The 57,124-nt window shown below is 54.2% G+C and carries 52 protein-coding genes, 2 tRNA genes, 1 other RNA gene and 1 pseudogene (1 of these 56 only partly in view); 31 read left to right on the top strand and 25 right to left on the bottom strand.

What is annotated here, in order from left to right:
• From ACJ8HA_RS15340 to ACJ8HA_RS15375, 8 genes and pseudogenes are all read left to right on the top strand, one after another.
• On the top strand, positions 1-403 hold the final stretch of the coding sequence (locus ACJ8HA_RS15340; protein WP_164099871.1) for a cyanate transporter. Its footprint begins 797 nt before the window's first position; the window shows 403 of its 1,200 coding nt (coding positions 798-1,200); the start codon falls outside the window, past its left edge; its stop codon occupies positions 401-403.
• 75 nt (positions 404-478) lie between these two features.
• A complete protein-coding gene (locus tag ACJ8HA_RS15345) occupies positions 479-1,822 on the top strand; it encodes an esterase-like activity of phytase family protein (RefSeq protein ID WP_025304806.1) in 1,344 nt (447 codons plus the stop codon).
• A gap of 98 nt (positions 1,823-1,920) precedes the next feature.
• Positions 1,921-2,015 (top strand) — tRNA-Sec (locus ACJ8HA_RS15350).
• Positions 2,016-2,320: 305 nt separating this feature from the next.
• Positions 2,321-3,877, top strand: coding sequence for a type I restriction-modification system subunit M (locus ACJ8HA_RS15355; protein ID WP_216474550.1), 1,557 nt, complete (start codon positions 2,321-2,323; stop codon positions 3,875-3,877).
• A complete protein-coding gene (locus tag ACJ8HA_RS15360) occupies positions 3,874-5,085 on the top strand; it encodes a restriction endonuclease subunit S (RefSeq protein WP_216474549.1) in 1,212 nt (403 codons plus the stop codon). The genes ACJ8HA_RS15355 and ACJ8HA_RS15360 overlap by 4 nt, the downstream gene beginning before the upstream one ends.
• A gap of 2 nt (positions 5,086-5,087) precedes the next feature.
• Entirely contained in the window at positions 5,088-6,296 is a 1,209-nt protein-coding gene (locus ACJ8HA_RS15365; protein ID WP_216474547.1) for an AAA family ATPase, read from the top strand.
• A 10-nt stretch (positions 6,297-6,306) separates the two neighbouring features.
• A complete protein-coding gene (locus ACJ8HA_RS15370; protein ID WP_442515392.1) occupies positions 6,307-9,405 on the top strand; it encodes an HsdR family type I site-specific deoxyribonuclease in 3,099 nt (1,032 codons plus the stop codon).
• A 106-nt stretch (positions 9,406-9,511) separates the two neighbouring features.
• Positions 9,512-9,730, top strand: a pseudogene (locus ACJ8HA_RS15375) (hydroxyacid dehydrogenase); the annotation flags it as partial.
• Between the two features lie 246 nt (positions 9,731-9,976).
• On the opposite strand, the gene ACJ8HA_RS15380 reads toward ACJ8HA_RS15375, so the two are convergent.
• Positions 9,977-10,303 (bottom strand): hypothetical protein, encoded by a 327-nt coding sequence (locus ACJ8HA_RS15380; protein WP_161726093.1) that lies wholly within the window; start codon positions 10,301-10,303, stop codon positions 9,977-9,979.
• 566 nt (positions 10,304-10,869) lie between these two features.
• On the opposite strand from ACJ8HA_RS15380, the gene ACJ8HA_RS15385 reads away from it, so the two are divergent.
• A complete protein-coding gene (locus ACJ8HA_RS15385; RefSeq protein ID WP_197819564.1) occupies positions 10,870-12,591 on the top strand; it encodes a colicin-like pore-forming protein in 1,722 nt (573 codons plus the stop codon).
• Positions 12,592-12,607: 16 nt separating this feature from the next.
• Here the strand turns inward: ACJ8HA_RS15385 and ACJ8HA_RS15390 are convergent, their stop codons facing one another.
• The 3 genes from ACJ8HA_RS15390 to ACJ8HA_RS15400 all read right to left on the bottom strand — a co-directional run bounded on the left by ACJ8HA_RS15390 (position 12,608) and on the right by ACJ8HA_RS15400 (position 15,929).
• Entirely contained in the window at positions 12,608-12,946 is a 339-nt protein-coding gene (locus ACJ8HA_RS15390; RefSeq protein WP_171453125.1) for a colicin E1 family microcin immunity protein, read from the bottom strand.
• A gap of 67 nt (positions 12,947-13,013) precedes the next feature.
• Positions 13,014-13,373: a TonB family protein gene (locus ACJ8HA_RS15395; protein ID WP_172755891.1), complete on the bottom strand. Its 360-nt coding sequence runs from the start codon at positions 13,371-13,373 to the stop codon at positions 13,014-13,016.
• A 1,767-nt stretch (positions 13,374-15,140) separates the two neighbouring features.
• Entirely contained in the window at positions 15,141-15,929 is a 789-nt protein-coding gene (locus tag ACJ8HA_RS15400; RefSeq protein ID WP_442515393.1) for a MipA/OmpV family protein, read from the bottom strand.
• A gap of 127 nt (positions 15,930-16,056) precedes the next feature.
• Between ACJ8HA_RS15400 and ACJ8HA_RS15405 the strand changes: the two genes are divergently transcribed.
• Positions 16,057-16,755 (top strand): response regulator, encoded by a 699-nt coding sequence (locus ACJ8HA_RS15405; protein ID WP_043140865.1) that lies wholly within the window; start codon positions 16,057-16,059, stop codon positions 16,753-16,755.
• Complete coding sequence (locus ACJ8HA_RS15410) at positions 16,752-17,927, top strand: sensor histidine kinase (RefSeq protein ID WP_025304813.1); 1,176 nt, start codon at positions 16,752-16,754, stop codon at positions 17,925-17,927. Before ACJ8HA_RS15405 ends, ACJ8HA_RS15410 begins: the two co-directional genes overlap by 4 nt.
• Before the next feature lie 35 nt (positions 17,928-17,962).
• On the opposite strand, the gene ACJ8HA_RS15415 is transcribed toward ACJ8HA_RS15410, so the two are convergent.
• On the bottom strand, positions 17,963-18,865 hold the full coding sequence (locus ACJ8HA_RS15415; protein WP_025304814.1) for a LysR family transcriptional regulator: 903 nt from the start codon (positions 18,863-18,865) through the stop codon (positions 17,963-17,965).
• A gap of 140 nt (positions 18,866-19,005) precedes the next feature.
• Between ACJ8HA_RS15415 and ACJ8HA_RS15420 the strand changes: the two genes are divergently transcribed.
• The 5 genes from ACJ8HA_RS15420 to ACJ8HA_RS15440 are packed head-to-tail and all read left to right on the top strand — an operon-like array spanning position 19,006 to position 24,287.
• Positions 19,006-20,541: an MFS transporter gene (locus tag ACJ8HA_RS15420; protein WP_049204728.1), complete on the top strand. Its 1,536-nt coding sequence runs from the start codon at positions 19,006-19,008 to the stop codon at positions 20,539-20,541.
• Between the two features lie 41 nt (positions 20,542-20,582).
• A complete protein-coding gene (locus tag ACJ8HA_RS15425) occupies positions 20,583-21,626 on the top strand; it encodes an HlyD family secretion protein (protein WP_043140870.1) in 1,044 nt (347 codons plus the stop codon).
• Positions 21,623-23,068 (top strand): efflux transporter outer membrane subunit, encoded by a 1,446-nt coding sequence (locus ACJ8HA_RS15430; RefSeq protein ID WP_049204730.1) that lies wholly within the window; start codon positions 21,623-21,625, stop codon positions 23,066-23,068. The genes ACJ8HA_RS15425 and ACJ8HA_RS15430 overlap by 4 nt, the downstream gene beginning before the upstream one ends.
• Positions 23,049-23,822, top strand: coding sequence for a siderophore-interacting protein (locus ACJ8HA_RS15435; RefSeq protein WP_025304817.1), 774 nt, complete (start codon positions 23,049-23,051; stop codon positions 23,820-23,822). Before ACJ8HA_RS15430 ends, ACJ8HA_RS15435 begins: the two co-directional genes overlap by 20 nt.
• A gap of 21 nt (positions 23,823-23,843) precedes the next feature.
• A complete protein-coding gene (locus ACJ8HA_RS15440; RefSeq protein WP_025304818.1) occupies positions 23,844-24,287 on the top strand; it encodes a universal stress protein in 444 nt (147 codons plus the stop codon).
• A gap of 14 nt (positions 24,288-24,301) precedes the next feature.
• Here ACJ8HA_RS15440 and ACJ8HA_RS15445 read toward each other — a convergent pair whose 3' ends face one another.
• The 16 genes from ACJ8HA_RS15445 to ACJ8HA_RS15520 form a co-directional block, all read right to left on the bottom strand.
• Positions 24,302-24,931, bottom strand: a complete 630-nt coding sequence (locus ACJ8HA_RS15445; RefSeq protein WP_060434853.1) for a hypothetical protein — start codon at positions 24,929-24,931, stop codon at positions 24,302-24,304.
• On the bottom strand, positions 24,924-26,591 hold the full coding sequence (locus ACJ8HA_RS15450; RefSeq protein ID WP_442515394.1) for a hypothetical protein: 1,668 nt from the start codon (positions 26,589-26,591) through the stop codon (positions 24,924-24,926). The genes ACJ8HA_RS15445 and ACJ8HA_RS15450 overlap by 8 nt, the downstream gene beginning before the upstream one ends.
• A 12-nt stretch (positions 26,592-26,603) precedes the next feature.
• On the bottom strand, positions 26,604-27,131 hold the full coding sequence (tadF, locus tag ACJ8HA_RS15455; RefSeq protein ID WP_072008262.1) for a tight adherence pilus pseudopilin TadF: 528 nt from the start codon (positions 27,129-27,131) through the stop codon (positions 26,604-26,606).
• On the bottom strand, positions 27,115-27,519 hold the full coding sequence (locus ACJ8HA_RS15460) for a hypothetical protein (RefSeq protein WP_043140890.1): 405 nt from the start codon (positions 27,517-27,519) through the stop codon (positions 27,115-27,117). Before ACJ8HA_RS15460 ends, tadF begins: the two co-directional genes overlap by 17 nt.
• Positions 27,520-27,578: 59 nt before the next feature.
• Positions 27,579-28,337, bottom strand: coding sequence for a tetratricopeptide repeat protein (locus ACJ8HA_RS15465; RefSeq protein WP_442515395.1), 759 nt, complete (start codon positions 28,335-28,337; stop codon positions 27,579-27,581).
• Positions 28,337-29,248 carry a type II secretion system F family protein gene (locus tag ACJ8HA_RS15470; protein WP_043140897.1) on the bottom strand — a complete coding sequence of 304 codons (912 nt, stop codon included), beginning with the start codon at positions 29,246-29,248 and terminating at the stop codon, positions 28,337-28,339. Before ACJ8HA_RS15470 ends, ACJ8HA_RS15465 begins: the two co-directional genes overlap by 1 nt.
• Entirely contained in the window at positions 29,245-30,150 is a 906-nt protein-coding gene (locus ACJ8HA_RS15475) for a type II secretion system F family protein (RefSeq protein WP_049205748.1), read from the bottom strand. Before ACJ8HA_RS15475 ends, ACJ8HA_RS15470 begins: the two co-directional genes overlap by 4 nt.
• A complete protein-coding gene (locus tag ACJ8HA_RS15480) occupies positions 30,143-31,396 on the bottom strand; it encodes a CpaF family protein (protein ID WP_043140903.1) in 1,254 nt (417 codons plus the stop codon). The genes ACJ8HA_RS15475 and ACJ8HA_RS15480 overlap by 8 nt, the downstream gene beginning before the upstream one ends.
• 4 nt (positions 31,397-31,400) lie before the next feature.
• Positions 31,401-32,543, bottom strand: a complete 1,143-nt coding sequence (locus tag ACJ8HA_RS15485) for a hypothetical protein (RefSeq protein ID WP_142105463.1) — start codon at positions 32,541-32,543, stop codon at positions 31,401-31,403.
• The gene (locus ACJ8HA_RS15490) at positions 32,543-33,007 is read right to left on the bottom strand and encodes a hypothetical protein (protein ID WP_043140909.1); all 465 of its coding nucleotides are present in this window, start codon (positions 33,005-33,007) and stop codon (positions 32,543-32,545) included. The genes ACJ8HA_RS15485 and ACJ8HA_RS15490 overlap by 1 nt, the downstream gene beginning before the upstream one ends.
• Positions 32,994-34,265: a type II and III secretion system protein family protein gene (locus ACJ8HA_RS15495; protein ID WP_142105465.1), complete on the bottom strand. Its 1,272-nt coding sequence runs from the start codon at positions 34,263-34,265 to the stop codon at positions 32,994-32,996. Before ACJ8HA_RS15495 ends, ACJ8HA_RS15490 begins: the two co-directional genes overlap by 14 nt.
• Positions 34,246-35,205, bottom strand: a complete 960-nt coding sequence (locus tag ACJ8HA_RS15500; protein WP_049205749.1) for a hypothetical protein — start codon at positions 35,203-35,205, stop codon at positions 34,246-34,248. The genes ACJ8HA_RS15495 and ACJ8HA_RS15500 overlap by 20 nt, the downstream gene beginning before the upstream one ends.
• Before the next feature lie 12 nt (positions 35,206-35,217).
• On the bottom strand, positions 35,218-35,769 hold the full coding sequence (locus tag ACJ8HA_RS15505) for an A24 family peptidase (protein ID WP_080352627.1): 552 nt from the start codon (positions 35,767-35,769) through the stop codon (positions 35,218-35,220).
• Complete coding sequence (locus tag ACJ8HA_RS15510) at positions 35,718-35,948, bottom strand: Flp family type IVb pilin (protein WP_049205753.1); 231 nt, start codon at positions 35,946-35,948, stop codon at positions 35,718-35,720. Before ACJ8HA_RS15510 ends, ACJ8HA_RS15505 begins: the two co-directional genes overlap by 52 nt.
• A gap of 145 nt (positions 35,949-36,093) precedes the next feature.
• Complete coding sequence (locus tag ACJ8HA_RS15515; RefSeq protein WP_152561328.1) at positions 36,094-36,558, bottom strand: hypothetical protein; 465 nt, start codon at positions 36,556-36,558, stop codon at positions 36,094-36,096.
• Positions 36,548-37,273 carry a winged helix-turn-helix domain-containing protein gene (locus tag ACJ8HA_RS15520; protein WP_049205755.1) on the bottom strand — a complete coding sequence of 242 codons (726 nt, stop codon included), beginning with the start codon at positions 37,271-37,273 and terminating at the stop codon, positions 36,548-36,550. Before ACJ8HA_RS15520 ends, ACJ8HA_RS15515 begins: the two co-directional genes overlap by 11 nt.
• Positions 37,274-37,683: 410 nt before the next feature.
• On the opposite strand from ACJ8HA_RS15520, the gene ACJ8HA_RS15525 reads away from it, so the two are divergent.
• Together ACJ8HA_RS15525 and ACJ8HA_RS15530 are read left to right on the top strand one after the other, a co-directional pair.
• Entirely contained in the window at positions 37,684-38,196 is a 513-nt protein-coding gene (locus ACJ8HA_RS15525) for an Mpo1 family 2-hydroxy fatty acid dioxygenase (RefSeq protein WP_049205736.1), read from the top strand.
• Position 38,197: 1 nt separating this feature from the next.
• A complete protein-coding gene (locus ACJ8HA_RS15530) occupies positions 38,198-38,941 on the top strand; it encodes a nucleotidyltransferase domain-containing protein (protein WP_099816924.1) in 744 nt (247 codons plus the stop codon).
• 31 nt (positions 38,942-38,972) lie between these two features.
• Here ACJ8HA_RS15530 and ACJ8HA_RS15535 read toward each other — a convergent pair whose 3' ends face one another.
• Positions 38,973-40,073, bottom strand: a complete 1,101-nt coding sequence (locus ACJ8HA_RS15535; protein ID WP_025304821.1) for an alkene reductase — start codon at positions 40,071-40,073, stop codon at positions 38,973-38,975.
• Between the two features lie 379 nt (positions 40,074-40,452).
• Between ACJ8HA_RS15535 and ACJ8HA_RS15540 the strand changes: the two genes are divergently transcribed.
• Positions 40,453-41,619, top strand: a complete 1,167-nt coding sequence (locus tag ACJ8HA_RS15540) for an MFS transporter (RefSeq protein ID WP_025304822.1) — start codon at positions 40,453-40,455, stop codon at positions 41,617-41,619.
• Positions 41,620-41,652: 33 nt separating this feature from the next.
• Here ACJ8HA_RS15540 and ACJ8HA_RS15545 read toward each other — a convergent pair whose 3' ends face one another.
• Both ACJ8HA_RS15545 and ACJ8HA_RS15550 read right to left on the bottom strand, forming a co-directional pair.
• Complete coding sequence (locus ACJ8HA_RS15545) at positions 41,653-42,402, bottom strand: NAD-dependent epimerase/dehydratase family protein (RefSeq protein WP_043142321.1); 750 nt, start codon at positions 42,400-42,402, stop codon at positions 41,653-41,655.
• Between the two features lie 93 nt (positions 42,403-42,495).
• Positions 42,496-43,359, bottom strand: a complete 864-nt coding sequence (locus ACJ8HA_RS15550) for a LysR family transcriptional regulator (RefSeq protein ID WP_049205737.1) — start codon at positions 43,357-43,359, stop codon at positions 42,496-42,498.
• A gap of 114 nt (positions 43,360-43,473) precedes the next feature.
• On the opposite strand from ACJ8HA_RS15550, the gene ACJ8HA_RS15555 reads away from it, so the two are divergent.
• The 4 genes from ACJ8HA_RS15555 (at position 43,474) to ACJ8HA_RS15570 (ending at position 49,295) form a co-directional block, all read left to right on the top strand.
• On the top strand, positions 43,474-44,232 hold the full coding sequence (locus tag ACJ8HA_RS15555; protein WP_043142316.1) for an SDR family NAD(P)-dependent oxidoreductase: 759 nt from the start codon (positions 43,474-43,476) through the stop codon (positions 44,230-44,232).
• A 260-nt stretch (positions 44,233-44,492) separates the two neighbouring features.
• Complete coding sequence (gene bglF, locus ACJ8HA_RS15560; RefSeq protein ID WP_043142315.1) at positions 44,493-46,355, top strand: PTS beta-glucoside transporter subunit IIABC; 1,863 nt, start codon at positions 44,493-44,495, stop codon at positions 46,353-46,355.
• Between the two features lie 14 nt (positions 46,356-46,369).
• A complete protein-coding gene (locus ACJ8HA_RS15565) occupies positions 46,370-47,773 on the top strand; it encodes a glycoside hydrolase family 1 protein (protein WP_025304827.1) in 1,404 nt (467 codons plus the stop codon).
• Between the two features lie 151 nt (positions 47,774-47,924).
• On the top strand, positions 47,925-49,295 hold the full coding sequence (locus tag ACJ8HA_RS15570) for a carbohydrate porin (RefSeq protein WP_373408032.1): 1,371 nt from the start codon (positions 47,925-47,927) through the stop codon (positions 49,293-49,295).
• Here the strand turns inward: ACJ8HA_RS15570 and ACJ8HA_RS15575 are convergent, their stop codons facing one another.
• Positions 49,296-49,895 carry an HD domain-containing protein gene (locus tag ACJ8HA_RS15575; protein ID WP_025304829.1) on the bottom strand — a complete coding sequence of 200 codons (600 nt, stop codon included), beginning with the start codon at positions 49,893-49,895 and terminating at the stop codon, positions 49,296-49,298. It abuts the gene before it with no gap.
• Positions 49,896-49,991: 96 nt separating this feature from the next.
• Here ACJ8HA_RS15575 and ACJ8HA_RS15580 point away from each other — a divergent pair, with 96 nt between their 5' ends.
• The 8 genes from ACJ8HA_RS15580 to ACJ8HA_RS15615 all read left to right on the top strand — a co-directional run bounded on the left by ACJ8HA_RS15580 (position 49,992) and on the right by ACJ8HA_RS15615 (position 57,006).
• Positions 49,992-50,456 carry a MarR family winged helix-turn-helix transcriptional regulator gene (locus tag ACJ8HA_RS15580; protein WP_049209001.1) on the top strand — a complete coding sequence of 155 codons (465 nt, stop codon included), beginning with the start codon at positions 49,992-49,994 and terminating at the stop codon, positions 50,454-50,456.
• Positions 50,457-50,616: 160 nt separating this feature from the next.
• Positions 50,617-51,042 (top strand): organic hydroperoxide resistance protein, encoded by a 426-nt coding sequence (locus ACJ8HA_RS15585; protein ID WP_273865765.1) that lies wholly within the window; start codon positions 50,617-50,619, stop codon positions 51,040-51,042.
• 225 nt (positions 51,043-51,267) lie between these two features.
• Positions 51,268-52,962: a kdo(2)-lipid A phosphoethanolamine 7''-transferase gene (gene eptB / locus ACJ8HA_RS15590; protein WP_025304831.1), complete on the top strand. Its 1,695-nt coding sequence runs from the start codon at positions 51,268-51,270 to the stop codon at positions 52,960-52,962.
• Positions 52,963-53,085: 123 nt separating this feature from the next.
• Entirely contained in the window at positions 53,086-53,676 is a 591-nt protein-coding gene (uhpA, locus tag ACJ8HA_RS15595; RefSeq protein ID WP_033645065.1) for a transcriptional regulator UhpA, read from the top strand.
• A complete protein-coding gene (gene uhpB / locus ACJ8HA_RS15600) occupies positions 53,673-55,217 on the top strand; it encodes a signal transduction histidine-protein kinase/phosphatase UhpB (RefSeq protein ID WP_148123030.1) in 1,545 nt (514 codons plus the stop codon). Before uhpA ends, uhpB begins: the two co-directional genes overlap by 4 nt.
• Positions 55,218-55,312: 95 nt before the next feature.
• Positions 55,313-56,644 carry an MFS transporter gene (locus ACJ8HA_RS15605; protein ID WP_025304834.1) on the top strand — a complete coding sequence of 444 codons (1,332 nt, stop codon included), beginning with the start codon at positions 55,313-55,315 and terminating at the stop codon, positions 56,642-56,644.
• 120 nt (positions 56,645-56,764) lie between these two features.
• A tRNA-Pro gene (locus ACJ8HA_RS15610) sits at positions 56,765-56,841 on the top strand.
• A 36-nt stretch (positions 56,842-56,877) separates the two neighbouring features.
• Positions 56,878-57,006, top strand: a non-coding RNA gene (locus ACJ8HA_RS15615) — RtT sRNA.
• Positions 57,007-57,124 lie beyond the last annotated feature (118 nt).

Here is a 57,124-nt window from a genome sequence, read left to right on the forward strand (position 1 = left end):
GCTGCTGCCGGCGCTGGCGCGCAATCATGACCGGCGGCCGCTGCTGTTGCTGGCGCTGATGATGCAGCTGATCGGCTTTATCGGCCTGATTTATCTGCCGCAGACGTTGCCGTGGCTGTGGGTGTTGCTTTCCGGGCTGGGGCTGGGCGGCGCGTTCCCGCTGTGCCTGGTGCTGGCGCTCGATCACCTGCACCAGCCGGCGGCGGCCGGGCGACTGGTGGCCTTCATGCAGGGCGTCGGCTTCCTGCTGGCGGGCGTCACGCCTTACCTTTCCGGCCTGCTGCGCGATTACAGCGGCGGCTTCGTGCTGGACTGGCAGATCCACGCGCTGCTGGTGGTGGTGCTGATCGCCATCACCTGGCGCTTCCATCCGCACAGCTACCGGCGGGCGTTCGCCGAATAATATTTCTGTCATTGCCGCTCCCTATAGTGACGTTGCTTTTACTTCTGGGCGATAACAACGAAAAGGGACAATGACATGCACAACACCAAAACCCGGTTGGCGCTGCTGGTCGGCTGCATGGCGCTGAGCGCCAACCTGTGGGCCGACGCGCAGCCGGTGCAAGCGACGCTGGCCGGGCATGCGCTGCTGCCGGTGAAATCCGCCGTTTCCACGCCGAAGGACGCGCCGAGCGATCTGCAGCAGAGCGGCAAATACACCAGCGGCAAACGCGTCACCGAGCTGGGCAGCGTGGCGGGCAAATCCGCCGATCGCCTGACCGGCCTCGGCCTGCCGATCGACGGCCAGCCGTTGCAGGGCCACTCCGGCATCAAACACATGCCCGACGGCACCTACTGGGTGCTAACCGACAACGGCTTCGGCAGCAAGGCCAACTCCCCGGACGCCATGCTGTACCTCAACCACTACAAGATCGATTTCAAAGACGGCACGGTCGCGCCGCTGAAGACGGTGTTCCTGCACGATCCGGATAAAAAGGTGCCGTTTCACATCATCAACGAAAGCACCGAGAAACGTTATCTGACCGGCAGTGATTTCGATCCTGAAAGCTTCCAGTTTGCCGATGATGCCTTGTGGATCGGTGAAGAGTTCGGGCCTTACCTGATCAAGGCCGACCTGAACGGCAAGGTGCTGGCAGTGTTCGACACCCAGGTAGACGGCAAGGTGGTGAAATCGCCGGACAACCCGACGCTGACCCTGCCGGGCGCGCCGGACGGCAAGCAGAACTTCCAGGTGGCGCGCTCCAAAGGCTTTGAAGGCATGGCCGCCTCGCCGGACGGCAGCAAGCTGTACCCGCTGCTGGAAGGGGCGCTGTGGGACGGCGAACAGTTCGAGAACGTCGGCGGCAAACGCTACCTGCGGGTGCTGGAGTTCGACGTCAAACAGCAGGCCTGGACCGGCCGCAGCTGGCAGTACGTACTGGAAGACAACCAGAACGCCATCGGCGACTTCAACATGATCGACGCCACCCACGGGCTGGTGATCGAGCGCGACAACGGCGAAGGCACGCCGGATAAAGCCTGCGCCGCCGGCGCGCCAACCGACAACTGCTTCAGCCAGGTGGCCAAGTTCAAACGAGTGTATAAAATCGCTTTCTCGGACGCCAACGTCGGCAAACCGGTCGAAAAACTGGGCTATATCGACCTGATGAACATTCAGGATCCGAACAAGCTGGCGCGCAAGCCGCTGAACGACGGCGTGCTGACCTTCCCGTTCTTCACCATCGAGAACGTGGACGTGGTGGACGCCAACCACATCATCGTCGGTAACGACAACAACTTCCCGTTCTCCTCCAGCCGCCAACCCAATATGGCGGATGACAACGAGTTCATCCTGCTGGACGTGAAGGATTTCCTGAAGTAGCGCTCCCCGGCCGCCGAATCGCCGGCGGCCGCCATTTCCCGCTTAGCGCAGCGAACAAACTGCGCTATAATCAGCGCCTTGCTTCTTCTCTTCTCCAAGGAAGATCCTCGTCCCCGGTGGGGCGGCCGGACTTCAAATCCGGTTGGGGCCGCCAGCGGTCCTGGGCAGGTTCGACTCCTGTGATCTTCCGCCAAAGCTTGCTGGGTACCATAGTCTTTTAAAAACGATCTCTGGCTGGTATAGCTAGATATCCGATACCATCTCACCCAAATGATAAGCAAATGTAAGATGCGAATCGCCGACATAACCTGAGAAACAGTTTAAGCCATGGTTCGCTGGCCTTGCTCTACAAAGAGATGGCCTAGAAATTAAATCTGGAGGCTATTGAGAAATTCTGCCTTACTATTTCGAATAGCAGGCTTGAACTCAATCAAGGCGAACCAAACTTGAGCAAGAGACTCAGGCATCAATTGAAAGATTTTCAACAGGAACAACAGCATGACAAGTATTCAACAACGTGCCGCGCTACAGCGCCGGATCTGGGCCATTGCCAACAAAGTACGTGGCGCTGTTGATGGTTGGGACTTCAAGCAGTATGTCTTGGGAGCCCTGTTTTATCGCTTTATCAGTGAGAATTTTACCAGCTATATTGAAGCAGGTGATGACAGCATCAACTACGCAGAGCTGCCGGATAGTGTTATTACTCAAGAGATCAAAGAGGATGCTATCAAGACCAAGGGCTACTTTATTCGCCCCAGCGATCTCTTCGTTAACGTGGTCAAAAATGCCAGCGACAATGAGAGTCTGAATACCGATCTTGCCCATATCTTTACCGACATTGAAGCTTCGGCCAGCGGTTATCCTTCAGAACGTGATATCAAGGGGCTGTTTGCTGATTTCGATACCACCAGTAACCGCTTGGGTAACACGGTAAAAGACAAAAATGCCCGCTTGGCCGAGGTGCTTAAAGGCGTAGCCGGGCTGGATTTTGGTGACTTTGCCGCGAGCCATATCGATTTGTTCGGCGATGCCTACGAGTTTCTAATCTCCAACTATGCCGCCAACGCCGGTAAATCCGGCGGTGAATTCTTCACCCCACAGCATGTTTCCAAACTGATCGCGCAGCTTGCTATGCACGGGCAAACCAGCGTCAACAAGATTTATGACCCGGCCTGTGGCTCCGGCTCACTGTTGTTGCAAGCTAAAAAGCACTTTGATGCGCACATTATTGAAGAGGGTTTTTTTGGGCAAGAGATCAACCACACCACCTACAACCTGGCGCGGATGAACATGTTCTTGCACAACATCAACTACGACAAGTTTAACATTCAGCTGGGCAACACCCTGACGGAGCCGCATTTTGGTGACGATAAACCTTTTGATGCCATCGTCTCTAACCCGCCTTATTCGGTTAAGTGGATAGGTTCAGACGACCCAACGTTGATCAACGACGACCGCTTTGCGCCCGCGGGCGTGCTGGCTCCTAAATCCAAGGCCGACTTTGCCTTTGTACTGCATGCCCTTAGCTACCTATCCAGTAAAGGCCGCGCCGCCATCGTCTGCTTCCCTGGTATCTTTTATCGCGGGGGCACCGAGCAAAAGATTCGCCAATACCTAGTGGACAACAACTATGTGGAGACGGTGATTTCCCTCGCTCCTAACCTGTTCTATGGCACCACCATTGCGGTGAATATTCTGGTGCTGGCGAAAAACAAGAAAGAGACGACCACCCAGTTTATTGACGCCAGTAAATTGTTTAAAAAAGAAACCAATAACAACGTGCTACTGGACATGCATATCGAACAGATCATGCAAATATTTGATTGCAAGGCAGAGGTTGATCATTTTGCCAAATCGGTGAGCTTTGAAGATATTAAGGCTAATGATTACAATCTGTCGGTGAGTAGCTATGTCGAAGTCAAGGACAACCGTGAAGTAGTAGATATCACTACGCTTAATACCGAACTGAAAATCACCGTCGCTAAAATCGATCAACTGCGGACGAAGATCGATGCGATTGTGGCGGAGATTGAAGGTGAGGAGCAGGGAGTATGAGTAGCGTGAGTTTTATGGAAAAACTGCTGGATGGCGTTGAGGTTGAGTGGAAAACTCTGGGAGAACTTGGTGAGCTAGTTCGTGGCAATGGATTACAAAAAAAAGACTTTACTGAAAACGGCGTGCCCGCAATTCACTATGGGCAAATTTATACCTATTATGGTTTATCTACGACAGAAACTAAATCTTTTGTTTCACCAGAATTAGCCAAGAAATTGAGAAAGGTTAATAAAGGTGATGTTGTAATCACTAACACAAGTGAGAATCTTGAGGACGTAGGTAAGGCTCTATTTTACTTGGGCGAGCAACAAGCGGTAACTGGTGGGCATGCTACAGTTTTTAAACCAAGTAGAATTATCTTGGGAAAGTATTTTACTTATTTCACGCAAACAATAGAATTTGCCAATGAAAAAAGAAAATACGCCAAAGGTTCAAAGGTTATTGATGTTTCTGCAACTGATATGGCTAAAATAAAAATACCTATCCCTTGCCCTAAAGAGCTAAAAAGATCTCTGGAAATTCAGGCTAAAATTGTTCGCGTTCTGGACACCTTTACCGAGCTTACCATCGAGCTTACCATCGAGCTTAATATCCGAAAAAAACAATACAACTATTACCGCGATCTGTTGTTAAACTTTAAAGAAGACGAGGCTGAGTGGAAGGCGTTAGGGGAAATCGCAGAGATAAATACCGGACAAAAGCTGCCTGAAGTACTTGAGCGTGTAACAGTTTTTGATTATATCAACGCAGGGACAGCGAGATCTGGATATGCCGCAAGTAGCAATTGTGAAGGCGATACAGTTACCACCCCATCACGAGGGCAAGGTGGGATTGGTTTTGTTGGATACCAAAAAAGACCATTTTGGCTAGGGCCATTATGCTACAAAATTAGAGCAGTAGATAAGGAAGTTTTAATCAATAAATATCTTTTCTATTTTCTTCAATCAAAAAAAGAACTTTTATTGGGTTTAAAAAAAGAGGGTGGCGTGCCAGCAGTTAACAAGTCAGATTTGTCTAAGTTGGAGATCCCACTTCCCACAATTAATAAGCAAAAGCAGATCGTTGCTGTTCTGGATGAGTTCGATTCACTGGCCAATTCCACAGTCGATGGCTTACCCCGTGAAATCGAGCTGCGCCAAAAACAATACGCGTATTATCGTGATTTGCTGTTCAGCTTTCCAAAATCGAACTCGGAGGTAGCGAACTGATTATGAGCAAAACGCTAACGGAAATAGCACAGCAGTTAATAGGCGCTAATAAAAAGGTGCAGTTGATCTATGCCTTTAATGGTACGGGAAAAACGCGCCTGTCGCGTGAGTTCAAGCAGTTGGTCGCTCCCAAGAATGGAAATGCCGATAACGATGAAGAAGCTGAGCTTTCGCGCAATAAAATTCTTTATTACAACGCCTTTACCGAAGACCTATTCTATTGGGATAATGATTTAGAAGATGATATTAAACCCAAGCTGAAAATCCAATCAAACTCTTTTACTGACTGGGTTCTTAACGAGCAAGGGCAAGATCAGAATGTCATCGCTAACTTCCAGCGTTACACCAATGATAAGCTCACGCCTCGATTTAATGAAGAATATAAAATCAAAGGTAAGGATGATAACGAGGTAACCGTTAAGGCATTTTCAGAGGTAACTTTTTCCGTTGAACGTGGTGATGATGAGCACTCAGGTAATCTTAAAATATCAAAAGGTGAAGAAAGTAATTTTATCTGGAGTATGTTTTATACGCTTGTTGACCTCGTCGTTGAGACATTAGGTGAGGTCAACCCTGACTATCCGGAACCCACACCGTTCGATGGTCTTGAGTATATTTTTATTGACGATCCTGTAAGTTCACTTGATGAAAATCATTTAATTGAGCTGGCCGTCGACTTGGCAGAACTCATTAGAAATAATAAATCAGATGTAAAGTTTATCATCTCAACCCATAATCCGCTCTTTTATAATGTCTTGCAAAATGAGCTTGGTAGCGATGAAAAAAAGACAGGCTACAAAGCCAAGTGTTTCAAAAAATATCGCCTTACCAGAAATGATGATGGTCTTGCAGAACTCGTAGAGCAACCAGATGACTCGTCTTTCTCATACCATCTGCATCTTAAGGCTGAATTAAAAAAAGCGATAGACAGCAATAAGTTAAGCAAGTATCACTTCAATTATCTGCGTAACATTTTGGAAAAAACCACCATTTTTCTGGGATACAAACGGTGGGGGGACTTGCTGCCGCAGTCGGATAGTGGGGATTCCAATCCTTATGAGGCAAGAGTAATGAACTTGCGTAGTCATTCAAAGTACGCAGGTGAAGAGGTAAGTGAGTTAACGGAGGATGAAAAACGAGTTTTAAAACGACTGGTTAGGCACCTTGATAAAATATATTATCCTGACCTAAAAGACGTTCAAGAAGGCTAAGGGAATAAAAATGGACAACTACAAAACTATTGCCGAATCCAACAATTTTATTGTTCTGGACAAATATAGCCGAGAATGGAAGGCTGCGGAAAACTACCAAAGCGAGAACGACCTAGAGCGGGAACTGCTTCAGGACTTAGTCAACCAGGGCTATGAGTTACTGCCCGGGCTAAATAACCCAGAGGCTTTGCTTGGTAATGTGCGGGTACAGTTGCAAACGCTCAATCACGTGCAATTTTCCGACGGTGAATGGCGACGTTTTGTGGAAATGTATCTCGATAAGCCCAGCGACTCCGTTGTGGATAAGACCCGTAAAATTCACGATGATTACATCCATGATTTTGTTTTTGATGATGGCCGCATCCAGAACATCTATCTGCTGGATAAGAAGAATATCGCCCGTAACAAGCTCCAGGTGATAAAACAGTTTGAACAAACCGGTAGCTATGCCAATCGCTACGATGTGACCATTCTGGTCAATGGGTTGCCCTTGGTGCACGTTGAGTTGAAAAAACGTGGCGTCGCTATTCGAGAAGCGTTTAACCAGGTACACCGCTATAGCAAGGAAAGCTTTAACAGCGAGCATTCTCTCTATAAGTATTTGCAGCTGTTCGTCATCTCTAATGGCACAGATAGCCGCTATTTTGCCAATACCACGGCACGCAATAAAAACAGTTTCGATTTCACCATGAACTGGGCGAAGGCGGATAATAGCCTGATTAAAGATCTGAAGGACTTTACTGCTACCTTCTTTCAGAAGCACACCCTGCTTAATGTGTTACTGCATTATTCGGTGTTTGATGTGAGTAACACTCTGCTGGTGATGCGTCCATACCAGATTGCCGCCACCGAACGCATTCTGTGGAAAGTGAAAAGCGCCTTTGAGGCCAAAAACTGGAGCAAACCTGAAAGCGGCGGCTTTATCTGGCATACCACGGGTTCCGGTAAAACCCTCACCAGTTTCAAGGTGGCGCGTTTGGCCACTGAGCTGGAGTTTATCGACAAGGTATTCTTCGTTGTGGACCGCAAGGATCTGGATTACCAGACCATGAAGGAATACCAGCGTTTTTCGCCTGATAGTGTCAATGGCTCCGACAGTACTGCAGGCCTCAAGCGCAATCTGGAAAAAGACGATAACAAGATCATCGTCACGACCATTCAGAAGCTTAATAATTTGATGAAAAGCGAGGGTGAACTGCCTATCTATACCAGGCAGGTTGTATTCATTTTTGATGAGTGCCATCGCAGTCAGTTTGGTGAGGCACAGAAGAACCTGAAGAAGAAATTTAAACGCTTCTATCAGTTTGGTTTTACCGGCACCCCCATCTTTCCACAAAACGCGCTTGGCGCAGACACCACCGCCAGCGTGTTTGGTCGGGAATTGCATTCCTATGTTATCACCGATGCCATTCGTGACGAAAAAGTGCTCAAGTTCAAAGTGGACTACAACGATGTCCGGCCTCAGTTCAAAGCCATCGAAACCGAACTGGACGAGAAACAGCTTAGTGCCGCAGAAAACAGGCAGGCTTTGTTGCACCCTGACCGTATTCGTGAAATTACTCAGTACATCTTGAACAACTTCCGGCAAAAGACGTATCGCCAGCAGGCGAACGCCAAGGGTTTTAATGCCATGTTTGCGGTGAGCAGCGTGGATGCTGCAAAGTTTTATTACGAGTCGTTCAAGGAGTTGCAAAAGCACAGCAATAAACCACTGAGAGTGGCCACTATCTTTTCGTTTGCTGCCAACGAAGAGCAGGATGCTGTAGGGGATATTCAGGATGAAAGTTTTGATGTCTCGGCCATGAATACTAGTGCCAAAGAGTTTTTAAGCGCGGCCATCGCGGACTACAACGTGCTGTTTAAAACTAACTTCAGCATAGACAGCAATGGTTTCCAGAATTATTACCGCGATCTGGCCAAACAGGTTAAAGCTAAGGAGATCGATCTGCTGATCGTGGTGGGTATGTTCCTGACGGGCTTTGATGCCCCGATGCTGAACACTCTGTTTGTGGATAAAAACTTGCGTTATCACGGCCTGATGCAGGCCTATTCGCGCACCAACCGAATTTACGACGCGACCAAGACCTTTGGTAATATCGTTACCTTCCGTGACCTGGAACAAGCGACGGTGGATGCCATCACCCTGTTTGGTGATAAAAACACCAAGAACGTGGTGTTGGAAAAGAGTTACCATGAATACATGGAGGGGTTTACCGATGTAGTGACCGGTCAGGCGCGACGCGGTTTTATGGATGTGGTCAGCGAGCTGGAGCAGCGTTTTCCTGATCCTGCGGCAATTGAAAAAGAAGCTGATAAAAAAGCCTTTGCCAAACTCTTTGGTGAATACTTGCGCGTTGAGCATGTGCTACAAAACTACGATGAGTTTGCTAGCCTGAAAGCCCTGCAAAGCGTAGATATGAACGACCCTGAGGCGATCGAAGTGTTTAAAGCCGAACACTATCTGGATGATGAAAAGCTAGCCGAGTTGCAGGCCATAAGCCTGCCAGCCGAGCGTAAGATCCAGGATTACCGCTCGACCTACAACGACATCCGCGATTGGCAGCGTCGTCAAAAATCGGCAGAGGATAAAGACAAATCCACCATCGATTGGGATGACGTGGTGTTTGAGGTGGATCTGCTTAAATCCCAAGAGATCAACCTCGATTACATACTTGAGCTGATCTTTGAGCACAACAAAAGAACCAGAAGCAAAGCCGATTTGGTTGACGAAGTTCGCCGGTTGATCCGCGCAAGTCTTGGTAACCGAGCGAAGGAGAGCCTGTTGGTCGATTTTATCAATCAAACCGACTTGGATAAGATTGGCGATAAAGCCAGCGTGATCGAAGCCTTCTTCGCCTTTGCCCGGATCGAGCAACAGCGAGAAGCTGACGAGCTGATCGGTTCTGAAAGTTTGAATGATGAGGCAGCCAGACGTTATATCACCACTTCACTTAAGCGTGAATTTGCAAGTGAAAATGGTACTGAGCTTAATTCTATTCTGCCCAAGATGAGTCCGCTGAATCCACAGTACCTGACCAAGAAGCAAAGTGTTTTCCAGAAAATTGCTGCATTTGTCGATAAGTTCAAAGGGGTGGGGGGAACAATTTGATACATGCAACATGTTGCCTGAAAAATAAATGCCATGCGCTCCTACATGGATCTTCGGCATACTAGGTGCATTACTGCGCGATAAGTCAGATTAAAACGGAGGCAGCATGACAGATAAACACTTAGCCCAATCCCCGGCAGGTGAATTTGTCATGTTTGCCAGAGATGACGGCGAAGTGCGCGTTGAATGTCGTTTTGAGCAAGAAACGCTGTGGCTGCCTCAGGCGACCATCGCGAATCTTTATCAAGTGACTCACCAGGCGATTACGCATCACATCAAAGCGATCTACGAAGACGCGGAACTTGAACAAAACGCAACCTGTAAGTAAGACTTACAGGTTCAGCAGGAGGGGCCCGTCAGGTAAGTCGCAATATCCTGCATTATAGATAGTCTGCCCTTAATCTGGCCCCCGCATTACAGAACGGCTTCAGAGTTCACGCCACCGCTGATATGCCTCCCGGCCCATTGCGTCAGAGCCAGCGATATCCGTTCTGGTTCGTTAAGTGGAATGCTCACAAACAGCCTGAACCGCGGGGGAGGCAATTAAGTACCGTGCTTACCCTTGTACAGGCTAGGGCTGATAAATATTGCCTTCATGCATTTGCAACAGATGGTTGTTCGCCTGCTCGCTAAGTTCCGACAGGGCGGGGAGGAGATGCGCAGAAGCTTTGAGCCAGACGCTGATTTGTACCCTGCTGTTTGTTGAGATTGATGCCCCGTTCTCCAGCGATTCAGCCAGATACGCTAACCCATGACATAACCCTTCTGCGGATTCCTGAGCTACGGCGCTGAGATCGCACAATTGGATATCGCTGAGTTTGTAGAATTGCAGGTCGGCAATGAGGTTGCGGAAGATAGAGATGGAGCTGTCGGTGAGTGTTTGATTCATTTCAGTCATGATGATGTTCCCTTGAAGGATGGTTATCACCACTGCCAAAGAGTTCCAAGCTTTGGTGGTGGCCCAGACAGGTTTGGAACTCCGGCCCTTCAAACACCGGCCAACCTTGCGGTTGTCCTGCCTGAGCCACCGAACTGAGTGTGCACGTAGGCACTGAAAAAACACAAGTCTTTTCAGCGTTGAAGGGGACGGGGTTCCAATCCCGGTCGCGGATTTTGCCGCAGCAAGAAGACTATATTCCGGGGATAACGTACAGGAAATAGTCTGGATGAATTTACAGGCGTTTGTTGCGGAGATTGGAATCGGGCTCGCAAAAAGCTTAGCAGTGTTAAACTCTGACCAACCCGTCTCTTAAACGTTACCAGCATCTCTATCGCTTAGGTGCGCACACCCGCACCAGCCATTACCCGTCATGTTTTGATCCAGTAGCTTGTTCATTCTAACTGCTTGTTGTGCCAGATACCTCACAAATGAGAATGAATGTCATTTGATTGTTCTTGGTGGATGCAACCTATACAGTCGATTTTACTGTGCATTTGTACAGCATCAATCAACGGAGATAGCCCATGTTTTTTAATGCAAATATCAAGTTTAAATATCATTCACCGGATGATGGTGACAGCATGACGGTGACTGGCGATCGTCCCAGTCGACCTGGTCCCACCGGCCCCACGGGCAATGGTGGCGATAGCGGCGGTGGCAGTGGTGGTACTGTCAGCTGGCAGGTCATGCAGCCTGGCGATGTGCTTGTCTCCCGGTATGGCAAGGTCATTATCAATGCCCAGGGTCAGCCAACGATGAACGGGGTCGTTATGAACTATGAAAATTCATCGTTAGTGGATGATGGTGCGGGCGGTGCAACCCGCGTACTGAATTCCATCATCGATGCTGCCAAACCGCCGGCCGGCCAGAATTTTGGCAATAATGCCAGCATTTCGGATGGGCGCTATGCCGGCAAAAACCCGGCGGCAGACTATACCCTTCCGCTGGCTATCTTTACGGCGGTCCGTCGCGGCCAAATCCCACCTGGCTTTTGGCTTGACAACAACAAGGTCATGACCGAGATCACGCAAAAATACGAGATCAACGGCGGCGGCAAAGGGAATGATCGAACTGGATACAGAAAATCTAATGTGGCAGTACCTGGCTTGACCAATGCCTATCAGCAGTGGCAAAAAGAACAGCAGGACATTGCGCAACAGGAAGCCAAGCGCAAGGCGGAAGAAGAAGCACAGCGTAAAGCGGCCGAAGAGGCGAAACGTAAGGCGGAAGAAGAAGCCAAGCGTAAAGCGGCAGAGGCCAAGCGGCGCGCTGAGGAAGAGGCGAAACGCAAGCAGGCTGAATGGGATGCTCAGAATAATGAAAAGGCTCTGCAGCAAAAAATCAAGGATACACAGTTAAAAATCGATGCGACTCAGAAAAATATTGATCAGGGCGTTCAGCAGCGTTCCCAACTCGAGAGCCAACTCCCTGTGGTGGTCAGTGAGCGTGACAGGCTGATTAAATTATCAAAACAAGGCAGCAAATCAGCCCAGGCGGAGGCCAGAAATGATCTGGAGGATGCGGCAAATCGGGTTAACCAATTGAACACCAACATTGAAAAAGCCAATGCAGCGGTGCTGCAGGCACAACAGCAACTGGCACAATATCAGAAGGAAAAAGCTGATGCCGAGGCGCGTTTGAATCAAGCTCAGGCAGAAAGGAAAGCCCGAGAAGAAGCCGAAGCTAGGAAGAAAGAAGAGGAGGCGATGAAAGACGCCATCAAGACGACGGCGGACTTTTACAAGGAACTGACGGAGAAATTTGGCGAGCAGTCCGCCAAGGTGGCCAAAGAGCTGGCCGATGCGGCCAAGGGGAAAACGCTCAAAAATACGCAGGAGGCGCTGAAGGCGTTTGAGAAGTACAAGGACGTGTTGAACAAGAAATTCAGCGTCGCCGATCGCGAAGCGGTGGCCAAAGCGCTGGAGTCGGTGCGCCGAGAGCATATCGCCCAGAACCTTGCCAAGTTCAGCAAGGCGTTCAACTATACGGGCAAGGCCATCGATGCCTACGATGTCTTCGTCGTCGAGTTGCCCAAAGCGATCCGCACGCAAAACTTCAGACCGCTTTTCGTGAAGGTAGAGACCCTCGGGGCGGGCATGGCCGCCACGGCGCTGACGGCGTTTGCCTTCAGCGTGATGCTGGGCACGCCGCTGGGTCTTTTCGGTTTTGCTATCATCATGACCGTGGTTAGCGTGCTGATCGATGAAAAGCTCATGGAGAAGGTCAACAAAGCCGTCGGCATTTAACGTTAAGAAAGGCCGTTTACACGGCCTTTTTATTTCTGAGAAACAGGGCAAGCAGATACAGGGCACCAAGCGGCACGGCCATGACATAACAGAATGCATAATACAGGATCAGCACCCCATTTTTGCCGATGGTATCGACGAACAACCCACGATGCCAGAATGCTTCACTCGTGAACTGCAGGGCGAACGTTTCAATGCCTTTTTTGGCGCAGGGATATAGCAAAAGACTCAGGATGGCGGCGACCAGAGAGAGTGGGACATTCACGTTAGCTTGGAAAGAATGGATGTAATAGAGCGCGATAAAAAAGTAAGTCACGCCCCACACCTGACTTTTCCAATAATAAGCTTTGGTCATTCGCACCTCCCTTGGCATCGGCCTTTTTCATCTTTCGAACTTGCCATCGTACCTGCTTTGCGGGCGATCAGCGAAACGGGACCCCATTGCCATAAACCGAGTTGGTCGGTTTGGTGGTGAAGTTAAAGGTGAATTCACGATCCTTCACCGGTTGATCGCGTTCAAAGCGCCAGTTTTTCATGGCAGTTTGCACTGATTCGTCAAAGACCCCGGCGGGCTTTGCCTGCACAATCCGTACGTTGCTGACCGTGCCGTCACGCTCGATATCGTATTTCACTTTGATGACACCATTGGTGTTTTTCAACAGAGCCTGTTCAGGGTAAACAGGGGCCGTTTTAATGACCGCTTTAGGGGACGGTTCTGCACTTAGCGCCAGCGCAGGCGTCATACACAGTAACAGGAGGGCGACAAACGTATGTTTTCTCATGTCATGATCCATTGGTTAAAAAAATAGCGAGTATAGTGTAACGCTGCGAATTCATTACTAAATATAGAGCAGATCTCAAAATGCTGATTTGGTAACCCAGTGAATAACTGATGTTTTACCCAAGACGTCTGAGTATGCGCAGGGCTTCGGCAAAATGCCAGGTTATCGGATTATCTGGCAGGCATATTTGGGTTCTGCCGCGAGCGTACCCCTCCCCAACACACCCCCCCTAACTCCCTCTGCAAAAAGAACTGCTTGATGGTTTGCCGCAGCCAGCGGTGCGCCGGATCGCGATCCAGGCGCGGGTGCCAGACCTGGACGATAAACACCGATTCCAGCTCGAGCGGCAGCTCGATATCCGCCAACGGCAGGTGGATGTTGCTCTCCCCGCAGCACGGTGCCGTCGACCCGCGTTTCCTTTACCGCTACATCTACCGTGTCGGAGTCGATACGGTACCAAAATCCGGATGATGCCCGGTGAACTCGCTTATCTTTCTTGTATTCCCCTAGATGGGCTGCGCCAGTGAGCGTCGGACTAGGGAGATCTTCGCATCGCCGCTGATTATCGCCCCCTTAAAGAGACAACGTCGATATTTCAAACTCTCCAAAACAAGCCGCCTTTTGCCTGCAGCGGGCACTTCGCTGCCGAACGACTGCAGTAGAAAATCGACGCCAAAAGGCGGCTATAAAACCCCTTAAACCCCACAAGCAAAATCATTTGGGGGCATAATAAGAGGCATGGTTCAAAATGAAATCCGATAAAATGGAGTAAATTCAACTGGAGTGGCTATCAAATGCGATTCCTGTGATTGCTAATCCTGCCAGTCTCACCGACCCGTGTTAACAGTAACCCATTGATTAAAGCTAATTGGGACCCGTCGAGCTTGCCATATTGGTGAAATGCAGCATACAGCCGGACTACGAGGTTGTCTGGCTGTATGGGGGCATGAGGGCTACTTATTGAACAGGTGCGTACCGATGGATAAACAGCCGCTGAGTAAGAAAATGGATGACAGAATAGAAATGTAAATGAGTGACTTCATTCAGGCCTCTGACGATTAGAAAAGCGAAACGCAGCCGGATAACGCAAGCGTTGATGATAGGGTTAAAAGGTAATAGGCAATCTTTATAAACATAAATTCATCCTGTTTTACTGGGTTACCACTTTCGGTTTGATTATGTTCCGTACGTTCTGTAAAAATAAATAACTGCATATTTAATCCGGCTATCCGGGTGTGAAAGACCGGAGTATTTTCACTTTGGCGCCATGTTGAGCGTTTCTTTGCAGTGGATTGACACTGGGTTGATGATTTTTTGGCATGCTTTCCTTTTTGGTGAATAAACCATTCAAGACAGTTAAACTGTAATGAGGAAGGCCATCGTGAAAACCATGTCGTTAATTTTTTTACTGGTATCAATATTCATCACCGTGATTCATTGTCATGAAAGGCCATGCTCCGGCATTCAAAGTGGTATTGCCATACTCGGCAACGGAGCAGGAGCAATAACCTGTGATTTCAAGTCATGCTCTTCTCATGATCTACCGCAATGCGTTAATACCCCCAGGTTTTATATATTCAAACCGTTACTAAAACGTTTGAAAGCCGCGTTAAAACCCCAGTTTTTGACTTCATCAGTCAAATTTCCTTGAATCGTCGGTTGAAGAGTAATGAAACTTTAATTACAGCAAGCTGTTGAGTGGAGGATCTTTAAAGTCCCATTACTCTTCTGAACATCACTTTGCGGCTTCAGGTTTTTTGCACTGGCTTAGAACGTGTAGCTTATTGCCACGACTCCCGTTGTCCCCTCCTTTTGTTTAACGATAGGGCTATTGGCGGCGTTATCCCCCAGCCAGGTATGGTTAATGCCAACCCATCCACCCCAGGTTTCGGTAAACTGATGCGCCCACGTCAGGCTCACGTCGGTACCGTAATAACCGCCCGAGCTGTTATAACGTGAGTAACCCGAATTAGCGCTTTGCGTGCTATTAACGCCGTACCAGGTGTTCATATAGCGAGAGTCTGCAAATAATGCGCTGATTTTTAGCGCGACGGTATCCTCCTCATCCAGAACAGGAATGAAATCGACGGAGGTCGCGTAAGATATCCCCTGGCCATCACTCAGCGGCAGGGTGGCTTTTCCCTCTAAGACCAACCATGGCGTTACCGCCCATCCCAAGGCTAAGCCAGTGTTAACGGTTGCTGAAATATCCCCCATGCCTTTAAGCGCGTCAGAGCCTTTACGCCAACCTGAATCTTCATCGGTTCGCCCTGAATCATAGCCTATCGTTGGAATGAAATATAAACCGTTCTCGCTTTGGAAACGAAAACCAGCACCATTCATTGAATCGACAAAAAAGTTATCCTGTTGGAAATGAAATTGCGGTGCGGCTCCCCAGGTTTGCTCATTCGAACCACTGTATTTAGGCGATGATGCCGCGCCAAGGCTCACGGTAAATGCCGTTCCGCTGTTATCGTTATCGCTTGCATAGCTTGTGGAAATACTGGATATTATCAGCAGAGCCAACGTATTTTTAATGATTTTCTTTTCTAACATTATGAGCCTCGGTATTATGTGTATCGGTATGATAAGACTGTTCACGCAAGGCGGAGTATGCCGATGATTTGTCAATTAACCGTCAATGAATAATCAATAAATAGCCAAGATCCTTCAGGGGAATGAGATGCAAAATAAACGGGTTCTAGTCATTGAAGACGATGTCGATGCGGCAAATGTACTGGAGGCTTACCTTAAGCGTGAAGGCTATAATGTCGCGGTGGTGGGGAATGGGCTGATTGGTTTGAATACGGCTTTAACCTGGAAACCCGATCTCATATTACTAGATGTGATGTTGCCTGATATGAATGGAACGGAAATATTGGCGGCGCTCAGGCGCAAGGTGAATACGCCGGTTATCATGATCACGGCCATGGGGGAACCTCATGATAAAATTGGCGCTCTTCGTTATGGTGCGGATGATTATATCGTTAAACCCTATAACCCCGGTGAAGTTATGGCACGTGTGCAGGCAGTGTTAAGACGAAGCGGCGGAAGTCAGCTGGCTGGCGAAGAAATATTGCGCTGGGAAAGGCTCGAACTGGATATCGCTAATATGGTAGCGAGAGTCATCACGAGCGAGGACGGCGCCCATGTTCTGGATTTAACATTAACCGAATTTTCCATTCTCAGTACGTTAATGAAAGCGTCGACACGGCCACTGAGTCGTCAGCTATTACTTGAAAAATGTTTACCTGAAAGCGATGCGCTCGAAAGAGTGGTGGATACGCATGTTTATAATCTAAGACGAAAGCTTGAAGCGGCAGGCGTTGATAACGTGATTTTTAATGTGCGCGGCGTCGGCTATAGGTTTTGCAAATCATGAAAAGGAAAAATAAATCTCTTTTGTTTTGGGTGTCTGTTCGCATCGTCATCGTCGCCATCGTGACGCTTTTTACCATTATTCTGGCGATGTGGGGCATTTTTGCTGCCCAGTATTTTTATGTCATTCATGAAATGCCGGCATCGGTTTACGAAAGATTCTTGGTGCTGCGCGAGAACCCCAGCCTGGACATAGAGGCGTTTCATGAGATCGTCGATACGTATTGGGGGCTGGATTACAGTACACCTTCGCTGACTTCTTTAAATTGGGGATGGCTGCTTATTTTCCTGATCGTTGTCGTTCCATTGATAACGTTAATGTGCGTGCGCATCGCACGCCCTCTTACCGCCCAATTCCGAAATCTCACCGACGTTGCGGAAACCGTGGCTCAGGGAAATTTTAAGCAACAAGCCGAGCTGGTCCAGGCGTGTCCTGATGAAATAATAAGGTTCTCAATAAATTTCAATGAGATGGTCAATAAACTCGCTTTATACGAGCGTGAAATAAAAGCGTCGCATGTGGCGTTGGCCCATGAGTTGCGTTCACCGTTGACCGGGGCTATGGGCCGCCTTCAGGGCATGATAGACAACGTGTTTCCTGCAAGTCAGGCACAGCTGAATATGGTGATGACGCAATTAAAAAACCTGAGTTATTTGACTGACGATCTGTATTTCCTCTCTCTGGCCAGTGCGGGCCAACTGAAATTAAGTAAAAACGTTTTTACTATCAATAGCGTGTTAAAGGAGAGAGTCGCCTGGCTCAAACCTCAGTTGGAGGCTGCGGGCATGTCCATCTCTATCGAGGAGGGCGGGCCGCTTCATTTTATTGGGGATGAATTCAGACTAGGTCAGGTATTCAGCATACTTATCGAAAATATGCTTCGTTATTGTAGCCAGGGCGATCGAATGTGCATTCGTCTCGAACAGACCGCACAGGAAATCGTGTTGGCTTTTCAAGATACGGGGCCTGGCGTTGCACAGGATTATTTGCCGCAAATGTTTGAGCGTTTTACTCGCGGTGAGACTTCCCGCGCGCGCGATTCCGGCGGCAGCGGGCTCGGGCTCTCCATTGCGAAAGCGATTTGCGCTGCCCATCATGGAACGATAAAGGCCAGTCTGCCGGCCGGCAAAGGGCTGTTAATCACGATAAACTTGCCCCTGCCGGCAGTGTCATAATGCGCTGAAGGGGGCATTATGGGCGGCGAACCCCCTCACTCCCGCTGCAAAAAGAACTGCTTGATGGTCTGCCGCAGCCAGCGGTGCGCCGGATCGCGATCCAGGCGCGGGTGCCAGGCCTGGACGATAAACACCGATTCCAGCTCGAGCGGCAGCTCGAGCTCCGCCAACGGCAGGTGGATGTTGCTCACCCCCTGCAGCACGTGGCGCGGCAGCGGCAGGATAAAGTCCGATTTCATGGTCAGCATCATCGCCGAATGAAAGCCCGGCAGGGTCAGGGCGACGTTGCGCTGCAGGCCGAGATCGCGCAGCGCGTCGTCGATCGGCCCCTGCGTGCGTCCGCGGCGAGAAACGCTGATATGCGGGTAATGGGTCAGGGTTTCGGGCGTTACCCGGCCGATGATCGGGTGCCCAGGGCGCACCAGCGCCTGAAAGGTGCTGGTGAACAGGCTCTGCGTCTTGATTTCCGGGTGCCAGTCGCGTGAGGAACCGATCACCAGATCCACTTTGCCGCTGCGCAGCGCGTCATCCTCGCCGTCGCTTTCGGCGATGAATTTCAGGCCGCTCAGCGGCGCCGATTCCCGCAGCGTCTCCAGCAATCCGCCCGCCAGCGCGCCGATAAAGATATCGTTGGCGCGAATGGTGAAGGTTCTGGTCAGCTTGCCGGGTTCGAACGCATCACTCGGTGCGATCAGCGCAGTGGCCTGCTCGATGATGTCGCCGAGCTGGCGTTTCAACTCCAGCGCACGCGGCGTCGGCACCAGATGCTTACCGGCTCTGACCATGATCGGGTCGTCGAACTGCCGGCGGATGCGCCCGAGAATGCGGCTCATTGCCGGCGCGCTCAGATTCATCTTCTCGGCGGCGCCGCTCACGCTCCCTTCTTCCAGCAGCAGATTCAGCGCATAGATCAGGTTGAAATCAATTTTTTGCGGCATGGCCTCTCCGGGGGGGATGCGCTCAATGGGTTGCGTTTTGTGCAACTAGTTAATTACATCATTTCATTTTAAACAATCGAAATAACTCCGGATACTGCCCACGACAACAAAGATTGAGGCTGAAACAGCAGGAGTGGGGAATGGTTGAGGTGTCTGTTACGCCGCACCACAAAAATCGATGGCTCGCCAGCGCCGGTGAAATCAACGGCCGTACCTGGCTGGGGTTGTTCGGCGTGTTTTTGGCGGTGATGGCCAGCGGCGTGGGGGAAAACGCCAGCAAGTTTGCGCTGGCGGATATACAGGGTGGCATGCTGCTGAGCTTCGATGCCGGCAGCTGGCTGACCACATGCTACGTCACCGGCTTTGTGATCGGTTCCGGGTTCACGCCCTGTTTTTGGCCGACCTTTTCGCTGCGCCGGGTGGCGTTGACGATGTGCGGCATTTACCTGGCCGGTGGGCTGTTGACGCCCTGGTTGGGAGATCAGTATGGCGTGCTGCTGGCGGTGCGCAGCCTGCAGGGCTTCGCCGGCGGCGCGTTGCCGCCGATGCTGATGACGGTGGTGCTGCGTTTTATGCCGCCGCTGATCAAGGTGCTGGGGCTGGGTGCCTACGGCTGGGTCTCGGCCTGGAGCGCTACGTTGGGCGCTACCGCCGCCGCCTTCGCCTTTCACTGGGGCTGGAGCGGGTATTTCTACTGGAACCTGCCGCTGATGGCGATCGCCGCCGTGTGCATCGGTTACGGCCTGCCGCAGGATCCGTTGCGGCTGGAGCGCCTGCGGCAGTTCAACTGGCGCGGCCTGCTGCTCGGCGGCATGGCGCTCGGCATGTTGACGGTGGGCATTTCACAGGGGGAGCGCCTCGACTGGCTGAACTCGCCGCTGATCTACGTTTTATTATTGGGCGGCGGCGGATTATTGGCGTTATTTCTGATTAACGAATGGTATCACCCACTGCCTTTTTTTAATTTGCAGCTATTAAGCAAAAGGAATTTGTCTTTCTCCTTAATTACGCTGGGTGGCGTGCTGTTAATTATGGTGTCGCTGGTTAATATCACGTCGGGATATTTAGCCGCGATTCAGGGTTATCGTCAGGAACAAACCTCCGACTTAATGCTGTGGGTCGCATTGCCGCAATTAATTACGCTGCCGATCGTCGCCATAATTTGCAATACGCCGCGGGTGGATTGCCGCTGGGTGCTGGCGATCAGCCTGCTGTTGATGGCCACCGCCTGCGTGCTGGCGGCTCAGCTGACGCCGGAATGGAACGGCGACACGTTCCGCGTCATCGCGCTGTTGCAGGCGGTCGCTCAACCGATGGCGATCATCCCGTTGCTGATGCAGGCGACCGGCGGGCTGTTGCCGACCGACGGGCCGTTTGCGGCGGCCTGGTTCAACGCGGTGAAAGGTTTCGCCGCCACCGCTGCCGGCGGCGCCATCGCGCTGCTCAGCCGGCAGCGCGGGGATTATCACGCCGGTACGATCGCCGACGGCTTCGGCTCGGCCTACAGCCGCGCATCGGGGTCGACGGAGCAGCTGGCGCAGCTTGCCGCCCGGCAGGGCCACGTGCTGGCCAGCGCCGATCTTTATCTGTTGGTTGCCGGCCTGGCGTTATTACTGACCGCGCTGATTTTAGTTATGCCGACCCGTATTTATCCGCCGCGTTCGGTCGCTGCCTGACATTTTATCATCAGAAATAAATATTAATTGGAGTCACTTTTATGGCTAACAAGAAAGTCGCCGTCGCCGTATTGGCGGTTGCCGTCATTACGCTGGGGTTATTAATCAATAAGTTCTTTATTAAAGAGACACAGCAGAATACCAACGACGCCTATATTCGCGCCGATATCTCGCGTATTTCTCCGCAGATTGCCGGTGAAATTGCGCAGGTGTTGGTCAGGGACAACCAGTGGGTCAAACAGGGGGAATTGCTGGCGGTAATCGATCCGCGTGAATTCAACGTCGCATTGGCGCAGGCGACGGCGCAGGAGCAATCCGCCCGCGCCCGCCAGGACGACGCCAGGGCCAACCTGACCCGACAGAGCGCGCTGATCGCCGCCGCGCAGGCGGAGCGGCAGGCGGCGCAGGCGGAGCTGGCGTTTGCGCGCCAGGAGCAGAACCGCTACCAGAGAATGGCCAGCAGCGGCGCGGGTTCACAGCAGGCGGCGCAGCAGGCGACAACGCGAGTGCACACGCTTTCCGCCAATGTGGCGCAGGCGGAGGCGACGCTTAAAGCGGCGCGAAACATGGAGCAGGTGCTGCAAGCCAAGCTGGCGGACAGCGATGCCGAGCTGATGCTGGCGCAGGCGAAGAAAGCGATGGCCGAGCTGAACCTGTCTTACACCCGCATCACCGCGCCGATCGGCGGCGTGATCGGCAAGAAAAGCCTGCGGGTCGGGGAGTTCGTCAAACCGGGCGATGCGCTGCTGGCCATCGTGCCGCAGGACAAGCTGTACATCATCGCCAACTACCAGGAAACCCAGTTGGAAAACATTGCGCACGGGCAGTCGGTGGACATCCATATCGATACCTTTCCCGGCCAAACGCTGAAAGGGCAGGTGGACAGCATCGCGCCGGCTTCCGGCGTCAGTTTCGCGGCCGTGGCGCCGGAGAACGCCACCGGCAACTTCACCAAGATCGTTCAGCGCATCCCGGTGAAAATTGTATTTGATATCAACAAAGAGCACGCCGCTTTGTTGAGCGCCCTGCGCGTCGGCATGTCTGCGGACGTCAGCATCAATACGCTGGACGGGGGCCTGCAATGAACAGAGCCGTGATCCCGCTGCTGTTGATTGCGCTGAGCGGCTGCCGGGCGGTGGGGCCGGACTACGCTCGGCCGCAGAACGCGCTGCCCGAGAGCTGGGGTGAGCAGGCCGGCGGCGGGGCGCTGCCGGTGGCCTGGTGGTCGATATTCAACGATGCGTCGCTGTCGCAACTGGTGCAGCGCGCGGCGGCCGGCAACCTGGATCTGCAGCTCGCCACGGCGCGCATGCAGCAAAGCCGCGCCTTGCTGGGCGTGACAGAGGCGGCGCTGATGCCGGATCTGAGCCTGGACGGCGCCTATCAGCGCCAGCGCGCCACCTCGGTGGGCAGCATGGATCCGTCCGGCAACGGCGGAGAGGCGGATTATAACCTCTGGCGCGGCGGATCCAGCGCCACCTGGGAGCTGGACATGTGGGGCAAGCTGCGTCGCGCGTCGGAAAGTGCGCGCGCCGGCTTTGCCGCTTCGCAGGAGAACCGGCGCGCACTGCTGACGTCGGTGACGGCGGAGGTGGCGAGCGACTATCTACGCCTGCGCGCCACGCAGCAACAGCTGGCGGTGGCGCAGGAAAACCGCGCCACGGCGCTGCGCACGCTGCAGCTGACGCAAAGTCGTTATCAGAGCGGCGCGGGCAACGAACTGGATGTCGATCAGGCGCAGGTGCAGTTGGCGCAGGTGGATGCCCTGCTGCCGGCGCTGTTCGATAGGCAGGAACGCTTGATCAACGCCATCAGCCTGCTGTTGGGCGAGCGGCCGGGCGCGCTGAAAGCGATGTTGGCGCCGACGAAGCCCCTGCCGACGCTGGCGCGCGCGGTGCCGATGGGCGTGCCGTCGGATCTGGCGCTGCGCAGGCCGGATATTCGCGAAGCGGCGGAGCGTTTGCATCAGGCAACCGCCGAGATCGGCATCGCCACCGCCGACTACTATCCGCGCATCACGCTGACCGGCAATGCGGGCTATCAGGCACTGGCACTGGCGGATATGGGCAGTTGGTCCACGCATACCTTCGCCATCGGCCCCGCCCTGTATTTGCCGCTGTTCGACGGGGGGAAAATCACCCAACGGGTGCGCCTGAGCGAATACCGGCAGCAGGAAATGGCCATCGCCTACCAGCAAACGGTGTTGCGCGCCTGGCACGAGATCGACGACGCGCTTTCCGGCTATCGCGCCCAGCAGCGCCGCCAGACGCACCTGACCGAAGCGCTGGCCGCCAACCGACACGCGTTTGCGCTGGCGCGCGACAGCTATCTGAACGGTGCGAGCGATTTTATCCACGTTCTGAGCACGCAGCGTGCGCTGCTGGATCTGCAGTCCGCGCAAATTGTTTCAGAGGAGGAGACGGCGATCGCCGTGGTGAATATCTATCGAGCGCTGGGCGGCGGCTGGGAACACACCTACCCGTCGGCGGCGCCACAGGAGAAGGCTGATGCACAACACGCTGAATAAGATTGTCGACGAGATGCTGGAAAGAGACACCCGCCGCAAACGGGAGGCCCGGGTGAGCGCCGTGCGGCAAGTCACCGCCCGGATCCGCCGCATCACGTTGAGCGGCGATGATGTGGATAAGTTTATCGCCGATCCGCGCGCGCAGGAGCCGGCCAGTTGGGTCAAAGTGTTCTTCCCGTGGCGCGACACGCTGGCCGGGCGGGCTTACACCCTGAGCGGCATCGACAAACTCGCCCGCACCTTCGATATCGATATGGTACTGCACGGCGAAGGCCCGGCGTCGAACTGGGCGCGCGACGCGATGCCGGGCGACAAGCTGGGGTTCGCCGGCCCTTGCTCCGGCGGCTTCCGATTGTTGCCGCAAACTCGCTGGCTGCTGTTGCTGGGCGATGAGACCGCGTTGCCCGCCATGCGCACCATTCTCGCCTCGCTGTCCGACCCGTTGCCGGTGCTGTGGTTCGCCGAAGTGGGCGATGCGCAGGAGATTCAGGATGTCGATTATTCCTTTTTGCAGGTGAACAGCTGGCAAATTCGCACCCGACATTTTGACAGCGTGATGAACAGCCCGCTGGTGCAGGCCGTCAGCCATTGCGAACTGCCGTCCGGCGAAGGGCAGGTATGGCTGGCCTGCGAACACCAGATTGCCGCGTACCTGAAGGCGCGCTTTATCAACGAAATGGGTATCTCCCGCGCTGCGCTGTTTGCCAAGGGGTATTGGAAAAAGGGCGAAGCCAACTTCAAGGGCGCGATTTAACTCAGGCGAGTGAGGATGGTTATGATTGAGAGAGTGTTATTGGCGGTGGACTGCTTTGAACACAGCGGCAATGCCCTGGATTTTATGGCGCGCCTGCAAGGCTGCATCGGCGACGTGATCGTGCTGACGGTGGTAGACAATGCCTTTACGCTCAGCCGCAGCGGCCTGCGTTTCGACAGCGATGAGCGCGAGGAGTACCCCGCCGCTCAACGGGAAGAGGCGCTGGCGGAAAAGCAGGTCGGTCAGGTGACGCGGGCGCTGAAGCAGCAGGGTTTCAACGCCCAGGGCTTGCTGGCAGCGGGGACGCCCATCGAGGTGATCCCGGAACAGATGGCGCTGTTCAACTGCGATTTGCTGATCATCTCGCACCGCCACCTGTCTTCGTTGGGGCGCTGGCTGAACGCCTCCGTCACGCGTGGCCTGCTGGATGAGATTGGCCAACCGGTATTGGTGATCCCGCGCTAAGCCGGAGGGGGATTTCACTGGCGCTGATAGAGATAAATGTCGGCGCGCCGATCGTTGGGGTTGGCGATCGGCCTCTGGCCGCTGCGCGCTGGCCTGGCGCCGAGCGCAATCAGGTGAATGGGGCTGGCCTGAGGTAAGCGCTCGGCGATACGGTAGCCGCGTTGATATGACAGTGCTCGGTTGTGGCTCGCGTTGCCTATTGAGTCCGTGCGGCTGACAATAAATATGCCGTCGTAGTCGGACGTCTGGCTGATGTGCGAGCAGCAACGCGCCAGCGTCGCCTCATCAACCAGGGCGCTACCGCTTGCGAAATGCACCGTGCCGACATGGCTCATGACGATGTTTTCCTTGGTCAGTAGCAAGGCGCCGAGGCTGTTGGCGTCGTAAGCGTTTTCCTGGTGGCACAGTGTGCCCAGGTACTCGTGCAACACGGTGACGAATCGATACTGCACCAGCTGGCTACGGCTCAGCCGTGCGTTGGTGCGGCCGTCGAACCGGAGCAGACCGGCCTGGCGTTTTGCGTCGCCGAAGCGTTCATATATCGGGCCGGTTTGGCAGCTGGACTGATTGAGCTCGTCGCTGCTTTTAGCATAGGAAAAAGGGGCGCAGAGCAGCATCAGCGCGATCGTTATAACTTTATTCATGTGCGTTAATGTTCCTGGTGGTGGATTCTTGCGAGAAGATAAAGTTGAATTGCTCTTCCAGCGTTGGCGTGGATTCGTTGTTTATATCTTCAAGGTTGATATAGCCCGGATCGGTGAACCACTGGGTAGCGCAGCTCAGCTCTTCGAACTTATCTCGGCCATCCTGATTCTGGGTAACGACGATCAGCTTGGCCGACTTATTATTGATAAAGCCGGTCTTAATGGCTGCGCAGCTCTGTCGGATGCCGGTGACCTCGTCGGGATCGATAACTTCTTTTGTGTCCGACGCAAACAGAATAATGACGTTGCGTGCCATGCCGCGAGAGGCAGAAAACGCGGTGCGCCCCGCCCACAGTAGCCCTTCCAGCGTTTTAATCTTATTGGTGCTAAAGTCGATGCCGGAAAGCGCGCTATTCACATTTTGGGATGAGGTCAGGCCATACTTTACGGTGCTGGCGGGGCAGGTGCCGGCATCGCCAAAATAAACGCCGCGTTTGACCGCGAGGGAGGATAGATATTCCGCACTTTGGTAAGTCGTCTTTGCGGCGCGTTCAAAATCACTCTGCGTAATTGAAAATATTCCAGAGTTAGCAAAATTATCGGTATAATCATCCAGAAGATAATAGTTATCGTACCTTTTTGCGTAATGCTTGGCCAGAGGAAAGTAATCAATATACTGTTGTTGTTGCTTAAGGTTGTCTATAACTTCTTTCTGTGCATCGACATTTTCTTTGGCAATCTTTATGTTTTCATTAGCCATTGGCAGCATCGCCTCAGCAAGTCTTATCTCTTGTTGATAATAACTTATTTGTTCTGTCAGCTCTTTATATTCCTGAGTGCCGGGATCATGTTGACTAAGCTCATTATTCAAATATATTATCATCTGATTACTATAATCAATCTCTGCGTTTAATCTTCCGAGATATTCCTCGGCCATTCTTAATGTATTTGCAAGTTCAGCCAGGTAATCTTCTTGCGCAAAGAAGCTTTCCCACCAGACAAATGAAAAGGCATCGCTCCGGGCGATCCCGGTATAGCATTTGCCCCCGGAGTTGACGCGAAAAGAGTATGGGATCACCGTCGTTCGGGTAGCCGGCGCTTCGGCATACAGGCGGGATAGTGAGCTCATTAGCGCCGCCCACGCCTGCATCACGTTTGCACGGTTAAGACTGCTGGCCTCGACGGCGATAATCACGTGTAACGGTCTGAAAACTTTGACGGCGTTATCCGCCGTGGAGATCCTGACCTCTGGGTCGAGGCCAATGGTTTTGTTTATTTCATCGAAGGGAACGTTAGTGTTTTGACTGACGTTGGAAGTGGTCGCGAGCAGTTCGCTGATCCGCTTATTTTCTTTTAGCTCCTGAAGCTTTTCCAGCGTGGTTTCTTGCAGCTCCGCTGAGAAGGCATGGGTTGCCTGATTCATATTGGCGCCTGTCGCTTCGGCTAGCCGCCCAGCATTGGCGGTCACCGTTCCTCTTTCTACCATCGAGGTACGGGTCACGACGGAGGTCAGCCGCATTTCTCGCGTTTTTTCCATGATGGTGGAGGAGTAGTTTTCGACCCAAAAAATAGAGATCACCACCATCATGCCGCCAATCGCCCACAGCGGCATTAATCCACCCTGTTCATCACCTAAAAAACGCTCGAATTTATTCTTCATGATTATTATCTTCTAATGATGATGGCCAATTTGGATGGCACTTTCTGCCAGCAGCGTTTTATTTTTAGAGAATAATCCCGGTTCTGTTTTTTTACAGATGGAAACCCGATACACCGAGTTAGATTTGCCGAATGAGGTTTTGATATCGATGCCATAGTCAGTCAGCCGCTTGGTGAGCTGGCAGCCTTCTTTGCTCCCGGGTAGCTTATACATGCTGTATTGCCCCGTTGCGTAGGCGATTTCCTCAACGAAAACGTCGAAAAACGGCGCTTCTCCGCCGTTCTTGAACTGGCTAAACATTTTAGCGACGTTAACGACGTCGCCTTGGCTTAAATTGGCATTGCCAAACAGGCTGTCACGATGGGAAATAATATTCACCATTTGATCGGCCAGTTTATTAATACTAAACTGTACTGACATGACCAAAGCCTGCTGCATGGTATAAATCAGCAGCACGGACAAGAATAGGGTAACAAAGGTGCCTTCAACGGCGACGCTACCATCCTCATTATCAACAAGCCTGTTAATGGAAGTAATCATTGACGATAAATACCTCGCGATCAAATTGTTGTGGGAAAGACAGTAGGTCGCTTATCCAATCGCTGCTGTATTCACGTTGGATCTGATAGGCGATGTTAATCAGCTTGGTTTTCTTTCCGCACTTTTTGCTGACTTTGATATTGATATCCTCATAGCAGGTTATCTTTGGCTCCGAATAGAGCAGCGCGCTGAAATAAAACTCACTGCCGCTCTTGTTTAAATCGGCCAGGAAGTTTTCATTTATCTTTTCGACATCGTTGTCTAAAAACGAGAGATCGACGCGCTGTGACGCAAACTCTTCGTTGAAATAAATGATTGAGATATCGTTCTGAAACCTCAGCACCTCATAAATCATCATCAATATGATAAAGAGGATCGGCAGCAGCACGCTGGCCTCGATGGTTGAGATACCTCGCTCCTCACTCCCTACTCTAGTGAATAGACTTATCATTTTGCGATTTTCATACCGTTAAGATCGTTGATGATCGTCATGGAATCCTCGCGGGAATAGCGCATGCTGAGCAGCTCAAAGGCGCGGGTCTCTTGGTCACCGCGAATCAGCGCCATGATCAGGTTGGCATACATCTCTTTAGATTCCGTATTGCTATAGCCGGCATACAGCAGAGAAGGGTCTATATCCCCTGTGCTGGCCTTGGCCATGTATTGTGCAATCTTCAGGTTGTCGGCCAGCGCCGGGTCTCCCGGCTGGTAGGTTCTGGCGCGCTTCAGTTCGGCGATGCAGGTTTCATACTTATTCTGCTTACAGTAGGCAATGGCGGCATACATCAGCGATTTGCCGCGCATAGTAGCGCTTTGGGCAAGCGCCATTTTCCCTTCGGCAAAATTCTGTTTATACAGAGAGATAGTTTCCTGATATTGATGTCGCATCAGACTGTTCTTCATTAGTTCGATAATCACCCTTGGGTAATTCTCATCTGCGCGGCTAATTTTTCCCTGAATAATCTCCAGTTCCTGGCCCTCCATATCATATTTATTCATCTTGGAATAGATATCGGCCAGGTAGAAGCGTGTCTCGATATTGTCCGGTTGCGCTTGCAGACTATCTACCGCGATCTCCCTGGCCTTTTCAAAGGCGCCGACGCGGACCGCCAGCTGAGCCGTTTCCCGATCGTTTCTCAACATATCGGGCGTGCCGTTGACGCAGGCAGCAAGAAAGACTATCGAAGTGAGGACTAACTTTTTCATTACGAGATCATCTCCAATGACAGGCTGCCCATGGCGCGTAGCAGGCCAGGAGCAATGATTTCAACAATAACCGGGAACATGATAAAGAGAATGAGCGGTATCCCCATCTTGGCGTTGACGGAGCCAATTTTTTCTTCGGTTTCTATAAAGTGAAACTGGCGGATCTCTTTAGATAACTCTTGCAGACCGGACTGCATGCCAGCGCCGAACTGGGCGGAGTTACGCACGGTTGCGATAAACTCCTTGACCTCGCTTAGGGGAACCTCTTCATAGAGCTTTTCGCAGGCGATGTTTATATCGCTGTATTTCAGCGTGCGTGAAAAGTTCTGCATGCTGTTGCCTAACAGACCGGAGAAGCGATAGAGCACCGGGGAAACGGTTTCTAAAGCGGCCGTCAGCGTCATGCCAGTTTTGATACAGGTGGCGCACAGATCGAGAAAGTAGACGAAGTTGATCCTGAACTTTTTGATCTCGTTCTTATGTTTTCTCTCGAGATAAATCTTTGAGCCAATGTAGTACACGATCATGAAAACAGGAATGACATAGAATGACAGATTACCCAGGCAGGCTAACAGCGTTAGGGACAGAGTTGAAAAGAGAAATATGCTAGAGATATAAATATAAAATAGGGTGCTTTCTTGCAGCGAGTAATATCCTGCCTTATTAATGAGAGCATGGTATTCCGTATGGGACAGGTTGTTTTCAACGTAGAATGATAGCTTTCTCATTAATAAAGAGAACAGGTCTTTAATCCTGTTTTTCAGGCTGAGGTAGTCATCGAGGTTCTCGTGTGAGGAAACGATAAAGTAAAATTTATCATAATACTCTTCTTCTTTCTTGTGGCTCTTTAATCCCCAGATAAACACAATAACGCCGACGATAAAGAGCGAAGTTGAGATAAAGAAAATCACAGTTCAACTCCCTTAATCATGCGTGAAATAATGAAAAACCCGATGCTGACGCTAATGACCACGTAAATCACCACGTAGCGGCCATAAAGCTCATCGAAGAGGTAAACGAAGTTCCAAAAGGCGAACTTATAGAGTACGACCAGCATCAGCAGCGGTAAAAGCGCCAGGATCTTTGCCGCCCCGCGTGCCTCTGAGGTTAACGCCTTGGTTTTTTTCTTAATGACTTGAGCGGCGACCAGGTCATTGGCCAGGGACAGCAGGGTATCTTTCAGACTGCTGCCTTTTTGTATGGAGATACGAATATACGAACTAAAAACAAAGTAGCCTTTATAGGGGTAGATTTTCTCACCCCGGCTGAGTATGTCATCAAAGGACACGCCGTTTTTCAGTTGGAATGAGATGCGGGTAAATTCTCGCTTCATGATATCGCTCAGGTTCTCCGCCGCTGCATCAATGGCCGCGTATATCGTCTGGCCCACGGCCAGGTTGCGGCTGATAAGCCGCAGCGCATAGGGGAACTGTGCTTCGAAATAGTCGCTGAAACGGCTCTGGTAGATGCCGTACAACGCGGCAAACGAAATAGCTACCAGGATCACGGTGCCAAATACATAGGCAAACGACGAGGCGCTGAAGGTCAGGCAGCAGAACCACCAAAACAGGATGTAGCCGCCGCTGACCACCAGAGACATCACCAGGCTTTTGGTGCCAAAAATAAACACGAAGTCGGGTAGGTAAGACTTGCCGATGAGCTTTTTTATTTCCTTGGTTTTCTCTTTCTCAGCCGGCTTCGCTTTACCGAAAAAGTTCTCCCACTTTTTCTTCTTCGCGGCCTTTTGCCTGACGTATGAGAACATCAGCAGCAGAAGCAGCAGGGTGATGAGGAAGCCCGTCAGGTTAGTCATGCAGGATGCCTTTGAGCTCTGGGAGCAGCCCGGCGAACGCGGCCTTTGATTCCAGAATGGAGTAGGCGATATTCTGCTTATGCGCATACTTCGTGACCGTATCCGACTCTTTTCGCCTTTCGAGCAGGAATACGTCCTGGCTTTGAATGACCTCACCCTCCAGCGTGCCGATTTCCGTAATGTTGGTAATCTTCCTCGAGCCGCAGGGCAACCTTGCGCATTGAATAATAATATCAACGGCCTGCGATATTTGGCCGCGAATGGTTTTGGCCGAGATATTGGAGTTCGCCATGGAGAGCATGCTTTCCAGGCGCACCAGCGCGTCTTTTGGCGTATTGGCGTGAATGGTTGAGAGCGAACCTTCGTGGCCGGTGTTCATGGCCTGAAGCATTTCAAAGGTTTCATCGCCACGACACTCGCCCACGATGATCCGGTCTGGGCGCATACGCAACGCGTTGATCACCAGGTCACGAATCGAGACTTCACCGCCGCCGTCAACACCCTTAGGGCGCGACTCCAGGCGCACGACGTGATCTTTTTGCAGCTGCAGCTCGGCGGCATCTTCGATGGTGACGATGCGGTCGCCATCATCGATTTCGTTCGAAATTGCATTGAGCAGGGTGGTTTTCCCTGAACCCGTCCCCCCCGAGATGATGATGTTCGCCTTGGCCCTGACCATCAGGCTCAGGTAGTGCCCCATCGCCTCACTCATCGAGCCAAAGTTGATCAGGTCGATCAGGTCTAATTTATCCTCTTTAAACTTTCGGATGGAGATGGTGCAGCCATCTAGGGCCACGGGCGGAATGATGATGTTGACGCGGCTACCGTCGGCCAGGCGGGCATCGACCATCGGCGAGCTTTCATCTACCCGACGCCCAATCGGCGCAACAATACGCTGCGCGATACGCAGGATCTGCTCATTAGATTTAAACTGAGAATCTTGCTTGATGAGTTTGCCCGCCCGTTCGATGTAGATGGATTTACACCCGTTAACCATGATGTCGTTAACGCTGGGATCGGCCAGCAGATCTTCGATGGGCCCCAGCCCGAAGATGTCGTCATAATAGCTTTTGATCAGCTCATCAAACTTTCTTCTGGTTAATATAATATTTTCCAGATCGAGCGCCGGTATGAGCAGTTCTTCAATTTTCATCAGCGCTTCATGAGTGGCAGAGCTGTCATAGTTTTCTATTTTTATTTGCTCTAACAGCGCGTTTCTGATTTTTTCATAGGTTTTTATATCCATGTCATCACCTAAATATGCTGTCTATAATGTTTTTGCTTTCTTTCTTACGGTTGAAAGCGGTTAACAACCCCCCCAGCAGGTTGGCGTTATTGTTGAAGTCCACCTTGATGCCCAGCTTGGTGTGGATTTCTTTATCCGTGATTTCAGTTGCCAGCTTACCGGCCTGTTTTCGGATGGAGATCAGCTTGTCCCTTCTTTTCTCCCCTTTATCCTGCTTAAAGCCAATTCGGTTCTTGAGATAGTTAAGGTTATAGATAGACTCGATCTGCCCATTGGTCATCAGCACACGGATGTCGCTCTCATTGAGCAAATTAATTCCGCCGTGCAGCGTGAGAAAATAGTAGGGGATATTAATAAAAATAAATCCATAGGAGTTTGCCAGCGATTCGATGAATTTCTCAACGCCGTTGAGGAAGGCGTCAACGTTGTCAACGTGCGCCTCGTCGTTGGCAATGTTGAAGGAAACGTAGTCGAAGTGATCTTTTATTTTCATCACCAGTTTCAGGGACGAGGTGGTATCCAGTTCATTCTCATAGCCCAGCACGTGCTCAACGGTGTTTTTATTGGCCTTTACCCCCAATGCGGCATCAAAGAAAATGTTTGCGATGTCGCAGTTAACAAACAGCATTGAATAGCCTTTCATCATTTCGCTGTTACAGAGATCGTGAAAAACGCGATAATTAATATCGATATCAGGCGAGGTATTGCACAACCCGATCACCAGAGAAGTTCTGGATCGCACATAGCCGAAGTGTTCCACTATCCCCAGCAGCAGCAGGCGGATCTCACTGGTGCGGGTAAAATAGCTGCTGAACCCCAGCTCGCGAGCCTGCCACGTTGCCTGGATCGAATCCTCGTTGCCGATCAGCATGGAGGGATAGCGACCACGCAGCATCATGGCGATGTCCGCGATTTCAGTCTCGCTGTAGCTCTGGGCATCCAGCACAAAATAATTTTTCCCCGTCAGGGCGTTATTAATAAACTCCAGCAGGTCGCCAGCGGGGATGTGCTTGATCATCGTATCGACGTCGTACAATGAGAGTGGTTCTGAGAGTGATAAAAAATCAGTCTCAGTTTTGGTTAAAACAATCACGCTGGCCTTTTTCTTTTTGGCCTCGTTTTTTCTCTTTAGTTTTTCTATGAACATTAACGTGCTCTCTCAGCGAAATCATTACCATTGGTCGAGCAAACTTCTCGCTCCGAATAGTTATCCAGAGCCTGCTCGTCGGAGCTGTACCAGTTAAAATCAGAGAGCCGGAACCGATAGCAACCTCGCTCGGTTTTATGCCGGTTACCGATGGCAATATAGTTTGCGTCAAGCTGGTTCACGCTCTCTTGCAATACAGCATTAATGCCATACTGTTTCTGTATTTCTTCTTGCAGCCTGATCGCACGGTCATAGTGGTTATCGCTATAAATAATCGCCAAGCTGCTGATGGAGCCGATTTTCTTGCTTAAAACAAAGTTTTCAAGCTTTGCCATCTTGGTGCGGTCGGGGTTGCCGACAAACTTAACGTAATACGCCTTTCTTTCGTCGGGCTGCCTTTCGAACGCGCAGCCGTTTAAGCCCAGGCAGATAAAAATAAGGAGCAGCGAATTAGTTAATGACATAGTCGGCTCCTTTGACAAAGACATCGGTAATGCTGTTATCACTGTGCCCGAGATCGAAAAAGACTTCCCACGGGCTGGAGAATTTGGCGTAGGGGAGCTTGATGTAGTTTCTCTCTACGGGTTTGACATACTCAACGGTGGCGAAGATGACTAATTCACTGCGCCCAGATGTGAACCCGGTTGACTTGAACAAGGCGCCCAGCACTGGAATGTCGGCAAATCCTGGAACTTTATTAACATATTGCGTTTGGCTGTTGTCGATCAGTCCGCCGAGGACGAAGCTCTCTCCATCCCGCATTCGTACTGAGGTCTTCACGTTACGCACGTTAATCGTCGGCAGCTCGGTGTTCTCATATTTATAGTACCCGCCGATCTGAGATGATTCGACGCTCACGTCCATGCTAATCGAGGAGTCCGAATTGATCACCGGTGCAAAGTTCAGCATGACGCCATAGTTTTTCCATTCAACCGTTGAGCCATTTTCACTGCGCTGAAAAATAGGTATCTGCCCGCCGCCGTGAAATGATGCGGTCTTCCCGTTGGTGACCGTGATACTTGGCGTGGTCAGCACGTTAGCCAGGCTGTTTTTCGCCAGGGCGTTGATGGCTACGCCCAGAGAGTCGAAGTTAAACCCCTTAACCAGGCTGCTGTAGATGCCGTTGTTGATAGTCAGATCGTTACTCACGCCGGTGCTGATCTTGCCCCGCCCCCAGTCAATGCCCAGGGTTTCCGTCACGTCCTTCGAGACTTCCGCGACCGTAACCCTGATCTTAATTTGCTGATTTTTTTGGGTTACTAAGGAGTACCTGACCTGATCGCTATCCACGTACTCTTCGATCAGCGACTTGATCCGTGCGCCATCTTCAGTGGAAAATACCGGGCCGCTGACCAGCAGCGAGTCGCTCATGTCGATGACCTTCACGTCTTTAAACCCCTCGCTGATCAGCAAGGTATTCAACATGACGGATTTCTTTTGCAGATCGTTCACGGTGATCAGCAGCGTTTGACTCTCACCGTTGGTACCATTAACGGAGAGATTGGTTTGCCCGCTTTTTTTACCGAAGACATAGATGTGGTTCTCATCGACCACCCGGAAGTCGGCAATTTCCGGTGAGCCAACGACGATTGACTTCACGCTGAAGTCAATCTCAAGATCGGTCGTTTTATTGATGTCCACGTCGAGCGCCGCAGCGTTAAAGCTGGCGGTTAACATCACAATAAGAAAAACCGCCAGCCTGTTAATATTTACGAATTTCACTTTGCGCTCCCCTGATTTCAACCACGCGGCTTTGCCTTTCCGAAATGGGCGCCCCAGAGACAATGTCTGACGGGGTAATCTCTCTTGTGCTGTTATTTATTTTGGCGATGCCCTCATTGATATTGTGAACCTTGGTGGGCGTGATGAAGAACATCCCCATAATTTGCGCCTGAATGACTTTATCCACGTCCTCGGGCTTGAAGTAGGCATAGACGATGGTCGTTGAGGACTTGTCATCGCTGACGGCCCGGTTGCTGTGCACCTCATTCGCCAGCGAATTCTCCCCGCTGGTTGTTTTCATCAGGCTGGAAACCAACCCCGACTGATCGAACTTTTGCAGCTTATTGAGGTTGCCGTTGCCCATAAAGAACCACACCTTGCTGGCGAACTGTTTGACCCGCGTGTCCTTGTAGTCTTTCCCCGTGGTACCGTTATCGCTGCGCGATTTTTGATAAAGATCGTCCCGGTAGGCTTTGTTATCATTGGAGACCAGGAACAGATCGATAAAACCAAAGTCCGCGATGTTAGGGTTCTTCAGGCTGGCGGTGGTGACAGAAATAGGCAATATCGAATAGCTCGAATCGATTTTCTGCAACAGGTTGCCAAGGTTATCTTTCGAGGCCCGTTCGCCGGAGGCAATATTTTGATATGCCACGCCGCCGGACGCCATTAGTCCGCGAAAGTCCTTTTCGCCAAAAATCGTGTCTAGCCAGGCGGGGGGCGAGCCTGGTGGATATTTTATCTCTTTCTCGGCGAAGTCATCCGTGGTGACGATGGCACCCACATCAATATTATGCTTTGCGGTATAATAGATAAGGCTTTTATTCACTATGAGGTTCTTAGTCTTTTCCTCGTCCTCGTTGCCTTTATCGCTGTATATACCTACTACGCCGGCTAACATGGTTAGCAGTGCGACTATTGCAATAAATTTAAAGCGCACAGATGCTCCTTATCAAACTGCACCGATAAACGTATAGGTACATAAACTGATTAAAATAGGGATGGCGTAGGGTACGCCGCTCCTTACTTTATCATAGCGCTTGATCAGCGAAATTTTTGACAGGGCATATGTCCATAAGATTGCCCATACGCCACCCATAAAAACAGTCAGGTAAATAACGTTAACGTATTGTTCCGGCGGCACCACCAGCATGGTGATGAACAGCAGTTTGGTATCGCCAAACCCCAGTATGTTGCAAGACGAAAGAATGATACCAACCAAGAGCATGGCAAACGGCCATATCAGCACCTGGCCCGCACCAATAATGCCTGGGTGGGAAAAAATATAGCAGTATGCCACCGTAAGTATCATAAAATGCGCTACGTTAGGTATTCTTCTTTCTGTGATATCTTTAAGTGATATGTATAAAGATATGATTATTATCGCTATGAACATATAGGTTTTAAATATAGCCCTCGAAGAGTCGAAGGCTATATGACGAAAGTTTACTATTACTTCAGGATGTTGCCTGAAGCAGTGATCTTCGTGGCCATGGTGTTCCATGCCGCGCTCAGGGATTCAATGAATCCGCCTTTGTCAAAGATGAAGAACAGGGCAGAGGCCATCGCTACACCGATGATGGCGTATTCGATAGCGGTGATGCCACGCTCGTTTTGTTCTGCGTTTTTGACGTTGCGGCAAGCCATAGAGACATACGCTTTCAGAGCTACATTTTTCAACATTTTTTATTCCTTTAAATATATTAGTAGGATGGTTATGACGCTAAAAACTCGCTTTTAATTGAAGCGTGTTGTTTAGGCCGGGGGTATCCTACTCAGTGATAAAAAAAACGTCATATCATATTTAATAATGAAATATAAAATTGCATCATTTATCAGGAAAAATGAGGAAAATCAGTTCATTAATATCATTGTTACCTGTTGGAATATAGAAGTCATCCTTGTTTATAACCAAAAAATATTGTTTGCTGTTCTTGTGCAACAAAACCGATACCAGACGATTGCGACTGTCGGAGCTGAATGCGCTCTCTGTCATATTTCGCTCATGCAAATCCACTTTTGCTGTGGCTATTGAATGCGTTAACAATGCATTGAGTTCCATTTCGGCAGTGATATAACGTAAGTGATTGCCATCACTTTGAATCAATCTGATGTAGGCGGTTTCTCTATCTTTGTTTAAGTATAGGTTTAGCTTTATTTTTTCTTCGCCGTCCAGAAATAATAACCCATGGTAACTATTGCTCATTGATTCTAAAATATATTGTTTATAACTTAGAGTTCCACAGATGAAAAGTAATATGCAAGCAATTAAAAATAATCCCTTAACCTTCATTTTTACAAGTCGTGATTTCTGTAAGGTAGTCTCTTTTTTTATTGTCATTTATATTGCTCTTCATTCGATAACAAACGGTTTTTTTTTCACCGTGAACGTATTCTATGCGATCGCCAGTAGAGTGAATCCTGTATCCATCAAGGTATAAGGTTTCTTCATTTTTATCTTCATTTATTTTTACGGAAAACCAAACGCCTATAATATAGCTGCATATCAATACGGCTATCATCAGCATGCTTCTTTTCACTTTATCACGTTTGGATGTCGCTTTTTCTGATGCAGTTTCGTGAACCTCACGAGTCTTCTTAAATCGGTGAGGAGATATCTCTTCTTTATGTTTTGAATCATTATCCGAATTGCTCCCCAGTTCCGCTGTGCCAGTGCTCGTATTGGGTATTAACTCGGTTTCATCATCAACCTTAATGATGACCTTCTCTGCATTAATCGTATACCCTTTTTTAGGAACGGTAATGATAATTTCACGTGATGCATCACCAATCTTTCTTCTCAATGAATTTATCGTTTGGTTGATGGCGAAATCTGTCACATAACGCCCTTCCCATATATGTATACCGAGATCTTTTCTTGATGATACATTAGGGCTTTGTTCAATAAGAAAATGCCATAGCTTCAATTCTTTATTTCTTAAAATAATCTGCTGATTGTTTTCTGGTATTAAAATAGCCATTCTTTCCCGGTAATAAACGATCATCATGACACCTTCCTTGACTGTGACTTCTTATAATACAATCCTGTTTTTTATTGTAAATACTAATTTAAGTTTTTTTATTTATATTTTATTTTATATTAATCGGTATGTTTGATATGTTTTTCATTTTAATTTTATTATTATTATAAATAATATTTTTTTTAAGATAAAACAAGGCGGGCGGTGTGTTTTATCTTGGAGGATATTTTTTCTTGTTAGTGTTTTTGGATGTTTTATTTTATATTTTATATTATCCATCTACCTCTATTGCTTTCTATAATTCTGGCAGATAGGCGCGGCCTGCTGGATGAGATTGGCCAACCGGTATTGGTGATCCCGCGCTAAGCTATGGGTAAGGGCAGCCGCATGCGGCTGCGCGCGTTCGGCGACGAAGGCCGTACATACCGGAGGTCAACATGCGAAGTCTGGAAGATCAACTTGCCGCTTACGCCGCCTATCATCGTGATGCGCGCAATATCGTCACGCACTTTATCGGCATCCCCCTGATCGTCGTCAGCCTGCTGACGCTGCTCTCCCGGCCGGCATGGGGGGCGGGGTGGCTGCCGTTCTCGCCGGCCTGCGCGGTGGTTATCGTTTCGGCTCTCTATTACCTGCGGCTGAGCCTGCGCCTTGGCGTCATGATGTTGGCGTTGCTGCTGCTGTGCCTCGGGGTCGGCGCCTGGGTGGCGTCGCTGTCGACGGCGGCGTGGCTGAGCGTCGGCATCGGCGGCTTCGTCATCGGCTGGCTGTTTCAGTTTGTCGGGCATTTCTGGGAGGGACGAAAACCGGCGTTTATGGACGACGTGACGGGCCTGATCATCGGCCCGCTGTTCGTGCTGGCGGAAGCCTGCTTCTTGGCCGGCGGGCTGCGCGAACTGCAGCGGAACATCGAAATGCGCTCGGGCAAAGTGCGCAACGGGAGGGCATGAGGTGGCGCTGATTCCCACGGTGGCGGCATTTCCGCTGCAGCGGGCTTTTATCCCGCTGCTGGAAGCGCTGACGGCGGGGCTGCCACGCCAATTCCCGGCACTCATCCACAGCATTTACCTCTACGGCAGCGTCGCGCGTGGCGAAGCCCTTCCCGGCGTGTCCGATCTGGACATCACGCTGTTGCTCAACAAGCCAGCCGATAGTGAGGCGTTACAGCGCCTTGAGGCGTGGCGGCAAGCCTTTCAGCTGGAGCAGCGGATCGTGAGCAAGGTCGACTTTGATATCGGCAGCGTTGATGAGGCGTTGGCGCCGGAGCATCACGATTCCTGGGGATTTTGGCTGAAGCATCACTGCCGCTGCCTGTGGGGCGAAGACCTGTCCGCCGCTTTTCCGCTGTTTCAGCCCGATCGGCGCATCGCGTTGGCGGTCAATGCCGATTTGCCCCGCGTATTGGCGCGTTATCGGGAGCAACTGCTGCAGGCCAGGACGGTATCGGATGAGAGGCGCTTAAAGCGCGAAGCGGCCAGAAAACTGATCCGAGCCACCAATATGCTGCGCGCCGAGGGAAGCCCGTTCTGGCCGATAACGTTAACCGACTATGCCGAACAGCTGTTGGCGCTTTATGCAGAGCAGCGAGATGAAATGGACTATTGGTTAGCGCACGCGGTGGGAGAGGCGAATGACGCGGATTTTAGCGACAGAATGATGCGATTTCTCGACTGGATCGAAGCACAGAAAAAATAACGCCGGCTTGAGCCGGCGTTGTCGGCAATCGTTACCCGACCGTCGGGTAATCGGTGTAGCCTTCCCGGCTGCCGCCGAAGAATTTCTCTTTGATTGGCGCATTCAGCGCCAGCCCGTGTTGCAGGCGGTGGGGCAGATCCGGGTTGGCGATGAACGGGCGACCGAAGCCGATCAGATCCGCCCAGCCTTTGGCCAGCGCTTCTTCAGCGCGTTCACGCGTGTATTTGCCGGAGTAAATCAGCGTGCCGCGGAAAATCAGGCGCAGCGATTCTTTGAACGCTGCCGGCATCACCGGGGCATCATCCCAGTCCGCTTCGGCGATGTGAATGTAAGCGGCGCCGATATCGTTCAGCACGCTGGCCGCTGCCAGATAGGTGGCTTCCGGGGTATCGTCCTGCGAGCCCATCAGGGTGGTCAGCGGCGCCAGGCGCACGCCCAGTTTCTCTTTGCCGATGGCATCCGCTACCGCCTGCGCGACTTCCCGCAGGAAACGCAGGCGATTTTGCAGTGAACCGCCGTATTCGTCGTCGCGCTGGTTTTCCCGCGAGTCGATAAACTGATTGATCAGATAACCATTCGCACCGTGCAGCTCTACGCCGTCGAAACCGGCGGCGATGGCGTTGCGTGCCGCCTGAGCGTAGTCGTTAACGATCGCCGGAATTTCTTCCCGCGTTAAGGCGCGCGGTGCGGAGTGCTGCACCATTTCACCCACGCCATGTTCCGGCCCGCGACCTTCGACATCCACGAACACCTTGACCCCGTCGGCCTGGATGGCGGAGGAGGAGACCGGCGCGGCGTGGCCAGGCTGTAAAATGGTATGCGACACGCGGCCGACGTGCCAAAGCTGCGCGAAGATCTTGCCGCCGGCCTGATGTACGGCGTCGGTCACTTTTTTCCAACCGGCGATGTGTTCCGGGGAGTAAATGCCGGGTGTCCAGGCATAACCCTGGCCCTGCTGGCTGATCTGCGTGCCTTCGCTGACGATCAGCCCGGCGCTGGCGCGCTGGGCATAATATTCAGCCATCATGTCGGTGGCGACGTCGCCGGCGCCGGCCCGAGAGCGGGTCATTGGCGGCATGACGATGCGATTGTTCAGCGATAAACCGTTTAAAGAATACGAGTCAAAAAGCATGGCGCTTCCCTCTATGTGAATTAGGTCGTAGGGCATTGATGTTTTACTGAGGCCATTATATTTCGTCGTTTAATTCTAAAAACGCGCACAATAACAAAACACTTTTGCTCTGTGCTCAATAGTTGCGGTAGCCGCCGATGGGCCGGTATGGCGGCTTGCGCAGGTGGTGCGAATGAACCCGATGTGCGCTCGGGCGACGGCGGCTATTGCTTGTCGGTGCGTTGCTGAGATAGAGTCGGCGGCTGTTTTTCCCCACGATTTTTAACAAAATCGCAAAAGTCTTTTAGCCTCCTGCCTGCTTATCTTTGGTGTGATCAATGTCATACTTTTGGCATCTTAACTTTCCCGCGCTTCGGCAGCGGTTAACCGGAGTTGTTGAATGAAAATTAACTTTCCCTTATTAGCCCTGGCGGTGGGGGCGTTCGGCATCGGCACGACCGAGTTTTCCCCGATGGGGTTGCTGCCGACCATCGCCAAAGGGGTGGACGTCTCCATCCCGATGGCCGGCATGTTGATCAGCGCCTACGCCGTTGGCGTGATGGTTGGCGCACCGCTGATGACGCTGCTGCTCTCGCACCGGGCGCGCAGAAGCGCGCTGATCTTCCTGATGGCGATCTTTACCCTGGGTAACGTGCTGTCGGCCATTGCGCCTGACTACACCACCCTGATGCTGTCGCGCATCATCACCAGCCTGAACCACGGCGCGTTCTTTGGTCTCGGTTCCGTGGTGGCCGCCAGCGTGGTGCCGAAGGAGAAACAGGCCAGCGCCGTGGCGACCATGTTTATGGGCTTGACCATCGCCAATATCGGCGGGGTGCCTGCCGCGACCTGGCTGGGTGAAACCATCGGCTGGCGCATGTCGTTCCTGGCCACCGCAGGGTTAGGGGTGATCGCCATGTTGGGGCTGTGGTTCTCGTTGCCGAAAGGCAGCGCCGGCGCGCGCCCGGATGTGAAGCGCGAACTGTCGGTATTGGTACGCCCGCAGGTGCTGTCCGCCTTGCTGACGACCGTGCTGGGCGCGGGCGCGATGTTCACGCTCTATACCTATATCTCGCCGGTATTGCAGCACATCACCGATGCGACGCCGCTGTTCGTGACGTCCATGCTGGTGTTGATCGGCGTCGGTTTCTCCATCGGCAACTACCTGGGCGGCAAATTCGCCGACCGCTCCGAGAGCGCGACGCTGAAGGGCTTCTTGCTGCTGTTGGTGGTCATTATGCTGGTGATCCCGTTCCTGGCGCGCAGTGAAATCGGCGCGGCAGTCAGCATGGTGATTTGGGGCGCGGCGACCTTTGCCGTGGTGCCGCCGCTGCAGATGCGCGTGATGCGTGTCGCCAGCGAAGCGCCGGGCCTGTCGTCCTCGGTCAACATCGGTGCCTTTAACCTGGGCAATGCGCTGGGCGCCGCCGCCGGTGGCGCGGTGGTCTCCGCCGGGCTGGGATACAGCTTCGTGCCGGTGATGGGCGCAATTATTGCCGGATTGGCGTTGCTGCTGGTGCTGTTCACCCACCGTCAGGCCGAAAAAGTGGCCTACGCCAGCAACTAAGTTGTACCTGCACGGCGGAACTCTCCGCCGTGCTCACTCAAAGCCCAGCAGGCTGAACGCATCGTCCTGCGGGGCGTAGCCGAGCAGGCGTCGGGTCTCTTCCAGCGATAAACGTTTGTAGCGGTTGTTGGAAACCCCGTGCACCACCGCATATTGCACCCCTTCGACACGAATGCAGCGCTCCAGCAGATCGGCGGCGTCGCGATGGCTGAGAAAAGCGCTCATGTCGCGGGCGCTAAGCTGTTCGCCCCGGCTCAGGGTGGTGAAGTTGGCGATGCGCACCGACAGGGCGGAAAGCCCTTCCTGATGGGCGAAGTAGGCGGCGATGCCTTCGCCGAAGGCCTTGCTGGCGCCGTACAGGTTTTTCGGCTTTGGTGCGTCATCCGGGCGGATTTGATAGTCGAGCGGATAGCCTTCCACCGCCTGCGCGCTGCTGGCGAACACCACCCGGCGGCAGCCGGCGTCTTTCGCCGCGCGGAAGATATTGAAGGTGCCCAGAATGTTGTTGTCCATCAACGAACCGCAGAAGTCGGCATCGGGGGAGGGATCGGCCGCCAGATGCAACACGGTGTCGATATTGGCGCAGGCCGCGCGGCAGGCGTCGAGATCGGCGATGTTGAAGCTGATGACTTCGTCGCCGGGCTGCCGATCGCGCAGCAGGCTGACATCCCGTTCCGCCAACCGTAGCGGGTAGCGATCGCCCATCGCCTGACGAAACGCCGTGGCTACCCGGCCGCCGGCGCCGGTGATCAGAATCCGTCCTACATCAGTACGCAACACCATGGTGACTGCCATCCCTACTCTCGATTAAGCGTTGACCAGTAATAATCCCCTGCGTGACTTTTGTCCAGTATTTATATTAGTCATTCTGATGCTTTATGCCGGCAATGGGCACGTTTTGCCGAGCGTTTCGGCCAGGAAATTCATCACCGCGCGCACGGCTGCGGTGCGCGCCAAATCGGGATACGTCACCAGCCAAAGCTCACGCGTTGGCGCGGCGTTGGCCGTTGGCAATGCGACCAGCTCCGGATCGCCATCGGCGACGAACGTCGGCAAAACGGCGGCGCCCAGCCCTGAACGCGCCGCCTGTTGCAGTGAAAACAGATCGCTGGCCTGAAAGACCACCGGACGCCCCTGCAACAGCTGCACCAACCATTGCTGATGCGGCTGCTGCCGATAGTGATGGTCATAGGCGAGAAAGCGGCGCGCCGCGTCGGGCAGAGCCGCGTGCTCCGGTGCGGCATACAGCGCGTAGCGCATCATGCCGATGCGCTGCGTCAACAGCTCCGGTTGCTGTGGGCGCACCATGCGCACGGCGATGTCGGCTTCGCCGCGATCCAGCTCGGCGAGCGCCGATTCACCCGACAGCGTGACGACGATCTGTGGAAAAGCCTGGTTAAATGCGGCAATGCGCGGCGCGAGAATATGCGCGGCGATCGACGGCGGCGCACTGATGCGCACCCCGGCCTGTGGCGTTGCGCCGGCGCTGCGCGCATGGCGGGCAATAGCCTGGCTTTGCGCCTCGATCTCCGCCGCCAGCCCGGCAATCGCCTGCCCGTCCTGGGTCAAGGGCGTGCTGCGTGGCCGACGCACGATCAAACGCAGGCCGAGCGCCTGTTCCAGCGCCGCTACGCGTCGCCCGACGGTGGCGTGATCGCAACCCAGCTCCCGCGCTGCCGCCGACAAGGAACCGGTACGCGCCAGCGCCACGAAGTGTTTTAAATCCTGCCAGTCAAACATCGGTGAATTCCTGCACGGTATCGACGTAATTTTCAGGAATATTCACACATAGCGCGCCGTGATTCAATGTGTGAACGTTCCCTTTAAAACCGAAGAATTAGGTTAGGTTTTCTTATGAATCTACAGTTGCAACACCGTACGGCATTGGTCACGGGCGCCAGCGAAGGGATCGGTGCCGGCATGGTCAGGGTATTGGCTGCTCAAGGGGTCAAGGTGGTGGCTACCGCACGACGCGGTGATCGGCTGCAGGCGCTGGCGGATGAGGTTGAACGGCAAGGGGCGGTGCGCCCGTGGGTAGCCGTTGCAGACGTGACCGACCCCGACGCGATAACCCAGCTGGCGGCGCAGGCGCTGCGCCAGGCGGGGACAGTCGATATTCTGATCAACGCGGTCGGTGCGTTTCACCCCACGACGCTGAACGACAGCGATCGCAGCTGGGATGACGCCTTTGCTTTGAACTTCACACCGGCCCGGCGGTTGACTCAGGCGCTGTTGCCGGCCATGCAGGCGCAAGGCTGGGGCCGGGTGATCAATATCAGCGGATCGATGGAGCCGCGCAGCCTGAGCGCCGCCAGCGCCGCCAAGGGCGCGCTGCATCTGTGGGCCAAAGGATTGGCCAGCGACGTGGCTGCGCAGGGGATTACCGTCAATACGTTACAGCCGGGGCGCATCAACAGTGAACAGATCCGCGAGCGCTTATACGCTTGCGATGAAGCGCGCCGGGCGTTCATTGCGCAACATATCCCGATTGGCTACTTCGGCGAACCGGAAGATATGGCCTATCTGGCGGCGTTTCTTTGTTCCCCGCTCGCGCGATATATCACCGGCGCGGTGATCCCGGTAGATGGCGGCATGCATTATTTCGCGCATTGAGGCCGTTTTGCCCCCGCGATCACAGTTCGGCAATTTGCCGGCGCAAAGCCTTGCCCCGGCAAAATCCACGGTGTTAACGTCATAGCTCAACCGATTTAGGGTTGTTACTGCTGCGGCAGGCAAAACCTAAACCTCGCGTTTCTGTTCCCCGATGGGACAGAGGCCGCGAGGTTTAGGTTTTTTTTTGCGCCGCATTTCGCCCCGGCGCCAGGCCAGTGCGGGGAGGGGAGCGGCAGAACGCGAAGTCTAAGGATAACCGTATGAAATATGACACATTAGCCAGTGAGATTTTGGCCGGCGTCGGTGGCCGCGACAATGTGAAAAGCTTGGTGCACTGCGCCACCCGCCTGCGGTTCAAGCTGCGCGACGACAATCGTGCCAACGCGGCAGCGCTGAAGAAAAACCCGGGCGTCATCATGGTGGTGGAGAGCGGCGGCCAGTTCCAGGTGGTGGTGGGCAACCACGTGGCGGAGGTGTTCGACGCGGTCAATCGGGTCGGCGGATTGGCCGAGGGCGCGCCGAGCGACGACGCGGGTGGTAAAAAAGACAACCTGCTCAGCCGCTTTATCGATCTGGTGTCCGGCATTTTTACCCCGCTGCTCGGGGTGATGGCCGCTTCGGGGATCCTGAAAGGCTTCCTAGCGCTGAGCCTGGCCTGCGGCTGGCTGCTGGAGAGCGGTGGCACCTTCAAAATGCTGTTCGCCGCCAGCGACTCGCTGTTCTACTTCTTCCCGATCATGCTCGGCTACACCGCCGGGAAAAAATTCGGCGGCAACCCCTTCGTCACCATGGCGATCGGCGGCGCATTGACGCATCCGCTGATGATGGCGGCGTTCGAAGCGGCGCAGCAGCCGGGCGCGGTGCGCGAATATTTCTTCGGCATTCCGCTGACTTTTATCAACTACAGCTCGTCGGTGATCCCGATCATCTTTGCGGCCTGGGTGTCCTGCCGCCTGGAGCCGTTGTTTAACCGGGTGATCCACAGCGCGCTGCGCAATTTCATCACGCCGCTGCTGTGCCTGGCGATCACCGTTCCCTTGACCTTCCTGCTGATCGGCCCGGCGGCAACCTGGCTCAGCCACCTGCTGGCCAACGGCTATCAGAGCATTTACGCCTTTAACCCGATCATCGCCGGCGCCTTTATGGGGGCGATGTGGCAGGTGTGCGTGATCTTCGGCCTGCATTGGGGATTGGTGCCGTTGATGATCAACAACCTGAGTGTGCTGGGGCGCGACACCATGGTGCCGCTGCTGTTGCCGGCGGTGATGGGGCAGGTCGGCGCCACGCTGGGCGTGATGCTGCGCACCCGCGACGCCAAGCTGCGGGCGCTGTCCGCTTCAGCCATCGGCGCCGGGATCTTCGGCATCACCGAACCGGCGGTGTACGGCGTCACGCTGCCGAACAAACGCCCATTCATCTTCGGCTGCATCGGCGGCGCGCTGGGCGGTGCGGTGATTGGCTACTTCCATACCTCGGTCTACTCGTTCGGCCTGGTGAGCGTATTCACCTTTGCGCAGATTATCCCCGGCGGCGGCATCGACGCCACGGTATGGGGCGCGATCGGCGGCACCCTGCTGTCGTTCGTGTTCGCCGCGCTGGCCAGCTATCTGTTCGGCGTCGCACCGGCGGAAGAGACGGTACAGCCTGAAGCCGCCGCGCCGCTTAACCGCAAACAGGTCATTCTCAGCCCGATCGCCGGCGATATCGTGCCGCTGGATCAGGTGAACGACGCGACCTTCGCCAGCGGCCTGCTGGGGAAAGGGGTGGCGATTGCGCCGCAGCAGGGGCGCGTAGTGGCGCCGGTCAGCGGCAGCGTGGCGTCGCTGTTCAAAACCAAACACGCCATCGGCATCGAATCGGACGACGGCGCGGAGATTCTTATCCACGTCGGCATCGATACCGTGAAGCTCGACGGGGCGCATTTCACCGCCCACGTGCGGGAAGGCGAGCGGGTCGCCCCGGGTGATCTGCTGATCGAGTTCGACCAGGCGGCGATCCATGCCGCCGGCTATGACACCACCACGCCGATCATCATCAGCAACAGCGATGACTACGTGGACGTGTTGACCAGCGGCCTGTCTCCGGTGCAGGAACAGGCGCCGCTGCTGACTTTATTACGTTAATTGAGGAGCAAGCGATGAACGGCAAGTTTCCGCAACATTTTCTGTGGGGCGGCGCGGTAGCGGCGAACCAGGTAGAAGGCGCGTATCAGGCTGACGGCAAGGGGCTGTCGACCTCCGATCTGCAGCCGCAGGGCATCTTCGGCGCCATTACGCCGCGCATGGCGGGCGACAGCGGCATCAAGGACGTGGCGATCGATTTCTATCATCGTTATCCGGAGGACATCGCGCTGTTCGCCGAAATGGGCTTCAAGTGCCTGCGCACCTCGATCGCCTGGACGCGCATTTTCCCGCAGGGCGACGAAGAGACGCCGAACGAAGCCGGGCTGGCGTTTTACGATCGGCTATTCGACGAGATGGCGAAATACGGCATTCAGCCGCTGATCACGCTGTCGCACTATGAGATGCCTTACGGTCTGGTGAAGCGCTACGGTGGCTGGGGCGATCGGCGCACCATCGATTTCTTCGAGCGCTATGCGCGCACCGTATTCGAACGTTATAAGCACAAGGTCAAACGCTGGCTGACCTTCAACGAAATCAACATGTCGCTGCACGCGCCCTTCACCGGGGTTGGCCTGCCGCAGGAGAGCGACAAGAGCGCCGTCTATCAGGCGATCCACCATCAGTTGGTGGCCAGCGCCAAAGCGGTGAAGGCCTGTCACGAGATCGTGCCGGAGGGCCAAATCGGCAACATGCTGCTGGGCGGCATTCTGTACCCGCTGAGCTGCAAGCCGGAAGATCTGCTGGAAACCCAGCGGCAAAACCGCGACTGGCTGTTTTTCGGCGACGTGCAGGCGCGCGGCTATTACCCGGCCTATATGCAGCGCTTTTTCCGTGAAAACGGCATTCAGGTGACGATCACCGAGGAAGATCGGCAAACGCTGCGCGAAACCATCGACTTCATCTCGTTCAGCTATTACATGAGCGGCTGCGTCACCGCCGACCCGGAGCAGTACGAGACGGCGCGCGGCAACATTCTCGATATGGTGCCGAACCCGCACTTGGCCAGCTCGGAGTGGGGGTGGCAAATCGACCCGATCGGGCTACGCTACCTGCTCAACGTGCTGTACGACCGCTATCAGAAGCCGCTGTTCATCGTCGAGAACGGGCTGGGCGCCAAAGACCGCGTCGAGGCGGACGGCAGTATCAACGACGACTACCGCATCAACTACCTCAATGACCATCTGGTGCAGGTGGCGGAAGCCATCGACGACGGCGTCGAGGTGATGGGCTACACCAGCTGGGGGCCGATCGATCTGGTCAGCGCCTCGAAGGCCGAAATGTCGAAGCGCTACGGCTTCATTCACGTCGACAGAGACGATGCCGGCAACGGCAGCCTCGAGCGCCGCCGCAAGAAGAGTTTCTACTGGTACCGCGATGTGATCCACAGCAATGGCGCCAGTCTGAAAGACCGACGCTAACCCTTCAGCCCGGCGGCAAGCGCCGGGCGTTAACCTAACGTTATTCGCTGCTGTTCATGATGGGAAATTCTCTCCCAGGGAATGCTGTTGCCCGCAGTCAGCCGTTATGCGGAGAAATATAATAATGATGAAAAGCTTATTACCTCGTTCCATGACCCTGGCGGCGCTGGCGCTGTGGTGCAGCCAGGCGCAGGCGGAAACGCTGCAAACCGGCAAGGACGTTGAAGCCCCCACCGCTAAATGGGAAGGGGTGGCGCTCGGTTTTGAACCGCCGCAGCCTGGGCTGTTGGGGGATATGCTGGGGATCAGGCCGATCCTGGAGGATCATGGCTTCCACTATAACCTCGGCTACCTCAGCCAGCTGTCGTATAACGCCGGCGGCGGTTACAACCACGATAAACAGGCGTCGTATATCGACCAATTTTCGCTGACCTTCAGCCAGGATTTGCAGGCGCTGACCGGCATTCCGGACGCGGCGATCGAAGGCAATATCGTCAACCGCAACCATGACAACAACCTGACCCGCGATCGGCTGCAGGATCCGCGCGTCGGCCTGACCGATCTGTCGCAAGAGAGCTATGGCGGACAGTCGATTACCCGGCTGGGTTGGTTGACCTTCAGCCGTTCTTTCCTCGACAGCCGGCTGCAGTGGCGCATCGGCATGATGAACAAGGTGCAGGATTTCGATCAGATTATCCCCTGCGATTTTCAGACGCTGACGCTGTGCGGCGGCAAGTCCGCCAACTCGTTGACCTGGTACAACTGGAACGTGCATTACTGGGGCACCACGCTGCAGTACAAGCTGACCGATGGCCTGACGCTCAAGGGCGGCGTGATGGAGCAGAACCCGAGCGCCCCCAGCCGCAGCCACGCCTGGAGTTGGTCCACCAAGGGCAGCAAAGGCTTCCTGTTGCCGATGGAGCTGGAGCTGAAAACCCACGCCGTCAACCAGCTGCCGGGGGTGTATAACCTGGGCGTGCTGTTCACCAACGCGCGCCAGAGCGATCTTTATGAAGGGGTGTCCGGCGGGCCGGGCGCCAGCGATCCGCAGGGCTATCGCAACCACGATCGCACCTGGTTCCTGTATACCGGTTTCAACCAGCAGGTGACGCGCCATGCGGATGACGTCAACCGCGGCTTGAGCGTGTTTTACAGCCTGGGGCTGGGAGATCAGCGCAGTAACTACCTGCACTGGTCTACCTCGACCGGCATTCGCTATCGCGGGCTGTTCGATGCGCGGCCGGACGACTGGCTGGGGCTCGGCGTCTCGGTGGTGAAACTGAGCGACCGCTATAAAGACAATCAGCGGTATCTCAACCAGATGAGCGGCATCAGTGATTATCACGATCCGAACTACCGGCCAGTGCCGGGCCACTCGGTGACGGCGGAGCTGTATTACCGCGTTAACGTCACGCCGTGGCTACAGCTGCAGCCGGGCCTGCAGTACTGGCATCACCCGGCGGGCGTCAGCGAGACGCAGGACGCCTGGGTGACGGCGTTGAAAACGGTGGTGACCTTCTGATCAGGCCGCGTCGCTCTCGCGGTAGCGCCGGCGGGCGTGTTCGAACCAGCTGGCCGGCACGTTGTGCGGTGGTTGCTGCAACCTGAGCAGCCCCTGTTCAACGATATGGCTGGCCTGGCGCCACAGCGTCGGGTCGCCTTCGGTCAGCACCTCCAGCAGGCGCTGTTTCTCGATCAGGTAGGTCTGGGCGAAGTGGCTGTCGTAGTCCAGCAGCGAGCGGGTGTTGTCGATTAGATCCGCCAGCTTGATGGTTTTGGCCTGCGGCGACGCGCCGGCGCTGTGGCGCCGATCGCGGTTTTTACGCTCGAAGCGGTTGCCGTCCTCGGCGTGGCTGACGTTGGTCAACATCCGCACCAGTTCCGCCACTTTTGGCCCAAAGTGGCTGTCGATATCGCCGAGGGTGGTGGGTGTGTCTTCCACCGTATCATGCAGCCAGGCGGCCGCCAGCATCTCTTCGGTGTGCGGCACGCTGCGCACCAGCTCCATCACCGCCTGCGGGTGGACGATATACGGATCGTCGGTGTATTTGCGGCGCTGATCGATGGCCGCATGCGCCTTGGTGGCGTAGCGGCGCGCGCGTTCTACAAGCGTGTTCGTCATTTCCTTTCCCTCCGAGCATCCTCTGCATAAAAAAAGGTAGCATACCTCACAAGAAATAGCTTGCGATTACATCGTGCGCTATCTATATTCGTACGCATGAAAAGCACCGATACCGAACAACCCAAGGCGAAGAACCTGCTACAGCTCGATCAGCAGCTCTGTTTCGCGCTGTACTCCGCCAACCTGGCGCTGCACAAAGTCTACCGCAAGCTGTTGAGTCAGCTCGAACTCACCTACCCGCAATACCTGGTGATGATGGTGCTGTGGGAACGCGATCGGGTGACGGTATCGGATATCGGTGAGCGGCTGTTCCTCGATTCCGCCACGCTGACGCCGCTGCTGAAGCGGCTGGAAACCGCCGGTTTGCTGGTGCGCTATCGCGCCACCGCCGACGAGCGGCAGGTGATCATCGCACTCACCGAAGCCGGCCGCGCGCTGCGCGAGCGGGCGCAATCGGTGCCCGAGGCGGTGATGTGCGCTACCGACTGCAGCCTGGACGAGATCGTCTCGCTCAAACAGCAGCTGGAAAAGCTGCGCGGCAGCCTGATCGATCAGATTTGACCCGCCGCCGCCGGACGCAAGAACGGCACGGGTGGTCTACACTGGTTAATAAGTGTCAAAAATAAGTAGTGCGCGATTTAATCGCAAAAGATAAATATGTGACCGGCTTTACCTCGTGGAAGCCGTAGTCATCTCGCCAACCAGCAAGAAGGAATGAACGATGTCTATTGAGAAAGTGGTTTACCGCGCTCACGCCACCGCAACCGGCGGCCGCGACGGCCGTGCGACCTCCTCCGACGGCGTGTTGGACGTGAAATTGGGCGTGCCGAAAGAGATGGGCGGCGCCGGCGGCGAAGTCACCAACCCCGAGCAGCTGTTCGCTGCCGGTTACTCGGCCTGTTTCCTCGGCGCGTTGAAGTTTGTCGCGGCGAAGGAAAAGGTCAAAATCCCGGCCGAAGCCAAGATCGACGGCACCGTCGGCATCGGTGAGATCCCGAACGGCTTCGGCATCGAAGTGCTGCTGGATATCTCGCTGCCGGGCATCGAGCGCAGCGTGGCGGAAGATCTGGTGAAAAAGGCGCACGTGGTGTGCCCATACTCCAACGCTACCCGTGGAAATATCGATGTGACTCTGAACGTTAAGTAAGATTTTTGCCGAAATATGGAAAAAATGGAGGGTTTGTCCCTCCATTTTCTTGCGTGCCCTGCCTGAAAATCGTTCAAAAAAACGGTAAATTTTGTCCGTTTTGTGAGAATTCTCTTGATTATTACCCGCAAAATAACGCTTATTGCCGGTTGGCTGAACCAGAAGCCGCAATCAGTGTCTGACTGAGTCAGAACCGCTACACCGCCCCCGGAGCCACCGCGTTACATGAACAAAGTTAAATCGCTATCGCAGCAGAATTTATCGTTATTGTTAGCGATCTATATCGGCATCTTTCTCAACCTGTCCGTTTTCTATCGCCGTTTTGATTCGTTGGCGCATGGCATTCAGGGGATTAAGCTTATTTCGGCGGTGACGGAAGTCATCGCTATCGTCCTGTTCACATTCTTCATCATGCGGCTGGTATCGCTCGGCGGCCGGCTGTTTTATCGCATCGTCGCCTCGCTGCTGGTGTTGATTTCGGTGGCTGCCAGCTACTACATGACGTTTTTCAACGTGGTGATTGGCTACGGCATCGTGGTGTCGGTGATGACCACCGACATCGATCTGTCGAAAGAGGTGGTTGGCCTGCACTTTGTGCTGTGGATGGTGGCGCTCAGCGCCTTGCCGCTGCTGCTGATCTGGAAAAACAGCCTGCGTTACACCCTGATCGAACAGCTGAAAACCCCCGGCCATCGCATCAAACCGCTGCTGGTCTTGCTGGCGGTGGTGGCGTTGGTCTGGCTGCCGCTGCGCATGCTGGACGATGAGCAAAGCGTGCAAGAGAAGCTCTCCAACGTCGATCTGCCGAGCTACGGCGGCGTGGTGGCGCACTCGTATCTGCCGTCCAACTGGCTGTCGGCGCTGGGGCTGTTTGCCTACACCCGCTATGACGAAAGCCAGGACCAGAGCACGATGTTCGATCCGGGCAAACACTTCACTTATGTACCACCGGCGGATATCGACGATACCTACGTGGTGTTCATCATCGGTGAGACCACGCGCTGGGATCACATGGGGATGCTGGGCTATGAGCGTGATACCACGCCGCGGCTGTCTAAAGAGAAGAATCTGGTGGCGTTCCGCGGCGAGTCGTGTGACACCGCTACCAAGCTGTCGCTGCGCTGCATGTTCGTGCGCGAAGGCGGCACCGAAGACAACCCGCAGCGCACGCTGAAAGAGCAGAACGTGTTCGCGGTGCTGAAGGATCTGGGCTTCTCTTCCGAGCTGTTCGCCATGCAGAGCGAGGTGTGGTTCTACAACAACACCGAGGTGAACAACTATTCGTTCCGCGAGATGATCGCGTCCGAGAAGCGCAACGACGGTAAGGCGGTCGACGATATGCTGCTGGTGGACGAAATGAAGGAGTCGCTGGCGCGTTATCCGAAGGGCAAACACCTGGTGATCCTGCATACCAAAGGCTCGCACTACCTGTACTCGCAGCGCTATCCGCGCAGCTATGCGCGCTATCAGCCGGAGTGCATGGGGGTGGATGATTCGTGCACCAAGGCCCAGTTGATCAACGCCTTCGACAATACGGTGCTGTATACCGACAGCTTTATCAGTAATGTGATCGACCAGGTGCGGGACAAGAAGGCCATCGTGTTCTATGCCGCCGATCACGGCGAATCGATCGGTGAGAATACGCACCTGCACGGCACGCCGCGCGAAATGGCGCCGCCGGAGCAGTTCCGCGTGCCGATGATCGTGTGGGCGTCGGACAAGTTCCTCGAAAACCCGCAGCACCTCAGCGCCTTTGAGCAGCTGCAGGCGCAGCAGCGCATCGGCAAAACGCATCGCCATGTCGAGCTGTTTGACACCCTCCTTGGCTGCCTCGGATACACGTCTCCCGATGGCGGCATCGTGGATAAAAACAACTGGTGCCATCTGCCACAGGATAAAACGGCGCCAGCCCGTCTGTGATCCCTCCCGCCGGGTGCCTGCCTTGCGCACCCGGTAATTTCACCCAATACATTCTCTTCATCAATTATTCCGGTGTGTGCATACGGTATACTTGCGCACTTCCCCTTCTAACCGGAGATTTCCATGACCCTGCGCGTGGCGTTTATCGACGATCATGACATTGTGCGTTCGGGCTTTGTGCAGCTGCTGTCGCTGGAGGCCGATATTCAGGTGGTGGGCGAGTTCAGCAGCGCGGCGCAGGCGCGCGCCGGCCTGCCGGGGCTGGAGGCGGAAATCTGCATTTGCGACATTTCGATGCCGGACGGCAGCGGGCTGGATCTGCTGGCGGACATTCCTTCCGGCATCCGCGTGGTGATGCTGTCGATGCACGATAACCCGGCGCTGGTGGAAATGGCGCTGGAACGCGGCGCCAGCGGTTTCCTCTCCAAGCGTTGCAAACCGGAAGATCTGATCACCGCGGTGCGCACCGTCGCCGGCGGCGGCGTCTACCTGATGCCGGAAATCGCGCAGCAGTTGGCGCGGGTGAAGGTGGATCCATTGACCCGCCGCGAGCGCGAGATCGCGCTATTGCTGGCGCAGGGCCAGGAGGTGCGCGAGATCGCCGCCGCCTTGGGGCTGTCGCCGAAGACGGTGCATGTGCATCGCGCCAACCTGTTCGCCAAGCTGGGCATCACCAACAACGTTGAGCTGGCCAGACGGATGCTGAACCTGTGACGCAGCGCCTGATCACCCAGCTGGCGCTGTTTTTCATCTACGCCGCCAGCGCGTTTTGCCTGTGGGGCATCGGCACCGCGCTGATCGACCCGCCCTGGCAGGCGCTGCTGTTGTTCCCGTTCGGCTTGCGCATGGGCATTTTGCTGCAGAGCCCGTACCGTTTCTGGCCGGGGATCCTGCTGGCCGACCTGCTGCTGATGGCGCTGCTGGCGGACCAGTTCGGTTACGGCCCGGCGCTGTGGGCGTCGGTGGCGGTGCTGGTGCTGACGGTGCTGCTCAGCCTGCTGGCCTCGCCGTGGCTGTTGCGCCATCAGCAGAGCGACAGCGAATGGCGATGGCCGCTGTTGCAGGGCGCGGTGGTGGCCACCGCCGCCTTGCTGCAGGCGCTGGTGTGGCAGCTGGTGAGCGGCGAAGGCACCCGTGCGCTGCTGCTCGGCCTGACCGGCGGTTTCACCATCGCGCCGACCTGCCTGCTGTTGTGGCACTATCTGGCACGCCAAATCTGGGTGCCGCTGGAGCCGGGGCTGATCCACAAGCCGGTGGAGCTGCGTCTGGGCCACTTGGCCAGCTATCTGCTGCTGTTTGCATTCAGCATCTGGCTGCAGCAGCAGGTGAACGCCGCCGAGCTGCGGCGTTTCGCACCGTTCTGCCTGGCCATTCCTATCGTGTTCATGTCTTATCGCTATGGCTGGCAGGGCGCGTTGTTGGCGACGCTGCTCAACGGCGTGGCGCTGATGGTCAACGAGCCGCCGCAGCCGGAGTCGCACCGCGATCTGCTGCTGTCGCTGCTGGCTCAAAGCCTGACCGGGCTGCTGCTGGGCGCCGGCATTCAGCGCCAGCGCGAACTGAATCAACAGCTGCGGCTGCGGCTGGCGGAGAACCGCCAGCTGGCGCGGGCGCTGGTGACGGCGGAGGAGCAAACCCGGCGCGAGGTGGCGCGCGAGCTGCACGATGAAGTGGGGCAGACCATCACCGTGATCCGTACCCAGGCCAGCATCGTCAAACGCCTGGCGCCGGAACCGGCGGTGATCGGCTGCGCCGACACCATCGATGCGTTGGCGCTGCGGGTCTACGACGGGGTGCACGACGTGCTGACCCAGCTGTGGCCGGCGGCGCTGAACAACCTGCCGCTGTCGGCGGCGGTGGCGGCGATGCTGCGGGAATCGCTGCCGCAGGACGCGTCGCTGGTGAGCAGCCTGCAGTGGCAGGTACCGGACGAGCTGCTGGATGAAACGCTGAAAATCACGCTGTACCGGGTGTGTCAGGAAGGGGTGACCAATGTGTGCCGCCACGCCGGCGCCAGCCGCCTGGAGCTGGACGCACGCCTGCAGCCGCGCAAAGGCGCCGCGCCGCTGATCGCCCTGACCATCCGCGACAACGGCGTGGGCTTCGAGGCGGAAAACCATCAGCCGGGGTATGGCCTGCGCGGCATGCAGGAGCGCATCAGCGCCCTTGGCGGCAGCCTGCGGCTCACCTCGGAGCGGGGCGCCTGTTTGAGTGTGATCTTGCCCACAGTTTCACCGGAGCAAGCGCAAAACTAGGAAAAACTCCTAACTGCGTCGGGAATCCGGCGTAAGCCTCCCGCGCGCGCGGGGAGCATCATAGCGGCACTTTATTCAATCCTCTGAGGTTCCACATGTGGTCTTTCCTTAAAAGCCGCTCGGACGCGCCGCAGGTCACCGATCAACGGCAGATCGACGCCAGCTACAAATACTGGCGCATCCAGCTGATGTGCACCATGTACATCGGCTACGCTGCGTTTTACTTCACGCGCAAAAGCTTCAACTTCATCATGCCGGCGATGCTGAGCGATCTGGGTCTGACGATGTCCGACGTCGGTATCCTCGGCACGCTGTTCTACATCACCTACGGCTGCTCGAAATTCATTTCCGGCATGATCAGCGATCGCTCCAACCCGCGTTACTTTATGGGGTTGGGCCTGATCATGACCGGGGTGCTGAATATCTTCTTCGGCCTCAGCTCGTCGCTGCTGATGCTGGGCACGCTGTGGATCCTCAACGCCTTCTTCCAGGGTTGGGGCTGGCCGCCGTGCTCCAAAATCCTCACCAGCTGGTATTCGCGTTCCGAGCGCGGCAGTTGGTGGGCGATCTGGAACACCTCGCACAACGTCGGCGGCGCGCTGATCCCGCTGCTGGTGGGCTTTATCTCGCTGCACTTCAGCTGGCGTTACGGCATGATCATTCCCGGCATCATCGGCGTGGTGCTCGGCCTGCTGATGTGCTGGCGCCTGCGCGACAAGCCATCCACCCTGGGGTTGCCGAGCGTCGGCAAATGGCGTAACGACGCCATGGAGCTGGTGCAGGAATCGGAAGGCCAGGGGCTGAGCAACCGCGAGATCATCAAACGCTACGTGCTGACCAACAAGTACATCTGGCTGTTGGCGGTCTCTTACGTGCTGGTGTACATCGTGCGCACCGCGATCAACGACTGGGGCAACCTCTACCTGACGCAGGAAAAGGGCTATTCGCTGATGACCGCCAACTCGGCCATCTCGCTGTTTGAAGTGGGCGGTTTTATCGGTTCACTGGTGGCCGGTTGGGGCTCCGACAAGCTGTTCCGCGGCAACCGCGGCCCGATGAACCTGATTTTCGCCATCGGTATCTTCCTGTCGGTGGCGGCGCTGTGGCTGATGCCGGGCGTGACCTACCTGCTGCAGGCCTGCTGCTTCTTCGCCATCGGCTTCTTCATCTTCGGCCCGCAGATGCTGATCGGCATGGCGGCGGCGGAGTGCTCGCACAAGGATGCGGCGGGCGCGGCGACCGGTTTCGTCGGCCTGTTCGCCTACCTGGGCGCAGCGCTGTCCGGCTATCCGATTGCGCGAGTGATGGAAGTCTGGCACTGGAACGGCTTCTTCGTGGTGATTTCCATCGCCGCCTGCCTGTCGGCGCTGTTCCTGCTGCCGTTCCTGCGTGCGCAGACGCCGGCACTGAAACCGGCCAACGCCTGAGTAAAATACGCTGCGCAGCCCCCGGCGCAGCGCATTATGGCGCTTTTATCATCACTTGAAATGCAGGGGAAAAAAAGTGATTGACGCCTATAACCGCCAGCAGTAAGATGCGCCCCGCATCGGCGAGTAGCGCAGCTTGGTAGCGCAACTGGTTTGGGACCAGTGGGTCGGAGGTTCGAATCCTCTCTCGCCGACCACCATTCGAAAAACCTGCTTTTTAAAGCAGGTTTTTTTTCGCCCGTAGTTTATGAGGATGAGTACCTCCGCAGGAGGTTCGAGCCTCGCGAAGCGAGACAACGTTGCTTTAGCAACGGCCCGCAGGGCGCGCATCAAAGATGCGCGTAATCCTCTCTCGCCGACCACCATTCGAAAAACCTGCTTTTTAAAGCAGGTTTTTTTTCGCCTGTCGTTTATGAGGATGAGTACCTCCTCGCTACGACCGGCTTCGCTTTATGGCGTGCCTCAATCTGCCGTCCTCGT

Origin of the sequence: Serratia sp. CY33802 (assembly GCF_052169095.1) — a bacterium.
Lineage (GTDB): Bacteria > Pseudomonadota > Gammaproteobacteria > Enterobacterales > Enterobacteriaceae > Serratia > Serratia bockelmannii.

What these genes read in the sequence shown, in the direction of transcription:
- ACJ8HA_RS15345 (WP_025304806.1), top strand. Translation starts at nt 479, where the DNA reads ATGCACAACACCAAAACCCGGTTGGCGCTGCTGGTCGGCTGCATGGCG.
- ACJ8HA_RS15355 (WP_216474550.1), top strand. Translation starts at nt 2,321, where the DNA reads ATGACAAGTATTCAACAACGTGCCGCGCTACAGCGCCGGATCTGGGCC.
- ACJ8HA_RS15360 (WP_216474549.1), top strand. Translation starts at nt 3,874, where the DNA reads ATGAGTAGCGTGAGTTTTATGGAAAAACTGCTGGATGGCGTTGAGGTT.
- ACJ8HA_RS15365 (WP_216474547.1), top strand. Translation starts at nt 5,088, where the DNA reads ATGAGCAAAACGCTAACGGAAATAGCACAGCAGTTAATAGGCGCTAAT.
- ACJ8HA_RS15370 (WP_442515392.1), top strand. Translation starts at nt 6,307, where the DNA reads ATGGACAACTACAAAACTATTGCCGAATCCAACAATTTTATTGTTCTG.
- ACJ8HA_RS15380 (WP_161726093.1), bottom strand. Translation starts at nt 10,303, where the DNA reads ATGACTGAAATGAATCAAACACTCACCGACAGCTCCATCTCTATCTTC.
- ACJ8HA_RS15385 (WP_197819564.1), top strand. Translation starts at nt 10,870, where the DNA reads ATGTTTTTTAATGCAAATATCAAGTTTAAATATCATTCACCGGATGAT.
- ACJ8HA_RS15390 (WP_171453125.1), bottom strand. Translation starts at nt 12,946, where the DNA reads ATGACCAAAGCTTATTATTGGAAAAGTCAGGTGTGGGGCGTGACTTAC.
- ACJ8HA_RS15395 (WP_172755891.1), bottom strand. Translation starts at nt 13,373, where the DNA reads ATGAGAAAACATACGTTTGTCGCCCTCCTGTTACTGTGTATGACGCCT.
- ACJ8HA_RS15400 (WP_442515393.1), bottom strand. Translation starts at nt 15,929, where the DNA reads ATGTTAGAAAAGAAAATCATTAAAAATACGTTGGCTCTGCTGATAATA.
- ACJ8HA_RS15405 (WP_043140865.1), top strand. Translation starts at nt 16,057, where the DNA reads ATGCAAAATAAACGGGTTCTAGTCATTGAAGACGATGTCGATGCGGCA.
- ACJ8HA_RS15410 (WP_025304813.1), top strand. Translation starts at nt 16,752, where the DNA reads ATGAAAAGGAAAAATAAATCTCTTTTGTTTTGGGTGTCTGTTCGCATC.
- ACJ8HA_RS15415 (WP_025304814.1), bottom strand. Translation starts at nt 18,865, where the DNA reads ATGCCGCAAAAAATTGATTTCAACCTGATCTATGCGCTGAATCTGCTG.
- ACJ8HA_RS15420 (WP_049204728.1), top strand. Translation starts at nt 19,006, where the DNA reads ATGGTTGAGGTGTCTGTTACGCCGCACCACAAAAATCGATGGCTCGCC.
- ACJ8HA_RS15425 (WP_043140870.1), top strand. Translation starts at nt 20,583, where the DNA reads ATGGCTAACAAGAAAGTCGCCGTCGCCGTATTGGCGGTTGCCGTCATT.
- ACJ8HA_RS15430 (WP_049204730.1), top strand. Translation starts at nt 21,623, where the DNA reads ATGAACAGAGCCGTGATCCCGCTGCTGTTGATTGCGCTGAGCGGCTGC.
- ACJ8HA_RS15435 (WP_025304817.1), top strand. Translation starts at nt 23,049, where the DNA reads ATGCACAACACGCTGAATAAGATTGTCGACGAGATGCTGGAAAGAGAC.
- ACJ8HA_RS15440 (WP_025304818.1), top strand. Translation starts at nt 23,844, where the DNA reads ATGATTGAGAGAGTGTTATTGGCGGTGGACTGCTTTGAACACAGCGGC.
- ACJ8HA_RS15445 (WP_060434853.1), bottom strand. Translation starts at nt 24,931, where the DNA reads ATGAATAAAGTTATAACGATCGCGCTGATGCTGCTCTGCGCCCCTTTT.
- ACJ8HA_RS15450 (WP_442515394.1), bottom strand. Translation starts at nt 26,591, where the DNA reads ATGAAGAATAAATTCGAGCGTTTTTTAGGTGATGAACAGGGTGGATTA.
- tadF (WP_072008262.1), bottom strand. Translation starts at nt 27,131, where the DNA reads ATGATTACTTCCATTAACAGGCTTGTTGATAATGAGGATGGTAGCGTC.
- ACJ8HA_RS15465 (WP_442515395.1), bottom strand. Translation starts at nt 28,337, where the DNA reads ATGAAAAAGTTAGTCCTCACTTCGATAGTCTTTCTTGCTGCCTGCGTC.
- ACJ8HA_RS15475 (WP_049205748.1), bottom strand. Translation starts at nt 30,150, where the DNA reads ATGACTAACCTGACGGGCTTCCTCATCACCCTGCTGCTTCTGCTGCTG.
- ACJ8HA_RS15480 (WP_043140903.1), bottom strand. Translation starts at nt 31,396, where the DNA reads ATGGATATAAAAACCTATGAAAAAATCAGAAACGCGCTGTTAGAGCAA.
- ACJ8HA_RS15485 (WP_142105463.1), bottom strand. Translation starts at nt 32,543, where the DNA reads ATGTTCATAGAAAAACTAAAGAGAAAAAACGAGGCCAAAAAGAAAAAG.
- ACJ8HA_RS15490 (WP_043140909.1), bottom strand. Translation starts at nt 33,007, where the DNA reads ATGTCATTAACTAATTCGCTGCTCCTTATTTTTATCTGCCTGGGCTTA.
- ACJ8HA_RS15505 (WP_080352627.1), bottom strand. Translation starts at nt 35,769, where the DNA reads ATGGAACACCATGGCCACGAAGATCACTGCTTCAGGCAACATCCTGAA.
- ACJ8HA_RS15510 (WP_049205753.1), bottom strand. Translation starts at nt 35,948, where the DNA reads ATGTTGAAAAATGTAGCTCTGAAAGCGTATGTCTCTATGGCTTGCCGC.
- ACJ8HA_RS15515 (WP_152561328.1), bottom strand. Translation starts at nt 36,558, where the DNA reads ATGAAGGTTAAGGGATTATTTTTAATTGCTTGCATATTACTTTTCATC.
- ACJ8HA_RS15520 (WP_049205755.1), bottom strand. Translation starts at nt 37,273, where the DNA reads ATGATGATCGTTTATTACCGGGAAAGAATGGCTATTTTAATACCAGAA.
- ACJ8HA_RS15525 (WP_049205736.1), top strand. Translation starts at nt 37,684, where the DNA reads ATGCGAAGTCTGGAAGATCAACTTGCCGCTTACGCCGCCTATCATCGT.
- ACJ8HA_RS15535 (WP_025304821.1), bottom strand. Translation starts at nt 40,073, where the DNA reads ATGCTTTTTGACTCGTATTCTTTAAACGGTTTATCGCTGAACAATCGC.
- ACJ8HA_RS15540 (WP_025304822.1), top strand. Translation starts at nt 40,453, where the DNA reads ATGAAAATTAACTTTCCCTTATTAGCCCTGGCGGTGGGGGCGTTCGGC.
- ACJ8HA_RS15545 (WP_043142321.1), bottom strand. Translation starts at nt 42,402, where the DNA reads ATGGTGTTGCGTACTGATGTAGGACGGATTCTGATCACCGGCGCCGGC.
- ACJ8HA_RS15550 (WP_049205737.1), bottom strand. Translation starts at nt 43,359, where the DNA reads ATGTTTGACTGGCAGGATTTAAAACACTTCGTGGCGCTGGCGCGTACC.
- ACJ8HA_RS15555 (WP_043142316.1), top strand. Translation starts at nt 43,474, where the DNA reads ATGAATCTACAGTTGCAACACCGTACGGCATTGGTCACGGGCGCCAGC.
- bglF (WP_043142315.1), top strand. Translation starts at nt 44,493, where the DNA reads ATGAAATATGACACATTAGCCAGTGAGATTTTGGCCGGCGTCGGTGGC.
- ACJ8HA_RS15565 (WP_025304827.1), top strand. Translation starts at nt 46,370, where the DNA reads ATGAACGGCAAGTTTCCGCAACATTTTCTGTGGGGCGGCGCGGTAGCG.
- ACJ8HA_RS15570 (WP_373408032.1), top strand. Translation starts at nt 47,925, where the DNA reads ATGACCCTGGCGGCGCTGGCGCTGTGGTGCAGCCAGGCGCAGGCGGAA.
- ACJ8HA_RS15575 (WP_025304829.1), bottom strand. Translation starts at nt 49,895, where the DNA reads ATGACGAACACGCTTGTAGAACGCGCGCGCCGCTACGCCACCAAGGCG.
- ACJ8HA_RS15580 (WP_049209001.1), top strand. Translation starts at nt 49,992, where the DNA reads ATGAAAAGCACCGATACCGAACAACCCAAGGCGAAGAACCTGCTACAG.
- ACJ8HA_RS15585 (WP_273865765.1), top strand. Translation starts at nt 50,617, where the DNA reads ATGTCTATTGAGAAAGTGGTTTACCGCGCTCACGCCACCGCAACCGGC.
- eptB (WP_025304831.1), top strand. Translation starts at nt 51,268, where the DNA reads ATGAACAAAGTTAAATCGCTATCGCAGCAGAATTTATCGTTATTGTTA.
- uhpA (WP_033645065.1), top strand. Translation starts at nt 53,086, where the DNA reads ATGACCCTGCGCGTGGCGTTTATCGACGATCATGACATTGTGCGTTCG.
- ACJ8HA_RS15605 (WP_025304834.1), top strand. Translation starts at nt 55,313, where the DNA reads ATGTGGTCTTTCCTTAAAAGCCGCTCGGACGCGCCGCAGGTCACCGAT.